Annotated in this window: 48 protein-coding genes and 1 pseudogene (1 of these 49 running past the window's edge); 21 read left to right on the forward strand and 28 right to left on the reverse strand. The window is 64.2% G+C overall.

The genetic code is table 11. The features are described 5' to 3' along the window. The 7 genes and pseudogenes from CO656_RS12450 to hslV all read right to left on the reverse strand — a co-directional run. Positions 1 to 279: pseudogene (locus tag CO656_RS12450) on the reverse strand (malate synthase G); the annotation flags it as partial. A gap of 222 nt (positions 280 to 501) precedes the next feature. Beyond that, positions 502 to 2,511, reverse strand: a complete 2,010-nt coding sequence (locus tag CO656_RS12455) for a hydantoinase/oxoprolinase family protein (protein WP_097525991.1) — start codon at positions 2,509 to 2,511, stop codon at positions 502 to 504. Between the two features lie 369 nt (positions 2,512 to 2,880). Next, positions 2,881 to 4,281: a cytochrome P450 gene (locus CO656_RS12460; RefSeq protein WP_097526206.1), complete on the reverse strand. Its 1,401-nt coding sequence runs from the start codon at positions 4,279 to 4,281 to the stop codon at positions 2,881 to 2,883. A gap of 103 nt (positions 4,282 to 4,384) precedes the next feature. Beyond that, positions 4,385 to 5,335 carry a DUF1402 family protein gene (locus CO656_RS12465; protein ID WP_097526207.1) on the reverse strand — a complete coding sequence of 317 codons (951 nt, stop codon included), beginning with the start codon at positions 5,333 to 5,335 and terminating at the stop codon, positions 4,385 to 4,387. 191 nt (positions 5,336 to 5,526) lie between these two features. After that, positions 5,527 to 6,831 carry an ATP-dependent protease ATPase subunit HslU gene (hslU, locus tag CO656_RS12470; protein ID WP_097525992.1) on the reverse strand — a complete coding sequence of 435 codons (1,305 nt, stop codon included), beginning with the start codon at positions 6,829 to 6,831 and terminating at the stop codon, positions 5,527 to 5,529. Next, positions 6,828 to 7,349, reverse strand: coding sequence for a GNAT family N-acetyltransferase (locus tag CO656_RS12475; protein ID WP_097525993.1), 522 nt, complete (start codon positions 7,347 to 7,349; stop codon positions 6,828 to 6,830). The genes hslU and CO656_RS12475 overlap by 4 nt, the downstream gene beginning before the upstream one ends. Then, positions 7,339 to 7,896 (reverse strand): ATP-dependent protease subunit HslV, encoded by a 558-nt coding sequence (gene hslV / locus CO656_RS12480; protein ID WP_050988249.1) that lies wholly within the window; start codon positions 7,894 to 7,896, stop codon positions 7,339 to 7,341. The genes CO656_RS12475 and hslV overlap by 11 nt, the downstream gene beginning before the upstream one ends. A gap of 283 nt (positions 7,897 to 8,179) precedes the next feature. On the opposite strand from hslV, the gene hisB reads away from it, so the two are divergent. The 7 genes from hisB to coaA are packed head-to-tail and all read left to right on the forward strand — an operon-like array spanning position 8,180 to position 12,815. Then, positions 8,180 to 8,788, forward strand: coding sequence for an imidazoleglycerol-phosphate dehydratase HisB (gene hisB / locus CO656_RS12485; protein ID WP_065998037.1), 609 nt, complete (start codon positions 8,180 to 8,182; stop codon positions 8,786 to 8,788). Positions 8,789 to 8,812: 24 nt separating this feature from the next. Continuing rightward, complete coding sequence (locus CO656_RS12490; protein ID WP_037418561.1) at positions 8,813 to 9,289, forward strand: DUF2628 domain-containing protein; 477 nt, start codon at positions 8,813 to 8,815, stop codon at positions 9,287 to 9,289. Next, positions 9,289 to 9,939 (forward strand): imidazole glycerol phosphate synthase subunit HisH, encoded by a 651-nt coding sequence (gene hisH / locus CO656_RS12495; protein WP_097525994.1) that lies wholly within the window; start codon positions 9,289 to 9,291, stop codon positions 9,937 to 9,939. Before CO656_RS12490 ends, hisH begins: the two co-directional genes overlap by 1 nt. A gap of 29 nt (positions 9,940 to 9,968) precedes the next feature. Beyond that, positions 9,969 to 10,706 (forward strand): 1-(5-phosphoribosyl)-5-[(5-phosphoribosylamino)methylideneamino]imidazole-4-carboxamide isomerase, encoded by a 738-nt coding sequence (hisA, locus tag CO656_RS12500; RefSeq protein WP_097525995.1) that lies wholly within the window; start codon positions 9,969 to 9,971, stop codon positions 10,704 to 10,706. Between the two features lie 4 nt (positions 10,707 to 10,710). Next, positions 10,711 to 11,487 carry an imidazole glycerol phosphate synthase subunit HisF gene (gene hisF / locus CO656_RS12505; RefSeq protein ID WP_037418553.1) on the forward strand — a complete coding sequence of 259 codons (777 nt, stop codon included), beginning with the start codon at positions 10,711 to 10,713 and terminating at the stop codon, positions 11,485 to 11,487. A 12-nt stretch (positions 11,488 to 11,499) separates the two neighbouring features. Then, positions 11,500 to 11,823: a phosphoribosyl-ATP diphosphatase gene (locus CO656_RS12510; protein ID WP_037418551.1), complete on the forward strand. Its 324-nt coding sequence runs from the start codon at positions 11,500 to 11,502 to the stop codon at positions 11,821 to 11,823. Beyond that, positions 11,820 to 12,815 (forward strand): type I pantothenate kinase, encoded by a 996-nt coding sequence (gene coaA, locus CO656_RS12515; RefSeq protein ID WP_037418549.1) that lies wholly within the window; start codon positions 11,820 to 11,822, stop codon positions 12,813 to 12,815. The genes CO656_RS12510 and coaA overlap by 4 nt, the downstream gene beginning before the upstream one ends. Positions 12,816 to 13,005: 190 nt before the next feature. Here coaA and CO656_RS12520 read toward each other — a convergent pair whose 3' ends face one another. The 3 genes from CO656_RS12520 to CO656_RS12530 form a co-directional block, all read right to left on the reverse strand. Then, entirely contained in the window at positions 13,006 to 13,617 is a 612-nt protein-coding gene (locus CO656_RS12520; RefSeq protein WP_097525996.1) for an alpha-ketoglutarate-dependent dioxygenase AlkB, read from the reverse strand. Between the two features lie 124 nt (positions 13,618 to 13,741). Then, positions 13,742 to 14,176 carry an alternative ribosome rescue aminoacyl-tRNA hydrolase ArfB gene (gene arfB / locus CO656_RS12525; protein ID WP_037418543.1) on the reverse strand — a complete coding sequence of 145 codons (435 nt, stop codon included), beginning with the start codon at positions 14,174 to 14,176 and terminating at the stop codon, positions 13,742 to 13,744. Between the two features lie 113 nt (positions 14,177 to 14,289). Then, positions 14,290 to 15,900 (reverse strand): phosphoenolpyruvate carboxykinase, encoded by a 1,611-nt coding sequence (locus tag CO656_RS12530; RefSeq protein ID WP_037418540.1) that lies wholly within the window; start codon positions 15,898 to 15,900, stop codon positions 14,290 to 14,292. 333 nt (positions 15,901 to 16,233) lie between these two features. On the opposite strand from CO656_RS12530, the gene chvI reads away from it, so the two are divergent. The 12 genes from chvI (at position 16,234) to trxA (ending at position 34,102) form a co-directional block, all read left to right on the forward strand. Continuing rightward, positions 16,234 to 16,959, forward strand: a complete 726-nt coding sequence (chvI, locus tag CO656_RS12535; protein WP_097525997.1) for a two-component system response regulator ChvI — start codon at positions 16,234 to 16,236, stop codon at positions 16,957 to 16,959. Positions 16,960 to 17,307: 348 nt separating this feature from the next. Then, the gene (locus CO656_RS12540; RefSeq protein ID WP_234819770.1) at positions 17,308 to 19,041 is read left to right on the forward strand and encodes a sensor histidine kinase; all 1,734 of its coding nucleotides are present in this window, start codon (positions 17,308 to 17,310) and stop codon (positions 19,039 to 19,041) included. Continuing rightward, the gene (locus tag CO656_RS12545; RefSeq protein ID WP_097525998.1) at positions 19,038 to 19,496 is read left to right on the forward strand and encodes a serine kinase; all 459 of its coding nucleotides are present in this window, start codon (positions 19,038 to 19,040) and stop codon (positions 19,494 to 19,496) included. The genes CO656_RS12540 and CO656_RS12545 overlap by 4 nt, the downstream gene beginning before the upstream one ends. 155 nt (positions 19,497 to 19,651) lie before the next feature. Further along, positions 19,652 to 20,053: a PTS sugar transporter subunit IIA gene (locus tag CO656_RS12550; protein WP_037418529.1), complete on the forward strand. Its 402-nt coding sequence runs from the start codon at positions 19,652 to 19,654 to the stop codon at positions 20,051 to 20,053. After that, positions 20,053 to 20,343 (forward strand): HPr family phosphocarrier protein, encoded by a 291-nt coding sequence (locus CO656_RS12555; protein ID WP_037418526.1) that lies wholly within the window; start codon positions 20,053 to 20,055, stop codon positions 20,341 to 20,343. Before CO656_RS12550 ends, CO656_RS12555 begins: the two co-directional genes overlap by 1 nt. 198 nt (positions 20,344 to 20,541) lie before the next feature. After that, complete coding sequence (gene ahcY / locus CO656_RS12560; protein ID WP_037418523.1) at positions 20,542 to 21,942, forward strand: adenosylhomocysteinase; 1,401 nt, start codon at positions 20,542 to 20,544, stop codon at positions 21,940 to 21,942. A gap of 293 nt (positions 21,943 to 22,235) precedes the next feature. Continuing rightward, on the forward strand, positions 22,236 to 24,713 hold the full coding sequence (locus CO656_RS12565; RefSeq protein WP_037418602.1) for a PAS domain-containing sensor histidine kinase: 2,478 nt from the start codon (positions 22,236 to 22,238) through the stop codon (positions 24,711 to 24,713). Then, on the forward strand, positions 24,714 to 26,225 hold the full coding sequence (tsaE, locus tag CO656_RS12570) for a tRNA (adenosine(37)-N6)-threonylcarbamoyltransferase complex ATPase subunit type 1 TsaE (RefSeq protein ID WP_097525999.1): 1,512 nt from the start codon (positions 24,714 to 24,716) through the stop codon (positions 26,223 to 26,225). It begins immediately after the preceding gene. A 9-nt stretch (positions 26,226 to 26,234) separates the two neighbouring features. Further along, positions 26,235 to 26,966, forward strand: coding sequence for a nucleotidyltransferase family protein (locus CO656_RS12575; RefSeq protein WP_037418517.1), 732 nt, complete (start codon positions 26,235 to 26,237; stop codon positions 26,964 to 26,966). A gap of 1 nt (position 26,967) precedes the next feature. Then, the gene (addB, locus tag CO656_RS12580) at positions 26,968 to 30,141 is read left to right on the forward strand and encodes a double-strand break repair protein AddB (RefSeq protein WP_097526000.1); all 3,174 of its coding nucleotides are present in this window, start codon (positions 26,968 to 26,970) and stop codon (positions 30,139 to 30,141) included. Next, the gene (addA, locus tag CO656_RS12585; protein ID WP_097526208.1) at positions 30,131 to 33,700 is read left to right on the forward strand and encodes a double-strand break repair helicase AddA; all 3,570 of its coding nucleotides are present in this window, start codon (positions 30,131 to 30,133) and stop codon (positions 33,698 to 33,700) included. Before addB ends, addA begins: the two co-directional genes overlap by 11 nt. Positions 33,701 to 33,781: 81 nt before the next feature. After that, complete coding sequence (gene trxA, locus CO656_RS12590; protein ID WP_018236119.1) at positions 33,782 to 34,102, forward strand: thioredoxin; 321 nt, start codon at positions 33,782 to 33,784, stop codon at positions 34,100 to 34,102. Between the two features lie 219 nt (positions 34,103 to 34,321). Here the strand turns inward: trxA and CO656_RS12595 are convergent, their stop codons facing one another. The 15 genes from CO656_RS12595 to CO656_RS12665 all read right to left on the reverse strand — a co-directional run bounded on the left by CO656_RS12595 (position 34,322) and on the right by CO656_RS12665 (position 51,146). Next, on the reverse strand, positions 34,322 to 35,665 hold the full coding sequence (locus CO656_RS12595; protein ID WP_097526001.1) for a folylpolyglutamate synthase/dihydrofolate synthase family protein: 1,344 nt from the start codon (positions 35,663 to 35,665) through the stop codon (positions 34,322 to 34,324). A gap of 136 nt (positions 35,666 to 35,801) precedes the next feature. Beyond that, entirely contained in the window at positions 35,802 to 36,716 is a 915-nt protein-coding gene (gene accD / locus CO656_RS12600) for an acetyl-CoA carboxylase, carboxyltransferase subunit beta (protein ID WP_037418511.1), read from the reverse strand. A gap of 52 nt (positions 36,717 to 36,768) precedes the next feature. Further along, the gene (gene trpA / locus CO656_RS12605; protein WP_097526002.1) at positions 36,769 to 37,608 is read right to left on the reverse strand and encodes a tryptophan synthase subunit alpha; all 840 of its coding nucleotides are present in this window, start codon (positions 37,606 to 37,608) and stop codon (positions 36,769 to 36,771) included. A 5-nt stretch (positions 37,609 to 37,613) separates the two neighbouring features. Then, the gene (gene trpB, locus CO656_RS12610) at positions 37,614 to 38,834 is read right to left on the reverse strand and encodes a tryptophan synthase subunit beta (protein WP_097526003.1); all 1,221 of its coding nucleotides are present in this window, start codon (positions 38,832 to 38,834) and stop codon (positions 37,614 to 37,616) included. Continuing rightward, entirely contained in the window at positions 38,831 to 39,505 is a 675-nt protein-coding gene (locus CO656_RS12615) for a phosphoribosylanthranilate isomerase (RefSeq protein ID WP_037418504.1), read from the reverse strand. The genes trpB and CO656_RS12615 overlap by 4 nt, the downstream gene beginning before the upstream one ends. A gap of 175 nt (positions 39,506 to 39,680) precedes the next feature. Beyond that, positions 39,681 to 40,436: a M48 family metallopeptidase gene (locus CO656_RS12620; RefSeq protein WP_097526004.1), complete on the reverse strand. Its 756-nt coding sequence runs from the start codon at positions 40,434 to 40,436 to the stop codon at positions 39,681 to 39,683. A gap of 186 nt (positions 40,437 to 40,622) precedes the next feature. Then, positions 40,623 to 41,042 carry a DUF2852 domain-containing protein gene (locus tag CO656_RS12625; RefSeq protein ID WP_037418497.1) on the reverse strand — a complete coding sequence of 140 codons (420 nt, stop codon included), beginning with the start codon at positions 41,040 to 41,042 and terminating at the stop codon, positions 40,623 to 40,625. 181 nt (positions 41,043 to 41,223) lie between these two features. Continuing rightward, entirely contained in the window at positions 41,224 to 42,498 is a 1,275-nt protein-coding gene (gene phaZ, locus CO656_RS12630) for a polyhydroxyalkanoate depolymerase (RefSeq protein ID WP_097526005.1), read from the reverse strand. Positions 42,499 to 42,724: 226 nt separating this feature from the next. Beyond that, positions 42,725 to 43,561 carry an amidohydrolase family protein gene (locus tag CO656_RS12635; protein WP_097526006.1) on the reverse strand — a complete coding sequence of 279 codons (837 nt, stop codon included), beginning with the start codon at positions 43,559 to 43,561 and terminating at the stop codon, positions 42,725 to 42,727. After that, positions 43,558 to 44,580 (reverse strand): zinc-binding alcohol dehydrogenase family protein, encoded by a 1,023-nt coding sequence (locus CO656_RS12640; RefSeq protein WP_037418490.1) that lies wholly within the window; start codon positions 44,578 to 44,580, stop codon positions 43,558 to 43,560. Before CO656_RS12640 ends, CO656_RS12635 begins: the two co-directional genes overlap by 4 nt. A gap of 43 nt (positions 44,581 to 44,623) precedes the next feature. Continuing rightward, entirely contained in the window at positions 44,624 to 45,601 is a 978-nt protein-coding gene (locus CO656_RS12645) for an ABC transporter permease (protein WP_097526007.1), read from the reverse strand. Between the two features lie 37 nt (positions 45,602 to 45,638). Next, positions 45,639 to 47,180 (reverse strand): sugar ABC transporter ATP-binding protein, encoded by a 1,542-nt coding sequence (locus CO656_RS12650; protein WP_037418486.1) that lies wholly within the window; start codon positions 47,178 to 47,180, stop codon positions 45,639 to 45,641. 70 nt (positions 47,181 to 47,250) lie between these two features. Beyond that, the gene (locus CO656_RS12655; protein WP_097526008.1) at positions 47,251 to 48,240 is read right to left on the reverse strand and encodes an ABC transporter substrate-binding protein; all 990 of its coding nucleotides are present in this window, start codon (positions 48,238 to 48,240) and stop codon (positions 47,251 to 47,253) included. A gap of 203 nt (positions 48,241 to 48,443) precedes the next feature. Then, complete coding sequence (locus CO656_RS12660; protein ID WP_097526009.1) at positions 48,444 to 49,463, reverse strand: aldo/keto reductase; 1,020 nt, start codon at positions 49,461 to 49,463, stop codon at positions 48,444 to 48,446. Positions 49,464 to 49,640: 177 nt separating this feature from the next. Beyond that, a complete protein-coding gene (locus tag CO656_RS12665) occupies positions 49,641 to 51,146 on the reverse strand; it encodes an altronate dehydratase family protein (protein WP_037418479.1) in 1,506 nt (501 codons plus the stop codon). 270 nt (positions 51,147 to 51,416) lie between these two features. Between CO656_RS12665 and CO656_RS12670 the strand changes: the two genes are divergently transcribed. Then, positions 51,417 to 52,295: a GntR family transcriptional regulator gene (locus CO656_RS12670; protein WP_097526010.1), complete on the forward strand. Its 879-nt coding sequence runs from the start codon at positions 51,417 to 51,419 to the stop codon at positions 52,293 to 52,295. Between the two features lies 1 nt (position 52,296). Here CO656_RS12670 and CO656_RS12675 read toward each other — a convergent pair whose 3' ends face one another. Together CO656_RS12675 and gabD are read right to left on the reverse strand one after the other, a co-directional pair. Next, positions 52,297 to 53,097 carry an HpcH/HpaI aldolase/citrate lyase family protein gene (locus CO656_RS12675; RefSeq protein WP_037418474.1) on the reverse strand — a complete coding sequence of 267 codons (801 nt, stop codon included), beginning with the start codon at positions 53,095 to 53,097 and terminating at the stop codon, positions 52,297 to 52,299. 99 nt (positions 53,098 to 53,196) lie between these two features. Further along, positions 53,197 to 54,651, reverse strand: coding sequence for an NADP-dependent succinate-semialdehyde dehydrogenase (gabD, locus tag CO656_RS12680; RefSeq protein ID WP_097526011.1), 1,455 nt, complete (start codon positions 54,649 to 54,651; stop codon positions 53,197 to 53,199). Between the two features lie 276 nt (positions 54,652 to 54,927). Between gabD and CO656_RS12685 the strand changes: the two genes are divergently transcribed. Further along, positions 54,928 to 55,524, forward strand: coding sequence for a nitroreductase family protein (locus CO656_RS12685; protein WP_097526012.1), 597 nt, complete (start codon positions 54,928 to 54,930; stop codon positions 55,522 to 55,524). A gap of 104 nt (positions 55,525 to 55,628) precedes the next feature. On the opposite strand, the gene gyrB is transcribed toward CO656_RS12685, so the two are convergent. Further along, a protein-coding gene (gyrB, locus tag CO656_RS12690) for a DNA topoisomerase (ATP-hydrolyzing) subunit B (RefSeq protein ID WP_097526013.1) crosses the window boundary here: on the reverse strand, positions 55,629 to 57,671 show its 3' portion. Its footprint extends 393 nt past the window's final position; only the last 2,043 of its 2,436 coding nucleotides appear in the window; its start codon lies off the right edge, out of view — the gene reads right to left on this strand; it ends in the stop codon at positions 55,629 to 55,631.

The following is a 57,671-nucleotide window of genomic DNA, read 5'->3' on the forward strand; positions in this document are numbered from 1 at the left end:
TCCCTCCGGCAGGAGATAGCCGATCTCTTTGAGGAAGTTCTGGTAGGCCTCCATATCGACCGGCGCGCCATGCTCGCGATACCAGGCATCGAGCTTCGCCTGGAGTTCGTCACGCCGCGCGAGAAGGGCGCGGTTCTTCGGCGCGAGATCATGCACGAGAGCCGACAGGGCGGCGAAGAAACGGTCAGGATCGACACCGGTCCCCGGCATCGCCTCATCGACCAGAAAGCGGTGGAGGCCCGCATCGATCTTCAGATCATGTTTCTCAATGCGGTCCATGCGGCAGCTCCTGAATCACTCTATGCCCGAGTTCAAATAGATAGGAGCGGGATGCATGCGGAAAAGCAAATTCAGCTTTTCCCATCCGCTCACGCGCGCGGACAGTCTCTCATCAATGGGCTCCCTGTCAATTCGGCAAGGATGCGAAGAATTATTTCCAAATCGGAAAAAATAGTTGAATTGAGGCGGGGGATGCGGGCGGAAAACCGCACACACTTTTCCTCATCCCGCTCTATGTGCGATGCGCGGCCTGCCGCTTGCCGAAGCGATGAAGCGCGCCTCGACCAGCTTGCGCCCGCCCTCTACCTCCGGTGCATCGATCTCTTCCCAACTCGTCGCGGCAGGTTCCTCCGCGCCGTTGGCGCGTGCCGTCTGCAGCGCCATCACCTCGGCGCGGCGGCGGGCGGCACCGAAGGCCGCCTCCTGGTCGAGGAAGCGCTCGCTCGCGCCGGCGCCGTTGACGATGAAGATACCCTCCTCGGGTGTCGTGACGAAGACGGTAACAGTGGCGCGCACCTGGCCGACGACGGCGCCGACGGCATTGGCGACATCCGCCTCCGCCGGGATTGCCGCTTCCGTCGCCAGCATCGCGGCGATCGCCGGATAATAGACCGGCGCCGAGGCTCCAAGGCCGACGAGCGGCCGGTCGAGGCCGAGCAAGAAGCGGACGATACCGGGCTTGCGCTTCAATGCCCGGTCGACGGCAAGCGAAGCGGCCGGATCGATGGCGCCGGCGCCGTCCTCATGCAGGCAGGCCTGGAGAATCACTTCCGAGGACTGCCGCGTCAGCCGGTCGACGATCATTTGCGCCAGTATCTCGGCGGAGCCGGCAATCGGCTGGCCCGAGCCGTCCTTGGTGCGGGCGGCGATCTTCAAGCCGAGCAGCGCGGCCTCGCTGTTCCACTGCGACTGGCGACCGAGCACGTGCATCGCGTCGGACGGCGTGAGCGCGCAGATATGCACCAGCCCGCGGGCGACAAGCCGGTCGAGCGTCGCCTTCTGCGGCGTGCTGAGGATCAATTCGGCAAGCGCCACCGGCACCGTGCCGATCCGGTCGTAGAGCGCCTGCTCCTGCGGCTGCAGGCCGCTTGCGAGATGGTCGGGCAGGCCGGTTCGGACCGCAAGGCGGCCGTCGTGGCGACCGGCATGAGTGGCACGCAAATGCTTGTCGAGCACGGAAATGACCGCATCGCCATGCAGCGCCGCCGCAAGGCTCAAGGGCAGGAAGCGGCGGGGCCCAAGATCGATCTTCGCCTTGAGGCCGCGATCGTTGATCTTCACCTCCGAATCGCCGCCGAGGCCGTAGGTGCGCATCGCGACCGCCTCGACCATGGTGCGGAAGCCGCCGACGACGGCGCCATCCGCATCGAGCCGCGGGCGGCCGGCATCGAGGACGGCGACATCCGTCGTCGTGCCGCCGATATCGGAGACGACGGCATTTTCCAGCCCCGTGAGATAACGTGCGCCGACCAGGCTGGCGGCCGGCCCGGAGAGGATCGTCTCGATCGGCCGCAGCCGCGCCTCGGCGGCCGAGATCAGCGCGCCGTCGCCGCGCACCACCATCATCGGCACGTCGATGCCGCGCGCCTTCAGGAAATCTTCGCAAGAGCCGACCAGGCGGTCGATCATCGAAACCAGCCGGGCATTGAGAAGCGTCGTCAGCGCCCGGCGCGGACCGCCGAGCTTGGAAGAGAGTTCATGGCTGCAGGTGACCGGCAGGTGCGAGACTTCGCGGATGCGCTCGCGCACGCGTTTCTCGTGGTCCGGGTTGCGCACGGCGAAATAACCGGCGATCGCGAAGGACGATACTTCCGTGGCAAGCCTTGGCAGCGCCTCGTCGAGCGTGCTCATGTCGAGCGGCGTCTCGCCGCCGTGGACGTTGTGGCCACCCGGAAGAAATATCACCGGATCCGAGCCCAGCGCCTCCTGCAGGCCGTCACGCTTCAGGTCCTCGGACCCGAAGCCGATCATCACCAGCCCGGCGCGGCCGCCCTGGCCCTCGACGAGAGCGTTGGTGGCGAGCGTCGTCGACAGCGAGACGAGGCTGATGACGGAGACCGGAACCTTGGCCTTCTCCAGGACGGCTTCCACCGCCCCGGAAATGCCTTCGGCAAGATCGTGCCGCGTCGTCAGGGCCTTGGCCTTGGCGACGACACCGGCCGCTTCGCTGAAAAGGACCGCGTCGGTATAGGTGCCGCCGGTGTCGATGCCGAGAAGAAGATGCGAGGTCAAGGTCTGCTCAGTCCGGTGTTGGAAATCGGGCGAGGCCCGGATGGGAAGGGATCGCTTGGTGATAGGGCATAATTCGGCGAAAGACCATCGTGTGGCGGCGACCTTTGCGCGTCGGATCAGTGCAGAATACAGTTAGCAGCGAAGGCGGGTGACGCTACCCCCCTCTGCCCTGCCGGGCATCTCCCCCAGAAGGAGGGAGATTAGCCAGATGCAAACGCGCTGCCCGACAGCGAGCTCGCGAGCGCCGAACTCGCTGAATTGGTCGCGCTCAGCAGGATTGGTGGCACGAGACATTGCCGCTTGCCGATCTAGTGGGGGAGATGCCCCGCAGGGCAGAGGGGGTGCGTCTCCCGGCATGACGCAGAGATTTTACCTCTCCCGCACCGATACCTTCATCGGAAGACCCCCTTTGGGCTGGGTCGTCAGCCTCTGCACCGGCCAGGGATGGGTCGACTCGGTCAGGTCGAAGCGGAAGCGGTGCATCAGGACCGCAAGGGCGATCACTGCCTCCTGCAAGGCGAAGGTCGCGCCGATGCAGATGCGCGGGCCGGCGCCGAAAGGGAGATACTGGAAGCGGTTGATCTTGTCGCGGTTTTCGGGGAGGAAACGCTCGGGCATGAAGGCGCGCGGCTTCTGCCAGTAGAGCACATGGCGATGCAGCGTCCACGGCATGATCAGCACCGATATGCCCTTGCGGATCGGCACGCGCTCGCCTTGCGGCGAGGTCCACTCGTCCGCCTCGATCGCGGCCCGGTTGATCGAGGGGGCCGGTGGATAGAGGCGCAGCGCCTCCTCGAAGGCGGCGAGCACATGCGGCATCCGTTCGAGCCATTCGACCGGCTCGGCGCCGGTCGCCAGCACCGCGTCGATCTCCCTTTCCATCGTCTCGCGATAGGCCGGCATATTGGCAATGCAATAGAGGCACCAGGCGAGCGCCCGGGCCGTCGTCTCGTGGCCGGCGCCGATGAAGGTCAGGATGTTGTCCTCGATCTCGGACGTCGAAAGCCCCTCGGGACCCTCGAGCTGCAGCAGCAGCGTCAGGAAATCGTTCGGAACCGCGCCGGGCTCCGCCGCCATCAGCCGCCGGCGCTCTGCCATCGTCGCGGCGACGACGCCGCGAAAGCGATCGAGCACTTTCCGGCCGCCAATCCGGGTGAGACGCGGCACCCATGGAGGTGCCACGAGAAGATCCATCGGATCGACACGGCCCATCCGCTGCAGCAGTTCCTCGACATTGGCGGCGAACCCCTCCTTCTCGACGGCGATCTCGCCGGAGAAGAGCGTCTCTGCGAGGATCTCGAAGGTGAGTTCCGTCATGTCGACGGCGACATTGGTGGCGAAGGACTCGGAAGCGGCGCGCTCGTAGCGCCCGACGAAATGCTCCGAGACACGCAGCATCTGGCCGGCAAAGCCCTTCGCATGGCGGGGCGTGAAGACCGGCGCCATCGCCTTGCGCGACCGTTTCCACACCTCGCCTTCCGCCGTCAGTAATCCATCGCGAAGGATGGGGCGGAGGATCAGCCGCCGGACATTCGACATTTCGTAGTTGGAAGCATTCTCGACGAGAATGTAGCGGATGAGACCCGGATCGTTGACGATCAATGTGCGCTGGTTGATGAACTTCGTTTCGATCCAGGGGAGCGCATAGGAGGGCTCGCCCCAGAGCTCGAGCGGGTTGCGCAGCACCGTGCGGATGATCTCCAGCCGCGAGGGAATGTGAGTGCGCGGGACGGGCGCGGGCGGCTCGAACGGCTCCGGTCGCGTGTCCATGATCATGCCTTTCCTGATGGCCTAACGTTTCAGGTTTTTACGGCGCAATCAAGAAGATGATTCACCTGAAGCAGGCGGGAATTGGCGGAATTTTCGCCCGCGATCAGAGCAGGGCCTCGAGCTCGGCGAGCTTGTCATTGACCAGCCAGCCATAATAGTTCTCTTCCGGCCAGTGAACCTCGCCGCCGGCATTCTTCGCCGCGAGCGCGGCGGCGCGCTCGTCCGGGCTGCCGACATTGTAGAGCGTCGCCGTCAGGCCGGGATTGTGGGAGATGTCCATGCCGGCGATCGATCGGTAAGCGTCGATGGAATGGCGGATCGAAGCGGCCATATAGGCGAGCGAGACGTCCGGATCCATGATCGCCTCATAGACGGCACCGGCATTGTTCTCATCGAGACGATCATAACGGGAGACGCGCGACACCATGTCGGTCAGCATCAGGGCCGTCAGCGGGTTGATCTGGCCGAGGCCGAAGGTCTGGCCGGCGAAAAAGGGCTGGAAGAAGACGGCGCTGAAGCGGTTGTTCGGGAAGGTCTGCCCGCCGACGGTGCGACCGCGGAACTCCTTCTCCCACACCCGCTCGCGGCAGCTCCATAGTGCATAGGAAGATTTCTCGCGGGCGCAGTCGGCGAACTGCGCACGCTTTACGAATTCATCGACGGATTCGCCGTCATAGCCGAAGTGGAAGCTGTTGCCGGCATAGGCGGCCGCCTTGACGTAATAGGCCTGCAGTCGGTCATAGGCATCGACATTGTAGGTGTGCTCGCCGACGATGGCGCCGATCATGTGGATCGGTGCGATGCCATAGGCGGCGGCGGTCGACTTGATCTTCGCCACGAGATTGCGGTCATTGGCGAGCAGTTCGCGTACCTTTTCGTACTTCGCGTCGAAGGAGGTCCGGCCTGCCTTGGTGCGGCGAAGCGAAGCGCCGGGAACCCGCGGCTGCTCTACATGCCGGTTGCCTTCCGGGACCATGCGGATTTCGGCCGCAGCCGGTTGCGCCGCGGAGAGGCAAAGCGTGGCGATAAGAAGCAGGCAGGCGGTCAGACGCACGATCAATTTTCCTGTGAAATTCGGGTCCCGATTCGTCCGGGCGCGGCCCACTAGGGCAGAATCATGTCGGAATCATGCCCCGTTTCGACCGATCACTGATCGCTCTAGATAAAATGAGGGCGCCTGTCGAGTGACAGGCGCCCCACAAGGCGGTGATCGGCACGATTTGGCGCGCGACTGCAGCGCCGGCGTCACAGAATGTAGCGTGACAGGTCCGTGTTGGCGGCCAGATCTCCAACATGCTTGCGGACATAGTCGGCATCGATCATCAGCGTGTCGCCGCCGCGATCGGGCGCGTTGAAGGAGATCTCGTCGAGGACGCGCTCCATCACCGTCTGCAGGCGCCGGGCGCCGATGTTCTCGACATTGGCGTTGAGCTGCACGGCGACCTCGGCGAGTGCGTCGATTGCATCCTCGGTGAAGTCGAGCGCCACGCCCTCGGTCTCCAGCAGCGCCTTGTATTGGCGGATGAGGCTCGCCTCGGTCTCCGTCAGAATGCGGCGGAAGTCCTCCTTGGTGAGCGCCCGCAGTTCGACCCGGATCGGCAGGCGGCCCTGCAGCTCGGGCAGCAGGTCCGACGGCTTCGACACGTGGAAGGCGCCGGAGGCGATGAAGAGGATGTGATCGGTCTTCACCGGCCCGTATTTCGTCGCGACCGTCGTACCCTCGACCAGCGGCAACAGGTCCCGCTGGACGCCCTCGCGCGAGACGCCGGCGCCCATGCCGCCGTCGCGGGCGGCGATCTTGTCGATCTCGTCAAGGAAGACAATGCCGTCGTTCTCCGCCGCCGCCATCGCCTCGCGCTGGATCTGCTCGTTGTCGAGCAGCTTGTCGGATTCGTCGTTGACGAGAAAGTCATAGGAATCCTTGACCGTCGTCTTGATTTTCTTCGTCCTGCCACCGAGCGCCTTGCCGAACATTTCGGAGAGGTTCAAGACGCCGATATTGGCGCCGGGCATGCCGGGGATCTCGAAGCCGCCCGGCGCGCCAGTTTCGGCCACGTCGAACTCGATCTCCTTGTCGTCGAGCTCGTTGGCCCTCAGCTTCTTGCGGAAGGAATCGCGGGTCGCCGGCGACGCCGTCGTGCCGACCAGCGCGTCGAGCACGCGCTCCTCGGCGTTCTGATGCGCCTTCGCCTTGACTTCGGTGCGCTTCTTCTCGCGCACCAGCGTGATGCCCACCTCGACGAGATCGCGGACGATCTGTTCCACGTCGCGCCCGACATAGCCGACCTCGGTAAACTTGGTGGCCTCCACCTTGACGAACGGCGCGCCGGCAAGCTTGGCGAGACGGCGGGAAATTTCCGTCTTGCCGACGCCGGTCGGGCCGATCATCAGGATGTTCTTCGGCATGACCTCGTCGCGCAGCTCGTCGCTGAGCTGCTGGCGGCGCCAGCGGTTGCGCAAGGCAATGGCGACGGCGCGCTTCGCGTCCTTCTGGCCGATGATGTAGCGGTCGAGCTCGGAAACGATCTCTCTCGGGGAAAAATTGGTCATGAAGTCCTCTCAAACTCGGTCCGCGTCAGTTCCATCAGCAGGGTGCGACCGGACTCGTCTATCCATTCGGCGAAGGGCACGAAACCGGCCTTCGCATAGGCTCTGACCGCTCGGCGGTTGCCGGCATCCGGATCGATGACGATGCGGGCGGCGCCCTTTTCGAACAGTTTTCCGGCAAAGGCCTTAAGCGCGAGGGCCGCGACGCCCTTGCCGGTCATTTCAGGGGGGCCGATGAAGATATCGACACCGGGCGTGTCGGACGACAGGTCCCTCGCCCAAGGTTCCTCGTCATATTGCGAGGGGGTCCAGGACTGAATGTAACCGGCCGGTTCGCCGCTCAGGCGGAAGATGAAGCCGTCGACCTCTCCGGTGGCGCAACCCTCGCGGATCAGTCCCAGTTCCACGTCCGGGTCGCCCCACCATTGTCGGACATGCGGCTCCGAAAGCCAGGCAAGGAGCATCGGCAGGTGGCGCTCGGCCACCGGCTCGAAGCTGACCTCTGCCCCGTCAGTCGGCATCCAGCGTCTCCATGACCACATTGTGGTTGGTATAGACGCAGATGTCTCCGGCGATCTGCAGGGCACGCCGGGCGATCTCCTCGGCCGACTTGTCGCTGTCCATCAGGGCGCGCGCCGCCGCGTAGGCGAAGTTTCCGCCGGAACCGATGGCGATCGTTCCGTGCTCGGGCTCGAGCACGTCGCCATTGCCGGTGATCGCCAGCGTCACCGACTTGTCGGCGACCAGCATCATCGCCTCGAGATTGCGCAGATATTTGTTGGTCCGCCAGTCCTTGGCGAGTTCGACGGCGGCCCGCATCAGCTGGTCGGGATACTGTTCGAGCTTCGCCTCGAGACGCTCCAGAAGCGTAAACGCGTCCGCCGTCGCGCCGGCAAAACCGGCGATCACGTCGCCCTTGGAGAGGCGCCGGACCTTGCGCGCATTGCCCTTCATGACTGTCTGGCCGAGGCTCACCTGACCGTCGCCCGCCATCACCACCTTGCCGTCCTTGCGCACCGTGATGATGGTGGTGGCATGCATCGTTCCGTAGGGATTGTGTTCGCTCATCAAATACCTGTCGGCCCCGGAGGCGAGGCGTTGCGGCTCAAGAAGAACCTGGTTGCTTGAGGCCTATGTAAGTCGGCTCTGCGCGATTGCAAATGGGCAGGAGAAATCACCGACAGCGGCCCCTTTCCATCCGGATCGCGCCCGCCGGCTGACGCCGATCGAATCTCCGTCGCAGTTCTGGATATTTCGCGCCCCGCCTGATATGGAGCGGCTCGGGAACGGACCGGTCGGCGGAAGGCTCTGCCGCCCGCTCCGATCTATCGAGTGCAGACAGGAGAGCCTGATGGCAGACGTGACGCTGAGCCGCACCGGCCAGGTTTCGCGAAAGACGAATGAAACGGCCGTGTCCGTCTCCGTCAATATCGACGGCACGGGCGTGTCGAAGATTGCGACCGGCGTCGGCTTCTTCGATCACATGCTCGACCAGCTCGCGCGCCATTCGCTGATCGACATGGAGATCAAGACGGAGGGCGACCTCCATGTCGACGATCACCATACCGTCGAGGATACCGGCATCGCCATCGGCCAGGCGATCGCCAAGGCGCTCGGCGATCGCCGCGGCATCACCCGCTATGCCTCGCTCGATCTCGCCATGGATGAGACGATGACGCGCGCCGCCGTCGATGTCTCCGGCCGGCCGTTTCTCGTCTGGAACGTGACCTTCACCTCGCCGAAGATCGGCACCTTCGACACCGAGCTGGTGCGCGAATTCTTCCAGGCGCTCGCCCAGCACGCCGGCATCACGCTTCATGTGCAGAACATCTACGGCGCCAACAACCATCATATCGCCGAGACCTGCTTCAAATCCGTCGCCCGCGTGCTGCGCACGGCAACCGAAATCGACCCGCGCCAGGCTGGACGCGTTCCCTCGACGAAGGGCACGCTCGCCTGAGCCGGCTAAGACTGGCTGAAGACCATGGCCTCCTACCTGATCATGACCCCGCCCGGTGCCGCGGCCGACGACGAGAGGGCGCGGTTCATCGCCGACGGCTTTTCCTGGGCGGCGTTTTTCTTCCCGGCCCTCTGGCTGATCGCCAAGCGGGCCTGGCTCCTCGGAATCTCCGTTGCCGTTCTGCAAATTGTGTTCATCCTTCTGTCTGAGGTCCCCGGATGCTTCACCGCCGCGCTGATCATGCAGCTCGCGCTCAGCCTCCTGGTATCGCTGGAGGGGCCGCTTTTTGTCGCCCGAAAACTCGCGGCGGAAGATTGGACGCTTCGTTCGATCGTTCCGGCCCGCAACATCGAGACCGCCGAGGAGATCTACTTCTCGAACGCGACGGCGACGACGCACCACCAAAGCGCAACTCCGTTGCAGTCGAACGACTGGTCGAGCTCCGGACGGCCGGAAAGTGCCGCCGGACTGGGCTTCTTTGAATCCTATGGAGAGCGCTGATGCGGGTCGCCATCATTGACTACGGCTCGGGCAACCTGCGCTCGGCCACCAAAGCCTTCGAGCGGGCGGCGCGCGAAGCCGGCATCGACGCCGACATCGACCTGACCGACAGGCCGGAACGGGTGGCCTCGGCCGATCGGATCGTGCTGCCGGGCGTCGGCGCCTATGCCGATTGCCGCCGTGGCCTCGACGCCGTCGAGGGGATGGAAGAGGCGCTCAAGCAAGCGGTCGAAGCGGCCGGACGGCCCTTCCTCGGCATCTGCGTCGGCATGCAGCTCATGTCTTCGCGCGGCCTCGAAAAGACGATCACTGAAGGGTTCGGCTGGATTCCCGGCGATGTCGTGGAGATGACGCCCGCGGACGCGTCGCTGAAGATCCCGCAAATCGGCTGGAACACGCTGAGACTCCATCGGCCGCACGCGCTCTTCGAGGGCATTCCGACCGGGGAGACCGGGCTGCACGCCTATTTCGTGCATTCCTATCACCTCGCTGCGGAAAACCCCGAGCACATCATCGCCGAGACGGAGTATGGCGGGCCGGTGACGGCCTTCGTCGCAAGCGGCAACCGGGCCGGTGCGCAGTTCCACCCGGAAAAGAGCCAGACCCTCGGCCTCGCCCTCATCTCGAATTTCCTGCGTTGGAAGCCCTGAGGCTCCCGCCACCTGATCGGACGAACCAAATGATTCTCTTCCCCGCGATCGACCTCAAGGACGGCCAATGCGTGCGCCTGAAGCTCGGCGACATGGATCAGGCAACCGTCTACAATCCTGATCCCGCCGCCCAGGCCCGCGCCTTCGAGGAACAGGGCTTCGAATGGCTGCATGTCGTCGACCTGAACGGCGCCTTTGCCGGCGAGACGGTGAACGGGGCAGCGGTCGACGCCATCCTCAAGGCGACCAAGAACCCGGTGCAGCTCGGCGGCGGAATCCGCACCCTCGATCATATCGAGAACTGGCTTTCGCGCGGGTTGAAGCGCGTCATTCTCGGCACTGTCGCGGTGCGCGATCCGGCGCTGGTGATCGAGGCCTGCCGCAAGTTCCCCGGCCGGGTGGCGGTCGGTATCGACGCCAAGGGCGGCAAGGTGGCGGTCGAAGGCTGGGCGGAGGCCTCCGAACTCGGCGTGATCGAGCTTGCGAAGAAGTTCGAAGGCGCCGGCGTTTCGACGATCATCTATACCGACATCGACCGCGACGGCATCCTGACCGGCATCAACTGGGATTCGACCCTGGAACTCGCCAACGCAGTTTCCATTCCGGTCATCGCCTCCGGCGGCCTCGCCTCGATGGACGACATCCGCCGGTTGACGCAGCCAGATGCCGCAAAGCTCGAAGGAGCGATCTCCGGCCGGGCGCTCTATGACGGGCGGATCGATCCGAAGGAAGCGCTAGACTTGATCCGCGCCGCGCGAAAGGGATGAGACCATGACCCTCAAAGCCCGCGTAATCCCATGCCTCGACGTCAAGGACGGCCGCGTCGTCAAGGGCGTCAATTTCGTCGACCTCATCGATGCCGGCGATCCGGTGGAAGCGGCAAAGGCCTATGACGCCGCCGGCGCCGACGAGCTCTGCTTCCTCGACATCACCGCCTCTTCCGACAATCGCGAGACGATCTTCGACGTCGTCGCCCGCACCGCCGAGCAATGCTTCATGCCGCTGACCGTCGGCGGCGGCGTGCGCCAGGTGGCGGATATCCGCAAGCTGCTGCTTGCCGGCGCCGACAAGGTGTCGATCAACACGGCGGCCGTGAAGAACCCGGATTTCGTCGCCGAGGCCGCCGACAAGTTCGGCAACCAGTGCATCGTCGTCGCCATCGACGCGAAGAAGGTCTCGGCTGCGGGCGAAATGGACCGCTGGGAGATCTTTACCCATGGCGGGCGGCAGCCGACCGGCATCGACGCGATAGAGTTCGCTCGGAAGGTCGTCGACCTCGGTGCCGGCGAAATCCTGCTGACCTCCATGGATCGCGACGGCACCAAGAGCGGCTACGACATCGCGCTGACGCGCGCCATCGCCGATGCGGTGCGGGCACCGGTCATCGCGTCCGGCGGCGTCGGAACGCTCGACCACATGGTCGACGGCATTCGCGACGGCCATGCGACGGCGGTGCTTGCCGCCTCCATCTTCCACTTCGGCACCTACAGCATCGGCGAGGCGAAGCGCTACATGGCCGAGCGCGGCATCGCCATGCGACTCGATTGAAGGAATTTCGTGATGAGCGAATTCACCCTTTCAGACCTCGAAAAGATCGTCGCATCGCGCGCCAAGGCGGCGCCGGAGGAGTCCTGGACGGCCAAGCTGGTGGCGGCCGGGCGGCCGAAGGCGGCGAAGAAACTCGGCGAAGAGGCGGTCGAGGCGGTGATCGCGGCGGTCACCGGCGACCGCAAGAATCTGATCGATGAGAGCGCCGATCTCCTCTATCATCTTATGGTCGTATTGAATATCGCCTCCGTCCCGTTGCAGGATGTGATGAGCGAACTGGCCAGGCGGACGAGCCAGTCCGGCCTGCAGGAGAAGGCAAACCGGCAGAATCCATGAGCATCGCCGCGAAAGACTTTGAATCGGCCGACATCCCCGGCAATCTCACGGGGGGTGAATTTTCCCCCTACCACGTCTTCTCCGCCGAGGAATGGTCGCGCTTTCGCGCCGATACGCCGCTGACGCTGACGGCCGAGGAGGTCAAGCGGCTGCGCTCGCTCAACGACCCGGTCGACCTCGGCGAGGTGCGTCGAATCTATCTGTCGCTGTCGCGGCTGCTCTCCGCCCATGTGGAAGCGTCGCAGATCCTCTTCCAGCAGCGCAAGCGGTTCCTCAGCATGTCGGACGAGACGAAGACCCCTTTCGTCATCGGCATTGCCGGCTCCGTCGCCGTCGGCAAGTCGACAACCGCCCGTATCCTCGCCGAACTCCTAGCGCGCTGGCCCTCGAGCCCGAAGGTCGATCTGATCACCACCGACGGCTTCCTCTATCCGAACGCGATCCTGCAGCGGGAAAACATGATGGATCGCAAGGGCTTCCCGGAGAGCTACGACATCGGCGCGCTGCTGCGCTTTCTCTCGGCGATCAAGGCCGGCCGGCCGAACGTCAAGGCGCCGACCTATTCGCACCTGACCTATGACGTCATTCCCGACCAATTCCAGGTCATCGACCGGCCTGACATCCTGATCTTCGAGGGGATCAACGTGCTGCAGTCACGCGACCTGCCGGCCGACGGCAAGATCGTCCCGATGGTTTCGGACTTCTTCGATTTTTCGATCTATATCGACGCCGAGGAAAGCCTGATCCACAACTGGTATGTGAGCCGCTTCATGCGGCTGCGCGAAACGGCCTTCCAGAATCCGCAATCCTTCTTCCATCGCTATTCAACGATCAGCGAGGACGCGGCGCGGGCGATCGCCGAGGGCCTCTGGCACAATATCAACCTGAAGAACCTGCATCAGAACATCCAGCCGACCAGGCCGCGTGCCGACCTGATCCTGCAGAAAGGCCCCAATCACCTGACGCAGACGGTGGCGCTGAGGAAGCTCTAAACCGTCACGACAGGTCGAAATAAGCTCCCCTCCCCTCCCCAACCCCTCCCCACAAGGGGGACGGGCTTTGCGCCCGCTGCCCCCGACCGCCATTTTCCCGGGGCTCGACCCCGCCGCAATGTTGCAGGGCGCGGCAGGTTAAGCCCTCCCCCTTGTGGGGAGGGGTTGGGGAGGGGTCTTGTCAAGAGCTCTATGGATTGACCCGCCGCAGCGTCAGATTGAGGCGGCCGCCGTTCTTCAATAGCGTCGAGGTGTTCGGATAGATGCGGTCGACGCCGTGAAAGGCCAGCCGTCCCTCGCCGCCGAGGACGACGATGTCGCCGCTTTCGAGCTTGAACGAGCTGGTCTGGCCGCCGCGCGTCCGGCCGCCGACGCGGAAAAGACAGCTATCGCCGAGCGAAATCGAGACGACGGCCGTTTCCAGGTCGCGCTCGTCCCGGTCCTGATGCAAACCCATCCGGGCCTCGGCGGAATAGAAGTTGACGAGACATGCCTCGGGCTGTTTGTCGCTCGCCGAAACCGCCCGCCAGATGTGGATCAGGGCATCGGGAATCGGCGGCCAGCGCTCGCCGGTGACCGGATGATGCGGCTGATAACGGTAGCCGCCGTCGCGATCGGTGACCCAGCCTAGCGAGCCGCAATTGGTCATCCGCACCGACATAGGCTTACCGGTTTTCGGCATTTCCGGAATATAGAGCGGCGCCGCGGCGACGACGTCGCGGATGGCCTCCACAAGCTCCTCCTGGCGCGACCGGTCGAGATAGCCGGGAATATGCCTGACGCCTTTCGGCAGCACCTGCATTGCGATACCCCTGTCGGTCAATATCGTGGCTCGTTCGCCCGCGGAGGGCCACGCGAAGCGCTCGATAGGATGTAGCGCCCGCTGTTCCTGAGGACTACCCGAAAGCTGCGATGTCTGGGCGGCCTCAATCGCCGGCCGGGCGGCCGCGCAGCTTCTTGATCTCGCCGCGGCCGGATTTCTCCTTTAGCCGCCGCTCGATCGAACCGCGCGTGGGCTTGGTCTTCTTGCGCGGCGGGGGCGGCGGTTCGGCGGCCTTCAGGATCAATTCCTTCAGGCGGTCGCGGGCGTCCTCGCGGTTGCGCTCCTGGCTGCGAAAGCGGCTGGCCTCGATCATCAGCACGCCGTCCTTCGAAACCCGGCGGCCGGCAAGCTTCAGGGCATTGGCCTTGACGCGATCGGACATCGATGGCGAGGCCTGGATGTCGAAGAAGAGCTGGACGGCGGTCGACACCTTGTTGACGTTCTGGCCGCCGGGGCCGCCGGCCAGCACGAATTGCTCCGTCAGCTCCCAGCCGGCAATAACGATGTTTTCGCTGATGTAAAGCGGTTCGCTGGCCATGTCTGCTCCTTACCGGTCTATCGCACAGAGTCGTGCGTTTGAGAACGGCTCGGAGACAAAACGTGAAACCCGGCCACAAGGACCGGGTTTCACGTGAATCATGGCCAAGAGTCTTATTCAGCGGCGAGCCTGGTGCCGGGAGCCGCATCGCGCACGCTGCCGTCGACATGGCTCTCGAACTTGGCGAAGTTGGCGATGAACATGTCGACCAGCCGGCGGGCCTGGGCATCATAGGCCGAACCGTCAGCCCAGGTGGAACGCGGGTCGAGAATGCGGTCGTCGACACCAGGCACCGCGACCGGCACCGCGAAGCCGAAATTCGCGTCCGTGCGGAAGGAGGCGCTGTTCAGCGACCCGTCGAGCGCGGCCGAAAGAAGGGCGCGCGTCACCTTGATCGGCATGCGGCTGCCTGTGCCATAGGCGCCGCCAGTCCAGCCGGTGTTGACGAGCCAGCAGGTGACGCCGTTCCTGGCGATCAGGTCTTTGAGCAGGTTGCCGTATTCGGACGGATGGCGCGGCATGAAGGGAGCGCCGAAGCAGGTCGAGAAGGTCGCCTCCGGTTCGGTCACGCCCTTTTCCGTGCCGGCCACCTTGGCGGTGTAGCCGGACAGGAAGTGGTACATGGCCTGTTCCGGCGTCAGCTTGGCGATCGGCGGCAGGACGCCGAAGGCATCCGCCGTCAGCATGATGATCGTGCGCGGCTGCGGCGCCGTGCCGGTCTCGCTGGCATTCGGAATGAAGTCGAGCGGATAGGCGATGCGGGTGTTTTCCGTCAACGAGCCATTGTCGAAGTCGGGTGCGCGCCGCTCGTCGAGAACGACGTTTTCCATCACCGTGCCGAAGCGCCGCGTCGTCGCGAAAATCTCCGGCTCGGCCGCTTCCGACAGGCGGATCGCCTTGGCGTAGCAACCGCCCTCGAAATTGAAGACGCCCGTTTCGCCCCAGCCATGCTCGTCATCGCCGATCAGCGTGCGGTTCGGATCGGCCGAAAGCGTCGTCTTGCCGGTGCCGGAGAGGCCGAAGAAGATCGCCGTGTCGCCGGCCGGGCCGACATTCGCCGAGCAGTGCATCGGCATGACGTCCTTCTTCGGCAGCAGATAGTTGAGCACGGTGAAGACCGATTTCTTCATCTCGCCGGCATAGGACGTGCCGCCGATCAGCACGAGGCCCTTGGTCAGGTCGCAGGCAATGATCGTCTCGCTGCGGCAGCCATGGCGCGCCGGATCGGCCTTGAAGCTCGGCAGATCGATGATCGTCAGCTTCGGCAGGAACGTCGCCAGCGCCTGGCGCGGCGGACGGATCAAGAGATTGCGGATGAACAACGAATGCCAGGCATATTCGGTGACGACACGCGTCGGCAGAGCATTCTCTGCATCGGCACCGCCGACGAGGTCTTGCACATAGAGCGACATGCCCTTGGCATGCGCCAGCATGTCCTGGCGCAGAAGCTCGAATTTCTCCGGCGAGATGGCGCTGTTGTTGTCCCACCAGATCTGATCGGTTGTCGCCGCATCGCGCACGACATACTTGTCCTTGGGCGAGCGGCCGGTGTGCTGACCGGTGCGGGCGCAGAGCGCCCCATGGGACGTCAATTGCGCCTCGCTGCGGCGAAGGGCTTCCTCATAAAGCTCCGCTGCCTCGAAGTTGTAGCGAACGACCGAGAGGTCGGAAAAACCGATCGTTTCCAATCCGTTCGAGGGGTTGCGGGTGCCGAGTTGCTCCATGGTCAAGCTTCCTTCGTCTCTGGCCAATGGCGTTGAATTTCCTTGGAACATACCGGCTCGGTTTGCTCAAGACAAGATAGCTAAGCCTAAAAGAATAATGATATCAGTATATTAATCGATTTAAAGAATATTATGCGTTTTTTAATCGGTTGAACCGCGACTTGCTGATGTCAATTCGAGACGTTCCCCGAAGGCCGTGCCGGTCCGCGCTTTTTGCGCTTCGCCACAATTTGTTCCACCTTTATACTCAAGTAACGCAGCCGTGACTCGCGCGGCCGCCGCTTCGAAGAGCGGATGCCGGCGCCGGACCCATAAAGACGGAGTTGAAACACGATGCAGACCATCGCGCTTGTCGATGACGACCGCAACATCCTGACATCGGTATCCATCGCGCTGGAAGCCGAGGGCTACAAGGTCGAAACCTATACCGATGGCGCTTCCGCGCTCGAGGGCCTTTTGGCGCGCCCGCCGCATCTGGCGATCTTCGATATCAAGATGCCGCGCATGGACGGCATGGAACTCCTGCGGCGGCTCCGGCAGAAGTCCGACCTGCCGGTGATCTTCCTAACGTCGAAGGACGAGGAGATCGACGAGCTCTTCGGCTTGAAGATGGGCGCCGACGATTTCATCACGAAACCCTTCTCGCAGCGGCTGCTGGTCGAGCGCGTCAAGGCGATCCTGCGCCGCGCACCGGCCCGCGACGCTGCAGCAGCCGGGGCCGTTGGCCTCGCCAAGACCGCCGATGCGCCGTCGCGCTCGCTGGAGCGCGGGCAGCTTGTGATGGACCAGGAGCGGCACACCTGCACCTGGAAGAGCGAACCTGTCACGCTCACCGTCACCGAATTTCTCATCCTGCATTCGCTGGCGCAGCGCCCCGGCGTGGTGAAGAGCCGCGACGCGCTGATGGATGCCGCCTATGACGAGCAGGTCTATGTGGACGACCGGACGATCGACAGCCACATCAAGCGGCTTCGCAAGAAGTTCAAGATGGTCGACGGCGACTTCGATATGATCGAGACGCTCTACGGCGTCGGCTATCGCTTCCGAGAGACCGTCTGAGGGCGGGGCTTGCCTTCGCGTCGAATGTGGATCATTGAGAACCGGCGCGGCGGCCGAACGCGGTCCTGGATCGCGCCAAGCCGCCTCGAGCGGTTCTGAATCGCAAGTTGCGACCATTTCCGCCAGGGCCGTCGGCTTTGCCGCCAGATGTTTGACCTCAAGCCGTAACTTCGGCGCTCCGATCGCGGCAACGGCGGGCGGACGGCCGGGGATGCGGTGAGGGGCGGCAGGTCGGCCCTGGCCGGCCCCGCAAAACGAAACGGACGGCGAAATTCGTCGCGGGAGCAAGAAGACTTGGTAGAAGTCTTGCAGGGCGAGATCGAAGATTCGGACGGGCGGTCGTCGGCGCTGCGCGGGAAGCGTCGATGGGCGCATCCGTTCACGCTGATCCGGCGGCTGTTCGGCAATGCGGTCTTCTCCAGCCTGACGCGGCGCATCGTCTTCTTCAACCTCGTCGCACTCGTCGTCCTGGTCGGCGGCATCATGTATCTGAACCAGTTCCGCGAGGGCTTGATCGACGCCCGCGTCGAAAGCCTGCTGACCCAGGGCGAAATCATCGCCGGCGCCATCTCCGCCTCGGCCTCGGTCGACACGAACTCGATCACCATCGATCCGCAGAAACTGCTCGAACTGCAGGCCGGCGAGAGCATCACCCCGCTGCCGAGCGACGAGGATCTGGAATTCCCGATCATCCAGGAGCGGGTCGCGCCGGTTCTCAGGCGCTTGATCTCGCCGACGCGGACGCGCGCCCGCCTGTTCGATGCCGACGCCGATCTTCTGCTCGATTCGCGCCACCTCTATAGCGGCGGCCAGGTGCTCCGTTTCGACCTGCCGCCGGTCGATCCTGAGACGTCGAGCTTTTCGGAGAAGTTCAGCACCTGGTTCAACCGCCTGCTGCAGCCGGGCGACCTGCCGCTCTACAGGGAGCCGCCCGGCGGCAACGGCTCCATCTATCCGGAGGTGATGAACGCGCTGACCGGCGTACGTGGCGCCGTCGTGCGCGTTACCGAAAAGGGCGAGCTGATCGTGTCCGTGGCAGTACCGGTGCAGCGCTTCCGCGCGGTGCTCGGCGTGCTGCTGCTCTCCACCCAGGCGGGCGACATCGACAAGATCGTCCATGCGGAACGCCTGGCGATCATCCGCGTCTTCGGCGTCGCAGCGCTCGTCAACGTCATTCTGTCGCTGCTCCTGTCGTCGACCATCGCCAATCCCTTGCGCAGACTGTCGGCCGCGGCCATACGCGTGCGTCGCGGCGGCGCCAAGGAGCGCGAGGAAATCCCGGACTTCTCCTCCCGTCAGGACGAGATCGGCAATCTCTCGGTGGCGCTGCGGGAAATGACGACGGCACTCTACGATCGTATCGCGGCGATCGAGAACTTCGCGGCCGATGTCAGCCACGAGCTCAAGAATCCGCTCACCTCGCTCCGGAGCGCCGTCGAGACCCTGCCACTGGCGCGCAACGAGGACTCGAAAAAGCGGCTGCTCGATATCATCCAGCACGACGTCCGGCGCCTCGACCGGCTGATCAGCGACATTTCCGACGCTTCGCGGCTCGATGCCGAACTGGCGCGCAGCGACGCGAAGAAGATCGACCTGGAAACGCTGCTGGGCGACCTGGTCGACATTTCCCGGCAGATCCGCGGCAAGAAGAAGCCCGTGCTCTTCGACCTGGTCGTCGACCGCAAGGACAATCCGAAGGCAAATTTCATCGTCAGCGGCTATGAGCTGCGCATTGGACAGATCATCACCAATCTCATCGAGAACGCCCGCTCCTTCGTGCCGGAGCCGAACGGCCGGATCGTCTTGCGGCTCACCCGTTCGCGATCGCGCTGCCTCGTCTATGTCGAGGACAACGGCCCCGGCATCCAGGCGGAAGACATCGATCGGATTTTCGAGCGCTTCTATACCGACCGGCCGGAGGGTGAGGATTTCGGCCAGAATTCCGGCCTTGGCCTGTCCATTTCGCGCCAGATCGCCGAGGCGCATGGCGGCACACTCAAGGCGGAAAACATCGTCGACAGAAGTGGAGCGGTAACCGGCGCCCGCTTCATCCTTTCCCTTCCCGCCGAGCCGCACGCGTGAACGGCCCGGCCTGCAACATTCACGGCACCGCGATCGTGCTCGGCACGACCGGCTTTCTCATCACCGGCCCTTCCGGATCAGGAAAGTCCGCCCTGGCGCTCGCCTGCATCTCCGAGGTCAGGCGCCGCGGCCGCTTCGCGGCCCTCGTCGCCGACGACAGGGTGGACCTGACGCTCGCAAACGGGCGGATCGTGGCGCGCTGCCCGCCAGCGATCCGCGGCCTGATCGAGGTCCGCGGCAGCGGCATAGCGGAGGTCGAAACCCTCTCCGCCTGCGTGCTCGACTGGGCGATCCTGCCGGTGCGCGCGCCTTTCGATCCGCGCCTGCCGCCCGAACAGGAGGAACTGCAGCTGGAGATTGGAAGGAACCTGCCGATGCTGCGCGCTCCGATTGAAGCCCTGCTCTCGCCGATGGATACCCTTGCGGCGCTCTTGCCTGAAAAATTAGTCCTTTAGCCTTATCGGGAGGCAGGGCGACTGCTTTTTCGGCATTTTTGGCTTGCACTTCGGCTTTTCCTTGCCAAGATGGCCGCCCCAACAGGTGGACGAAATTGCTGCATTGCGATATCTGACCATCGACGAGTTGCACTGCAGTTGGAGCAAAGATACCCATGATCGGACTTGTGCTTGTCACTCATGGCAAGCTGGCGGATGAGTTTCGGCTTGCTTTGGAGCATGTCGTCGGTCCGCAAAGAGCTATCGAGACGGTGTGCATCGGCCCCGAGGACGACATGGACCAGCGGCGTCAGGATATCCTCGACGCCGTCGAAAGTGCCGACGAAGGCAACGGCGTCATCATCCTGACCGACATGTTCGGCGGCACGCCCTCCAATCTCGCCATTTCCGTGATGCGCAGCGGCATCGTCGAAGTGATCGCCGGCGTCAACCTGCCGATGCTGATCAAGCTCGCGGGCGTCCGCGGCGAAAGCGACATGGACAAGGCCCTCGTCGAGGCGTCCGAGGCGGGCCGCAAATACATCAACGTCGCCAGCCGGGTCCTGAGCGGAAAATAATGGACCACCTCTCCGAAACGGCGCTGACGCGCGAACTGCTGATCGTCAACAAGCGCGGCCTGCATGCACGGGCCTCGGCGAAATTCGTGCAGACGGTCGAGGCTTACGACGCCGAGATCACGGTCTCGAAGGACGGCATGACCGTCGGCGGAACTTCGATCATGGGGCTGATGATGCTGGCCGCCAGCACCGGATGCACGGTCTTCGTCACCGCAAGCGGCAACCAAGCCGAGGAGGCGCTCAACGCCCTCGACGCGCTGGTGCGCGACAAGTTCGGCGAGGAAATGTGAGCCGCTGCCGCGGCGCGGACACGCACCTACCCGATTATATAAAGATATAAAGACCTCTTTATATGGCGGTTGCCCTATCCGGCGATTCCTGATAGACCGGGCGCACTCTCCCGATGCATTGCGTGCAAGGGAGGCATCGTCTGCCGCCGGACTCCGTGGGGACCGACGCGGCCCAAGAGATCCAGCCTGGAGAACTCCATGACCGCCACTCAGGACTATATTGTCGCCGACATCGGGCTTGCCGGCTTCGGCCGCAAGGAAATTGACATCGCCGAAACGGAAATGCCGGGCCTGATGGCCTGCCGCGAGGAGTTCGGCGCATCGAAGCCGCTGAAGGGCGCGCGCATCACCGGCTCGCTGCACATGACAATCCAGACGGCCGTGCTGATCGAGACACTGGTTGCGCTTGGCGCGGAAGTCCGCTGGGCCTCCTGCAACATCTTCTCGACGCAGGACCACGCGGCAGCGGCGATCGCCGCAAGCGGCGTTCCGGTCTTTGCCGTCAAGGGCGAGACACTCGAGGAATATTGGGCCTATACGGACAAGATCTTCCAGTGGGCCGATGGCGGCTTCTCCAACATGATCCTCGACGATGGCGGCGACGCCACCATGTACATCCTGCTCGGCGCCCGTGCCGAAGCCGGCGAGAACGTGCTTTCGAACCCCGGTTCGGAAGAGGAGGAAATCCTTTTCGCCCAGATCAAGAAGCGGCTTGCCGGCTCGCCGGGCTGGTTCACCAAGCAACGCGACGCCATCAAGGGCGTGACGGAAGAGACGACCACCGGTGTCAACCGCCTCTACCAGCTCCAGGCCAAGGGCCTGCTGCCCTTCCCGGCGATCAACGTCAACGACAGCGTCACCAAGTCGAAGTTCGACAACAAATACGGCTGCAAGGAATCGCTCGTCGACGGCATCCGCCGCGGCACCGACGTGATGATGGCCGGCAAGGTCGCCGTGGTGTGCGGCTATGGCGACGTCGGCAAGGGCTCGGCCGCCTCGCTGCAGGGCGCCGGCGCCCGCGTCAAGGTCACCGAAATCGACCCGATCTGCGCATTGCAGGCCGCCATGGACGGCTATGAAGTGGTGCAGCTCGAGGACGTCGTCTCGACCGCCGACATCTTCATCACCACCACCGGAAACAAGGACGTCATCCGCATCGAGCATATGCGCGAGATGAAGGACATGGCGATCGTCGGCAATATCGGCCACTTCGACAACGAGATCCAGGTTTCCGCCCTCAGGAACCTCAAGTGGACGAACGTCAAGCCGCAGGTCGACCTGATCGAGTTCCCGAAGGGCAACCGGCTGATCCTGCTTTCGGAAGGCCGCCTCCTGAACCTCGGCAATGCCACCGGCCATCCGTCCTTCGTGATGTCGGCCTCCTTCTCCAACCAGGTGCTGGCGCAGATCGAGCTCTTCACCAAGGGCGGCAACTACAAGAACGAGGTCTATATCCTGCCGAAGCAGCTCGACGAGAAGGTCGCGCGCCTGCATCTCGCCAAGCTCGGCGCAAGGCTGACGGAGCTCTCGGAAGAGCAGGCCGACTATATCGGCGTGAAGCCGCAGGGCCCGTTCAAGGCCGAACACTACCGGTACTAATCCTTACCCGGGCAATCCACAACATCTTGTGGCCGCGATCTTGACAAGAGATCGCGGCCGCTTTTTTGGGCGCTGCACTTTCCGGCGAATCTTCAAAGAAGTATTGTTTAACTCATTGATTCGTGACGCTGGAGGGGCTGACGGCGTTGCGGGCGGGGATGTCTTGTCGGACAGCGGCAAACAGACGGAGACAGACCGGGGATGCAATCGGAACGGACGCAAACCCTCTTCGAGGGTTTCGGGCATGGCGACGCAAGGTCGGCGGCACCTTGCGGATCAACGGGGTCGGCGCCATGAAGACGGAACAATCCAGATTTTTCGGCGGCAGGGCTTCCGCACTGGTTCGGCGGCTGCTCGCCGGCACGACGCTTCTCGCGGCGACCGATGCGGCCGCCCAGGCTTCCGCTCCGGTTGCCAGATCGATTTTCGGCACCTCCGAAGTGGTGACCTTCTCCGTCCTGATCGGCGTGATCTCCGCCGCGATGCTCTCTGCGATCTGGCTCATCCGCCAGCGCGGCAATATCGAAGCGGAGAACCGTGCCCTGCGCGCCGATCTTTCGGACGCTAACCAGCGGATTTCACGCTTCCAGGCGCTCATTGCCGACAAGAACCGGCGAATCGTCGTCTGGGACGGGCTGGCGGAGCGGCCGGAATTCCTCGGACAGCTTCCGCTCGAGACCGGCGCGCCGCAGGACGACCGCGATTTTCTCGCCTTCGGGCGCTGGATCAAGCCGCAGTCGGCAGGCCAGCTGGAAAAGGCGATCGAAGCCTTGCGTGCCCAGGCGCAAAGCTTCGACCTGGTGCTGGAGACGCAGCGCAACGAGGTGCTGGAGGCACAGGGCCGCGTTTCCGGCGGACGGGCCTTCGTGCGCTTCGTCGCGCTCAACAATCTGAGGGCCGAGCTCGCCGAACTGAAGCTCGAGCGCGACCAGCTGCATGCCTCGCTCTCGACATTCCGCACGCTTCTCGATGCGATCGACCTGCCGGTCTGGCAGCGCGGCGCCGACGGCAAGCTCGAATGGGTCAACGAGGCCTATGCCGAGGCGGTCGACGCGCGCAGCCCGGCGGCGGCGACGGCCGAGGCGCGTGAATTGCTCGCAACGGCGGCGCGCGAAAAGATCCGCGCCGTCTCGACCTTCGAAACCCCGTATCGCGACAAGGTCTCGACCGTCGTCAAGGGCAACCGGACCTTCTTCGATGTGGTCGACGCCCGCACCCCGGCCGGGTCGGCGGGCATCGCCGTCGACGTTTCCGGCATCGAGGCGGTGCGCGAGGAACTGGCGCGGACGCTCAAGAGCCACGCCGAAACGCTCGACCATCTGGCGACGCCGGTGGCGATCTTCGACGGCAATCAGCGCCTGCAATTCTACAACCAGGCCTTCCAGCGTCTCTGGGAGCTGGACATGGGCTTCCTGGAACGAAAGCCTGACAATGGCGAAGTGCTCGACCGGCTGAGGGCCGGCGGCAAGCTGCCGGAGCCGCTGAACTGGAAACAGTGGAAGGCGAACGCACTTTCGGTCTATCAGGCGCTCGACACGCAGTCCGACCTCTGGCACCTGCCGAACGGGCAGACGCTCCGCGTCTTCGCGACTGCGCGGCCGCAGGGCGGCGCCACCTGGGTCTTCGAGAACCTGACGGAAAAGGTCGATCTCGAAACCCGCTACAACACGCTGGTCCAGGTCCAGGGCGAAACGATCGATCATCTTGCTGAAGGCGTCGCCGTGTTCGGGCCCGACGGGCGCATCCGGCTATCGAACCCGGCCTTCCGAGCGATCTGGGGCATCAGCGAGGCGGAGGCCAAGCCCGGGACCCACATCCGTGCCGTCGAGCAGGCATGCCTTCCCTCCTACGAGCAGCCGGACGGCTGGAAGCGCTTCGCCCATATCATCACCAGCTTCGACGACGAGCGGCCGTCGAGTCGCGGCGTCCTCGAGCTGCGCACCGGGCTGATCCTCGACTATGCCGTCATTCCGCTGCCCAATGCCCAGACGATGCTGACCTTCGTCAACATTACCGACAGCGTCAGGGTCGAGCGGGCGCTGACGGAAAAGAACGAGGCGCTGCGCAAGGCCGATGCGCTGAAGAACGATTTCGTCCACCACGTCTCCTACGAGCTGCGCTCGCCGCTGACCAACATCATCGGCTTTGCCGATCTGTTGAAGACGCCGGCGTTCGGCGAGCTCAACGAGCGCCAAGCGGAATATGTCGACCATATCGCCACCTCCTCCTCGCTGTTGCTGACGATCGTCAACGACATCCTCGACCTCGCGACGGTGGATGCCGGCATCGTCGAGCTCGACATGTCCGAGGTGAACCTTATCGACCTGCTCGACGATGTTGCACAGCAGATGGCCGAACGGCTCGTCGAGAGCGGCGCGTCGCTGAGGATCGACGCCCCCGACAATCTCGGCCGCATCACGGCCGACCAGCAACGCCTGAAGCAGGTCTTCATCAAGCTCCTGACCAACGCCGCCAATTTCGCGCCCGAAGGCAGCACCATCGACCTCCAATGCCGGCGCGAAGGTAACGACTTCGTCTTTTCCGTCACCGATACCGGACCGGGCATTCCGCAGGACGTGCTCAACACCGTGTTCAACCGCTTCGAGAGCTACGGCCAGCGCGGCGGCGCCGGACTGGGCCTGTCCATCGTCGAAAGCTTCGTCAGCCTGCATCACGGCACCGTTTCGATCCGCAGCAAGGAACGCGAGGGGACGGAAGTCACCTGCCGCATTCCTTCCGCCGACATGCCGAAGATCATCGCGGCGGAATAGATGAAGTCACTCGAACGCCTGCTGCAGGACGAGGCCACGACGATCGAGCTCGGCGAGGACCTCGCACTTGCCTTGAAGGCCGGCGACTGCGTCGGGCTTTCGGGCGATCTCGGCGCGGGGAAGTCGACCTTCGCACGCGCCTTCCTCCGGGCAATGGCCGACGACGCTTCGCTCGAGGTGCCGAGCCCGACCTTCACGCTCGTTCAGAGCTATGAGCTGCGTATTCCCGTCGCCCATTTCGATCTCTATCGCCTCGCCGACGCTTCCGAGCTCGACGAGCTCGGCTTCGACGAGGCGCTCTCAGAGGGCATCTGCCTGGTCGAATGGCCGGAGAAGGCCGAGGAGGCGCTGCCGGCGAACCGGATCACGCTCGCCTTGACGCATGAAGGTGATGGGCGTCGCGTCCGCATCACCGGGCCGGAGGCGGCCGTCGAGCGGATTGCCCGCTCCCTCGCGATCCGGGCTTTTCTCAAAGAGGTCGGCCATCCCGGCGCGAGGCGCCGGCACCTGAGCGGCGACGCCTCGGTGCGGGCCTATGAGCGGATCCATACGGCCGATGGTGAGCCGGCGAAAATCCTGATGGACGCGGCGAAGCACAAGCCCGGCCCGATCCTCCAGGATGGCAAATACTATCAGCAGCTCGCTCATATCGCCGAGGACGTCGTTCCCTTCGTCGCCATATCGACGCTGTTGCGCAAGCGTGGCTTTGCGGCACCGGCAATCTACGCGCGCGATCTCGACCAGGGCTTGCTGCTTATAGAGGATCTGGGCTCGGAGGGGATTCTCGACGCCGAAGGCCGGCCCGTTGCAGAGCGGTACATGGAGGGCGCGCGGCTGCTTGCCCGCCTTCATGTCGCCCCGACCGAGCGCGACATCGCGGTCGCCAACGGCATCGTCCACCACGTTCCGGACTTCGATCGCACGGCGATGAAGATCGAAACGAGCCTCCTGATCGACTGGTACCTGCCGTGGAAACGCGGACTACCTGCCTCCGAGGCCGAGCGGAACGACTACTTCGCCATCTGGGACCGGCTGATCGACAGTCTCGGCTCGGCCGAAAAAAACCTGCTGCTGCGCGATTTCCATTCGCCCAACATCCTGTGGCGGCCGGAACGCGAAGGTCTCGATCGCATCGGCATTATCGATTTCCAGGATGCGATGATCGGGCCGACGTCCTACGACGTCGCTTCGCTGGTGCAGGACGCGCGCGTCACGATCGGTCCCGAACTCGCCGACCGGCTGCTTAGCGCCTACAGGGCCGAACGCAAGCTGCACGGCGCCTTCGACGAGGATTCCTTCCTGCGCGACTGGCACATCATGGCGGCGCAACGCAATTGCAAGCTCGCCGGCATCTGGGTGCGGCTGAAAGAGCGCGACGGCAAGCCCGGCTATCTGAAGCACATGCCGCGCACCTTGACCTATCTGCAGCATGCACTGACACATGAAGTGCTGACACCCTTGCGCGATTGGTGCATTAAGGCTGGAATCCTGCCTAGCGAATCAGCCAACTGACAGGAAATCATGCCCATCACCAATGCCATGGTGCTTGCGGCCGGACTGGGCACCCGCCTGCGGCCAATCACCGACACACTGCCAAAGCCGCTCGTCCGGATCGCCGGCAAGCCGATGATCGACTATGTTCTGGACCTGCTCGCGGTCGCCGGCGTGACCAGGGCGGCGGTGAACGTCCACCACTTCGCCGACAAGATGGAAGACCATCTCAGCCGGCGCGAGACACCGCGCATCCTGATTTCCGACGAGCGCGATGCGCTGATGAATTCCGGCGGCGGCCTTGCCAAGGGTCTGAAGCTGCTCGACGACGGGCCCGTACTGGTAATGAATGCCGATCTCTTCTGGGTCGGCGAGAAGGCCGGGCAACCCTGCAACCTGCAGCGGCTCGCCACGTTCTTCGACGCCGGGCGCATGGACATGGCGCTGCTCTGCGTGCGGCTCGAGGACACGACCGGGCACAACGGCAAGAAGGATTTTTCGCTCTCGAAGGATGGGCGGCTGCAGCGCTACGAAGAAGGCATGGAAAATCCGGTCGTATATGCCGGCGCGATCGCCATGGACTCGCGGCTTTTCGCCGATGCGCCCAGCGACGCATTCAATCTCAACATCTATTTCGACCGAGCGATCGCCAGGGAACGGCTGTTCGGCCTGATGCTCGATGGCCAGTGGCTGACCGTCGGCACGCCTGAGGCGATCGGCGAGGCGGAGGCGTTGGTCCGGCGCTTCGAACCGGGAGGATAAGGTGCCCGGCGCCACCACGAACGTCTTCACGATTCCTGCCGGCCTGCCTTTCCTGAAGACGCTGGCGGAAAAACTCCTGGACGGGGTGCTGACGCCGGACTTCCGATACGAACCGGCCGATCCGCTGGCGCTCGCCGGCGTGACGATCTTCGTGCCGACGCGGCGTGCGGCCCGTGTCCTGCGCTCGGAATTCGTCGATCTGCTCGGCGGCCGCTCGGCGATCCTGCCGGTGATCCGGCCCCTCGGCGAGACGGACGACGACAGCGGCTTCTTCGACGCCGAGATGCCGGCGATCCTCGATCTTGCGCCGCCGCTTTCCGGCACGGCGCGGCTGATCGAGCTCGGCCGCCTCATTCTCGCCTGGCGCAACCGCCTACCGCAGGTGGTCCTCGACATACATGCCGAAAGTCCGCTGATCGCACCGGCAAGCCCGGCCGACGCCATCTGGCTGGCGCGCAATCTCGCCGAACTCATCGATGCGATCGAGACGGAGGAGCTCGACTGGGAGGCGCTCGACGGGCTCGATGCTGGCGAACATGCGCTCTGGTGGCAATTGACGCTTGCCTTCCTGAAGATCGCCCGGACCTATTGGCCGGAACGGCTCAACGAGCTCAAGCACTCTTCGCCGGCGCGCCATCGCAACGCTATGCTCAGGGCCGAAACGCAGCGGATCGCCGCCGGCAAGGCAAGCGGACCGATCATCATCGCCGGCTCGACGGGCTCGATTCCGGCGACGGCAGCGCTGATCGCCGCAGTGAAGGCGCTGCCGAACGGCACGATCGTGCTCCCCGGCCTGGACCTCATGATGAGCGACACGGAATGGGAGTTGATTGGCAAGGAAGCCGAACGTGGCCCAAGGGGTCCGGCAAGCCGCACGCATCCGCAATACGGGTTGCACCGCCTGTTGAAACGCGTGCGTATCGATCGTCGCGACGTGCCGGTGCTGGGATCGCTCGACGACGATCTCGGCGATCGCGCCCTGGTCGTGTCGCGGGCGCTGCTGCCGGCCGAGGCCACCGACGGCTGGACTGAGGCCCGCGAGACCTTCGAGCCGGAGACGCTCTCCGCGGCCTTCGCGGACGTGGCGCTGATCGAAGCGGCGAACGAGCGCGAGGAGGCGACCGCGATTGCCATTGCGCTGAGGCTGGCACTCGAAGGCGACGAGGAGAGCCAGGCAGCGCTGATCACGCCCGATCGCGGCCTTGCGCGGCGGGTGGGCGCCGAGCTCGCCCGCTTCGGCATCGAAGCCGATGATTCCGCCGGCGTTCCGCTCTCGGCAACGGCGGCGGGTGGGCTTACCCGGCTGCTGCTGGAGGCGACCCTCAGGCCCGACGATCCGGTGGCTTTGGTCGCGCTGCTCAAGCATCCGCTCGCCCGGCTCGGCCAGACGGCGGAAGTCGCACGCCGTGCCGCCGACGTGCTGGAGCTCGTGGCGCTTCGCGGCGGCACCGACATATCCGACATTTCCGCTCTCGAACTCGGGATCGATAGGGCGCTCGCCCGGCAGCGCACCGAGCGGCACCCGAGGCCGTGGCGCGGCGGCATCGACCCGAAGGATGTCGATCTCGCGCGGGCACTCGCCCGACGACTTTCCGCGGCCGTCGGGCCGTTGACGAGTACCATTTCCGGCGGCCCGGAAAGCGGTCGCCAGCACACGACAGCCCTGACGCTCGCCGATTGGGCGGAGCGCACGGGCCGCGCGCTGGAAGCCGTCGCCATCGACGAACGCGGCAGCCTCGGCGGGCTCTGGGGTTCGGAAGCCGGCGAAGCATTGGCGACGCTTCTGCGCGGCATCATCGAGACCGACGGGCAGATGGAGGCCGACGGGCGGCAATGGTGCGACATCGTCGAGGCGCTTGCCGCCAGCGAAGCGGTGAAACCTCGATCCATGCGGCACCCGCGCGTCTTCATCTTCGGCGCTCTTGAATCGCGTCTGCAGAGCGTCGATCTCGTGGTGCTCGGCGGGATGAACGAAGGCACCTGGCCGGCGCAGACCTCGAACGACCCTTTCCTGTCTCGGACAATGAAATCGGGTATCGGCCTCGAACCGCCAGAGCGGCGCATCGGCCAGCTCGCCCATGACTTCCAGATGGCCTGCGGAACGCGCCGCCTCATCCTTTCCCGCTCCATGCGCCAGGGCTCGGCGCCGACGGTCGCCTCGCGCTGGCTGCAGCGGCTGCAGGCGCTCGGCGGCAAAACGTTCACCGAGCAGCTCAAGGCGAATGGCGCGAGCTATCTTCACTGGATGCGCATCCTCGACGACGGCGAGCGCCAACCACTCAGCGAGCGGCCGCAGCCGAAGCCGCCGGCCGACATGCAGCCGCGCAAATATTCCTTCAGCGAAGTGACCAAGCTGCGCCGCGACCCCTATTCCATCTATGCGCGCCGCATCTTGCGGCTGGAGCCGATCGACCCCTTCAATCGCGATCCGAGTGCTGTCGAACGCGGCCTGCTTTACCACCGCATCGTCGACCGCTTCGTCAAAGGTGGCTTCGATCCCGCCTCCAGCGAGGGGCAGGCGGCGATGGCGCGGCTGATCCGCGAGGCCTTCGACGAGGAGAACCTGCCGACGCACATCGACACGATCTGGCGACCGCGCTTCGAAGCGGTCGCAAGGGCGTTTCTTTCCTGGGAGCGGGAGCGCCGGACCGGCATCGTCAGGTCTTTCACGGAAGTCCCCGCAGCCATGGAGATCGGCATCTCGGATATCAGGCTGACCGGCATAGCCGACCGCCTCGACCGGCTGGCCAACGGCACCGTCGACATCATCGACTACAAGACCGGCTCCAGCCCTTCAGCGAAGGAGGCACGGGCCCTGCTCGACCCGCAGCTCTCCCTCGAAGCGGCCGCCCTCAAGGCGGGTGCTTTTGCGACCATCGGACCGGCGCGGCCGGATTCGCTGCGCTATGTCCGCCTGAAGCCTGGCAGCCGCTTTGCCGTCGATACGGTCAACAACGAGAACAGCAAGTCGAGGGAGACCAAGACCGCCGAACAGCTGGCGGAAGAATCGCTTTCCGAACTCAGGAAGCTGCTCGCGGCGCTGACCAGCGGCCGCTACGGTTTCGCCTCCCGCCTGATCGTCCAGAAGGAACGGGACTATGGCGGCGAATACGATCACCTGGCGCGCGTCGCCGAATGGGCGACCGCTGACGGCGAGGACGACGATGAGGAATGAGGCTTTCGGCCCGGAGGAGAGGACGCCCAAGGCGTGGCTCGACTGGACCACCGAGCGGCAATCGCTTGCCTCGGATCCGGCGCGCTCGGCCTGGGTTTCGGCCAATGCCGGCTCGGGCAAGACGCATGTGCTGACGCAGCGCGTCATTCGGCTGCTGCTTTCCGGCTGCCGCCCTTCCGCCATTCTCTGCCTGACCTATACGAAGGCAGCCGCCTCGGAGATGTCGAACCGCATCTTCGAGCGCCTCGCCGAATGGGCGACGCTCGATGATGCCGCTCTGGAAAAGCGCATAGAGACGATCGAGGGCACGCGACCCTCCCTCGCCAAGATTGAGGAGGCGCGGCGGCTCTTTGCCAAGGCGCTCGAAACGCCGGGCGGGTTGAAGATCCAGACGATTCACGCCTTCTCGGAAGCGCTGCTCCATCAGTTTCCACTCGAGGCGAACGTGGCGGGACACTTTTCCGTCCTCGACGATCGGGCCGCGGCGGTGCTGCTTTCCGATGCGCGCCGCGCCCTGCTGACGGCCACCGCCGCCGAGGACGAGGGCGAGCTTGCGGATGCCTTCGCCACCGTCCTCGACCTCGCCGACGATACCGGCCTTGAAAAGCTGCTGGAGGCGATCGTGGCGAACCGCGCGGCGATCCAGGCCTTTCTCGATAGCGCCGCCGTAAAAGGCGGGCGGGAGAAGCACCTGCGAGCCGCGCTCGGTCTTGCGTCGGGGGAGACGGCCGCGAGCGTGATGGCCGGAGCCTGGCCGCTTGCCGGCCTCAACGGCGCGGCGCTTCAGCGCTATATCGAGCTCGCGCTGAGCCTTGGCGGAGTGAAACCCGGGGAGATCGCAGAGGGCTTGAAGGCGGCCCGCGAGGCCGCCGATGCGGAGGAGCGCTTTGCCGGGCTTCTCGGCGTGTTTTTCAACGGCGGCGGCAAGCCGAAGGCGGATTCGGCCTTCTTCAACAAGGCAATGCTGGCGCAGGCGCCTGAACTGGCGCCGCTCATCGAAGAGGCGCGCAAGCACATCACAACCTGCGCCGACCGGCTCAGCATCGTCCGGATGTACGAGGCGACGCGCGCGGCGCTGATCCTCGCCGAACGGCTCAACAGGGACTACGAAGACCTCAAGAAGCGGCGCAGCCAACTCGATTTCGAGGACCTGATCAACCGCACGGCTGCGCTGCTTTCTCGCAGCGATGTCGGCGCCTGGGTCCATTACAAGCTCGACCAGGGCATCGACCACATTCTCATCGACGAGGCCCAGGACACGAGCCCCGCCCAATGGACAATCATCCAGGCGCTCGCCGCCGATTTCTTCGCCGGCGAAACAGCGCGCGCCAACGAGCGGACGATCTTTGCGGTCGGGGACGAAAAGCAGTCGATCTACTCCTTCCAGGGCGCGCGTCCCGAGCGATTCTCGCGCGAAAGCATCCAGACCGAACGGCGGGTGCGCGCCGGAAGCAAGTATTTCAGCCCCATCCGGCTGCAGCTCTCCTTCCGTTCGACGGTTGACGTGCTTTCCGCCGTCGACACGGTCTTTGCCAATCCGGGCAATGCGAAGGGCTTGAGCGCCCGCAGCGAGGCGATCGTGCACGCTTCGAACCGGATCGGACACCCCGGCGCCGTCGACATCTGGGACATCATCGCGCCCGAGCCGGTGAGCTCCGAAGAGGATTGGACGGCGCCCTTCGATGCGACGCCGGAGCGGGCTCCGGTGAACATTCTTGCCCGGCGCATCGCGGCCGTGCTCGAGGACTGGATCGGCAAGGAGACGGTGATCGAAAAGGGCGCCCGACGCCCGATGCGACCCGGCGACGTCATCGTGCTGGTGCGCAAGCGCGACGCCTTCGTCAATGCCCTGACGCGTGCACTCAAGCGCCGCGGCAATATTCCGGTCGCAGGCGCCGACCGGCTCGTGCTCACCAACCATATCGCCATCCAGGATCTCCTGGCGCTCGGCCGTTTCGTGCTGCTGCCCGAGGACGATTTGTCGCTCGCGGCGCTGCTGAAGAGCCCGCTCGTCGATCTCGGCGAGGACGATGTCTTCGAACTCGCGGCACGCCGGGCCGAGGGCGAAAGTCTCTGGCGACGGCTGCAACAGCTCGGCGCCGAGGAATCAAGCCGATATCGTCGGGTCGTGCGGATGCTCGCCGGCTATGGCGAGCTTGCCCGCAACCTGCTGCCGCACGACTTCTATGCCCGCGTGCTCGGCGCCAATGGCGGCCGGCGCGCCTTCCTGGCGCGGCTTGGCAGCGAGGTAAGCGATATCCTCGACGAATTCCTGACCTTTGCGCTCGACCACGAGCGGAGCGGGCTGCCCGGCCTGCAGGCCTTCGTCTCGACGCTCGAGATCGAGGCGCCGACGGTCAAGCGCGAGCAGGACAAGGAACGCGACGAGGTTCGCGTCATGACCGTGCACGCCGCCAAGGGCCTCGAGGCACCGGTCGTCTTTCTGGTCGACGGCGGCGGCGAAGCATTCGTCCGCCAGCAGGTCTCGGACCTCCGCTTCCTGGAGAAGTCCCAGGCGGACGGCTCGATGCTCGGGGTGCCCGTCTGGCGCGCTCCCGGCTCGGCGTCGAATTCGCTGATCGCCGCCGACAACGAGCGGCTGAAGCGCCTGGCCGAGGAAGAATATCGCCGACTCCTCTATGTCGGCATGACGCGCGCGGCGGACCGGCTGATCGTCTGCGGCTATCGCGGCCAGCGGCAGAACCTCGATACCTGGCATGCGATGGTTCAAGGCACATTAGCGCATGATCCGAAGGGCCGGGCGACGCCGATGGTCTTTTCAGCCGGAGGCGAGGAATGGACGGGCCATGCCTGGCGCGAAGCGCGTGTGCCGGTCGCCGTCCCGGTACGCGAGGACTCGGAGAGCAAGCCTCCGGCGACGGCATCCAGCCTGCCGCGGGCACTCTTCACCCCCTTGCCGCCGCAGCGCCGGCTGCCGCGACCGCTCGCCCCTTCGGGAACGAGCGTGGCGATCGACGATCCGGAGCAAGAGACGATCGTCGGCTCGGCTCTCTTTGCGGCACAGACAGCGCCGAAGTTCTCGATGCTGCGCGGTGCGATCCTGCATCGGCTGCTGCAGGTGCTGCCGACGATCGACGGCGCCGAGCGCCGGGACGCGGCGGAGCGTTACCTCAGCCGGGCCGTGCCACGCTGGCCGGAGACGGAGCGGCAGGCACTTAGCCGTGCCGTGATGGAGGTGCTCGAGCATCCGGATTTGCAGCCGCTCTTCGGCGAACAGAGCCGTGCAGAAGTCTCCGTCATGGGAACGCTCAAGCTCGGCAGTCAGGAATTCGCCGTATCCGGCCGGCTCGACCGCCTGGCGGTTGCCGGCGACACCGTGACGATCGCCGATTACAAGACCAATCGCCAAGTGCCGGCCTCGGTCGCCGAAATTCCGACCGTCTACCGGCGGCAGCTCGCAATCTACCGCGAAATCTTGAGGCCGCTCTATCCCGGCAAGCAATTCCGTTGCGTGCTGATCTTCACCGAAGGCCCGGCCGTGTGGGTGCTTCCCGACCCAATGCTGGACGGGAGCCTTGAAGAGCTCGCGACAAAGTGAGATACACGATATTGAAAATCCAGCGGCGAGGCCTCACATGAGGCACAATATCTGGACAATGCCATTCCGAAGGAGCAGCCGATGGCAACTGTGAAAGTCGATGCGTCCAATTTTCAAAAAGAAGTGCTGAATTCCGCCGAGCCGGTCGTCGTCGACTTCTGGGCCGAATGGTGCGGTCCGTGCAAAATGATTGCCCCCAGCCTCGAAGAGATCGCCACCGAGCTCGCCGGCAAGGTCAAGGTCGCCAAGCTCAATATCGATGAAAACCCGGAACTCGCCGCTCAATACGGGGTCCGCTCGATCCCGACGCTCGCCATGTTCAAGGCTGGCGAAGTCGCCGACATCAAGGTCGGCGCCGCGCCGAAGACCGCGCTCAGCTCGTGGATTTCCAACGCGGTCTAAGCCGCGAATTGATTGACGATTGATAATGAAAAGCCCGGCTATGTCCGGGCTTTCTACTTGCCTTCTGACGACACGCACCGCCTTCAATCGCCCCTCACCCAAACCCTCTCCCCGCAGGCGGGGCGAGGGGACGGAGAGCGCGCGGCAAAAACCCTTCTCCCCGTCAAAAACGGGGAGAAGGTCGCGGCAGCGGGATGAGGGGCGAATGCAGTCTGACGATTACCGCGGCGGCGTGCCATTCTCCGAAAGCACGTCGCCGACGAGGTAGAGCGAACCGCCGATCAGGATGCGCGGGGGCACGGGGTCCTCTTCGGTGAGCTCGGCGATGAGCCCGAGTGCTTCGGCGACCGATGATGCGGCGTTTACCTCGAGACCGGCTGAGGCCGCATCGGCGGCCAGCGCCACCGGGTCAAGCCCCGCATCCGAGCCGTGGATCGGAACGGTGAAGACCTGTTCGGCGAGATCGAGGAAGGCCTTGAAGTAGCCGACGGGATCCTTGGTGTTGATCATGCCGATGATCAGGAACAGCGGCCGCGGATCTCGCTCCTCGAAGGTCGCCATGGCTTCGGCGATCACCTGGCCGGCGCCGGGATTGTGGCCGCCGTCGACCCAGATTTCGGCGGCCGGCGGCCCGTAGTGCGAGAGCTTGCCGCCGGCAAGACGCTGCAGCCGGCCCGGCCATTCGACCCCGGCCAGGCCCTTCTCGATCGCCGCCTCCGGCACGTCGAAACCGGCCGCCCGGACGGCGCGGATCGCCGCCGCCGCATTGGCATATTGATGCCGGCCCGGCAGGCGGGGCAGCGGCAGGTCGGCAAGGCCGTTCTCGTCCTGAAAGATCAGCCTGCCGAATTCCTCATGCGCCATGAAATCCTGGCCGTAGACGGACATCGGGCAGCCGAGCCGCTCGGCCGTTTCGACCAGCACCTCGCGCACGCCGTCTTCTTCCTGATGGCCGATCACCACCGGGCAGCCGCGCTTCATGATTCCGGCCTTCTCGGCGGCGATCAGTTCCACCCGGTCGCCGAGATAGGCCTGGTGATCGAGCGAGATCGGCATGATGACAGAGACCGCCGGCCGGGCAATGACATTCGTCGCGTCGAAGCGGCCGCCGAGGCCGACCTCGATGACCGCGACATCGGCCGGATGCTCCGCGAAAAGCAAGAAGGTGACGGCCGTCAGGATCTCGAAGACGGTGATCTTCTGGCCGGCATTGGCTTCCGCCACGCGCCGGACAGCATCGGCCAGCACCGGGTCGCTGACGAGCGCACCCTTGCCGCCCTTGACGCCGAGCCGATATCTCTCGTGCCAGTTCACCAGATGCGGCGACGTGTGCACATGGACGCTGAGGCCTGCAGCCTCGAGGATCGCCCGCGAAAACGCGGTGACGGAGCCTTTGCCGTTGGTGCCGGCGACGTGGATGATCGGCGGCAGGCGGTCCTGCGGGTTGCCAAGCGCGGCCAGCAGCCGCGTGATTCTGTCGAGCGACAGGTCGAATCCCTTGGGATGCAGAGCCAGAAGTTTTTCAATCTCCTGCGCCGCCTCGCTGACCTGTGCCGCCGCCATGTTCTTGCCTCAAAAAATTGACGCTGCCAGATGATTCCTAAACGGAATTGCAGCGAATCAAAACATTTACAGCAACGTTTGCGCGCCCCGGAAAGGCGCACAAGTCTAGAGAATCAAACAGAGCTGGTGCGGCGGCCTAGGCCCGGGCTGCGAGCGGCAAGGGCGAAACCTGGGAGCCGCTCTCGCGCCTTGCGGCCTCCGCCGGCTTCTTCATCAGGATCTTCAGCAGGCGCGAAAGCGTCGCCGGCAGGTCGTGGCGCTTGACGACCATATCGACCATGCCGTGCTCCAGGAGGTACTCCGAGGTCTGGAAGCCATCCGGGAGCTTTTCGCGGAGCGTCTGCTCGATCACCCGCTTGCCGGCAAAGCCGATCTCCGCACCCGGTTCGGCCAAGTGGATGTCGCCCAGCATCGCATAGGATGCCGTGACACCGCCGGTGGTGGGGTTGGTCAGCACGACGATATAGGGTAGGCCCGCTTCCTTCAGCAGATTGACCGCAACCGTGGTGCGCGGAAGCTGCATCAGCGACAGGATGCCTTCCTGCATGCGGGCGCCGCCGGAAGCCGGGAACATCACCAGCGGGCACTTCTCGGCAATCGCCTTCTCGAAGGCCCTGATGATCGCCTCGCCGGCCGCCATGCCGAGCGAACCGCCGATGAAGTTGAACTCATGGACGACGGCGACCAGCTTGACGCCCTGGACGAGGCCGAGGCCGGCGACGATCGTGTCCTCGAGCTCGGTCTTGGCCCGGCTGTCGCGCAGGCGGTCGAGATATTTCTTCGAATCGCGGAACTTCAGCGGATCCTGCGCCACCTTCGGCTGCGGCAGGGTTTCGTAGATTCCGCCATCGAAGAGATCCTTCAGCCGGGCCTTTGCCGGCATCTTCATGTGATGGCCAGACTGCGGGATGACCCACTTGTTCTCTTCGAGATCGCGATGGAACACCATCTCGCCGGTTTCAGGGCACTTGATCCAGAGGTTCTCCGGAACTTCCCTGCGGCCGAGCATCGAATTGATCTTCGGCCGAACGTAGTTTGTGATCCAGTTCACTTAAGTAGACTCCTGAAGATGTCCTTCGGCTTCTGCGCGCCAATATGGGCGATTATTCGGCTGCCGCAAGGCGCGCCGCCCGCACCCCGGCCGAAAGCCCTCGAACCAAAGCTTCCACACCCGGCACCGTCGCGTCGGTAGCCTGACCGCTTTCCGTCAGGCTCGAGGCGATCTGGTTGACGATCGCCGTCCCCACCACGACACCATCGGCGGAAGCGCCGATCACCCGCGCATGCTCGGCGGTCTTGACGCCGAAGCCGACGCAGACGGGCAGCTTCGTATGCGACTTGATCCGCGCCACCGCGCCGGCAATCAGCGACGGATCCGGCAGAGAGGAACCGGTGATGCCGGTCATCGAGACGTAATAGACAAAACCGGAGGTGTTTTCGAGAACCTTGGGCAGACGGCGGTCGTCGGTCGTTGGCGTCGCCAGACGGATGAAGCTGATGCCCTTCTTCAGCGCCGGGATGCAGAGCTCGTCGTCCATTTCCGGCGGCAGATCGACGACGATCAGCCCGTCGACACCCGCCTCGACGGCGTCATCCAGGAAGCGCTCGACGCCGTAGATGTAGATCGGATTGTAATAGCCCATCAGCACGATCGGGGTGCGCTGATCCTCAGTCCGGAAGCGGCGGGCGAGGTCGAGCGTCTTGGCAAGCGTCTGCCCGGCTTTAAGCGCGCGCTGGCCAGCAAGCTGGATCGCCGGGCCGTCGGCCATCGGATCGGAAAAGGGCACGCCGAGTTCGATCACGTCGGCGCCCGCCTTCGGCAGCGCCTGCATGATCGCCAGCGACGTTTCGAAATCGGGATCGCCGCCCATGAAATAGGTGACAAGGACCGGGCGACCTTCCGCCGCGACGTCGGCGAACCTCTGCTCCATGCGTGCGGTCATACTCGTTACTGCCCCATTCCCAGAATTTTGCCGACGGTGAAAATGTCCTTGTCGCCGCGACCGGAGAGATTCATCAGGATGATCTCGTCCTTGCCCATTGTCGGCGCCCGCTTGATGACCTCGGCCAGCGCATGCGATGGCTCGAGCGCCGGAATGATGCCTTCGAGCCGCGTCAGCGTCTGGAAGGCTTCGAGCGCTTCATGATCCATGATCGGCACATATTCGACCCGGCCGATATCGTTGAGCCAGGCATGCTCCGGACCGATGCCGGGATAATCGAGGCCCGCCGAGATGGAGTGGCCTTCCTTGATCTGGCCGTCGCCGTCCTGCAGCAGATAGGTGCGGTTGCCGTGCAGCACGCCCGGCGAGCCGGCGGTGATCGAGGCGCAGTGCTCGTCGCCATCAAGTCCCTTGCCGCCCGCTTCGACGCCGACGATCCGAACATCCTCGTCATCGAGGAAGGGATGGAAGATGCCGATCGCGTTCGAGCCGCCGCCAACCGCCGCAATGACGAGGTCCGGCAAGCGGCCTTCGGCGGCAAGAATCTGCTCTTTCGCCTCCTGGCCGATGACCGCCTGGAAGTCGCGGACCATCTCCGGATAGGGATGCGGGCCGGCGGCCGTGCCGATCAGGTAATAGGTGCTGTCGACATTCGTCACCCAGTCGCGCAGCGCCTCGTTCATGGCGTCCTTCAGCGTGCCGTTGCCGGCGGTCACGGGCTTCACCTCGGCGCCGAGAAGCTTCATGCGAAAGACGTTCGGCGCCTGGCGCTCGACGTCGGTGGCGCCCATGTAGACGACGCAGGGAAGACCGAAGCGGGCGGCGACGGTCGCCGAAGCGACGCCGTGCTGGCCGGCACCGGTCTCGGCGATGATGCGGGTCTTGCCCATTCGCTTGGCGAGCAGGATCTGGCCTATGCAATTGTTGATCTTGTGCGAGCCGGTGTGGTTCAGCTCCTCGCGCTTGAAATAGATCTTGGCGCCGCCGAGCTCAGCCGTTAGGCGCTCGGCGAAATAGAGCGGGCTCGGCCGGCCGATATAGTGAGCACCGAGCCTATCGAGCTCGGCCTTGAAGGCCGCGTCGCTCTTGGCCTTGTTCCACTCGTCCTGGAGGTCGAGGATCAGCGGCATCAGAGTCTCGGCGACGAAACGGCCGCCGAAAATACCGAACCGGCCGTCCTCGTCCGGTCCAGCCCTGAAGGAGTTCGGTTTTAGCGGCTGATTCACGTCCTGCTCCCTGATCGTGGCACTACGGCTTCGGCGCGTCGGACACCGCCGAAAAATGCATCCATGAGCTTCAAATCCTTGACACCCGGGGCGCTCTCCACCCCGGAGGATATATCGACGGCGCTGGCGCCGGTCAGCGCAAGAGCCTCGCCGATATTTTCCGCATTCAGTCCACCGGAAAGCATGTAATCGACGCTCCCGTCAAGCGCGTCGAGCAGCCTCCAGTCGAAAGAGACACCATTGCCTCCGGGTAGTTCGGACCCGGCCGGCGGCTTAGCATCGAGAAGGAAGCGATCGACGATGCCGACATAGGCATCGATCCTTTCGAGATCCGAGGCATCGCGGATCGACAGCGCCTTCATGATCGGCAGGCCGTAGATCGCCTTGATCGTCAGAACCCTGTCCGGATCTTCGGAGCCGTGAAGCTGCAGGATGTCGGGCTTCAGCGCGGACACGATCTCGTCGAGATCGTCATTGTCGGCATTCACGGTGACGGCGACGATCTTCGCGCGGCCGCGAACACGTTCGGCCACCCGGCCGGCGTCGTCAGGCTCGATGTTGCGCGGACTCTTGGGAAAGAAGATGAAGCCGATATGCGTGGCCCCGAGCGCCACGGCATGCTCCGCCGCCTCCGCGGTCTTCAGTCCACATATTTTCACTTCCGTTTTCATGGCAAGCGACCTTGCACGAAATACCGTCCGAGTCGAGCAAAACCGTTGCTCTGCAGCGCGTCATCCTAAGAGACTTTGGCCGGGCGTTTTCAGTCGGGCTTACTTCAGTTTCGGCGGTTGTCCGCACCGTCCAGTCCCCGTCTCTCGTCACCATCGGCCAAACTCAACCGTGAACTTAGCCGAAATCGATGGAGTGCAGCATGGTGCCGTTGCGCTTCAGCCAGCGCCTGGCCTCGTTGGTATCCGCGCAGAGCCTTTCGCACAGCGCCCAGAAATCGGGGCCGTGGTTCATCTCCTCAAGATGGGCGACCTCGTGGGCGGCGAGATAGGCGATCACCTTCGGCGGCGCCATGGCAATGCGCCAGGAAAAGCTCAAGTCACCTTCGGCGGAGCAGGAGCCCCAGCGGCTGCGGGTGTCCTTGAGGCTCAACGAGCGGACGCGGCGGCCGATTCGGCCGGCATAAACGGCGACGAGGCGCTCCAATTCGAGGCGCGCCTCCTTCTTCAGGTAGTCGGCAATCCGCCGGCGCAGGTGCTCCTCCGCGCCGCCGACCCGCAACACCGCCTCATCGTCGACGATGACGGGCTCTGTAAGGCCGCGAATCCGGCCGGTCCTCTCGATGCGATGGGCGACGCCGCGGATGAAGATGGTTCCGCCGTCTTCGAGCTCGCTTTCGCCGGAGAAGCGCGCGAGTTTGGTCATCAGCCAGCCCTGATGGCGGCTGAGAAATGCGCTGACCTCGCGCTCCGGCAGACCTTCGGGAACGGTGAGTTTCAGGGCGCGCCCGCCGGGCTCGATGCGCAAGGTCATCCGTGTCGCGCGTGCGTTCTGGCGGATGGTCAAGGGAAGACGCTTGCCGGCCACCTCGATGTCACGCGTGATATCGGGGCGCGTTTCACTGCCGCGGCGGCGCTTGAAGGAGGGAAACATGAGGCCTTTCTAGCCGATTCGCCGTCCGCTGGCAGCTGCCTACTGCATGTGTCCTTAGATCGACCTCGATTTATGGATACATGCAGCAATTCAAAGTGCTACAGCGACCTTTGCGGCGTCTGATAGGACGCGCGGCGCTGTAGTCCCGGCGTTTCATGTGAAACGCCGGGATGCCATTCCTGTCAATCAGGCGGTCTCTGGTGCCGGGCCGGGGCGGCCGTTCTTGCGCTCGCGCATGAAGCGGTCGAATTCCTCCTGGTCCTTGGCGCGCCGGAGCTCGCGGACATAGGCGTCGAATTCCTCGCGCATCTCGTCCAGCTTGCGGCGTTCCTCGTCGAGACGCGCAAGTTCCGCCTCGCGCCAGTCGTCGAAGGCGACATTGCCGGTCCGATGGTGGGCCCAATGGCCACGATTGCTCCGGCGGAAGCCGGCGCACATGCGGTCCACGCTGTCGTTGGCGTCCTTCTTGAAGGTCTTCAGCTTGTCGCCGAAGAGGATGTAAGCGAGCATCGCCAGGCCGAGCGGCCAGAACACCACGAAACCGAGCACCATCAATGCAATGGTCGCAGGCGTCCAGTCCGGACGGATCAATGCAGATTGGTTCATCGTCAGTATTCCTCGCAGTCAGCGGACCGCCCGTTGCGGCCCGATGAAAACGATGTGGGAAAGGCAGGAGATGACTGCAAGATGCGCCGGATGGGAATCGGACAAACCCTTGATCCTGCGGCAGCAAATCGCCGCCTCAGGATGCTTTAGGCCGCGGTCGAAAAGCCCGCGTCAGGTGGAGCTAGGCCGATTTGCCTCCCTTGATGATCTGCTTCACTGGCCTCGAGTGGCGCGAATGCTCGCGCTGGAAGGCGACGATGCGCGGTGCGATCTCGCCGCGGAAGCGAGAGCCGTTGAAGACGCCGTAGTGCCCGACGTCCGGCTGCATGTAGTGCTGACGCATGTGCTCCGGAATGTTGGTGCAGATCGTCTGCGCCGCCTGGGTCTGGCCGACGCCGGAAATGTCGTCGTTCTCGCCCTCGACCGTCAGCAGCGCCACCTTGCGGATCGCCGTCGGATCGACGCGCTTGCCGCGATGCATCATTTCTCCCTTCGGCAAGGCATGCTGCATGAACACCACCTGCACTGTCTGCAGGTAGAATTCCGCGGTGAGATCCATGACCGCGAGATATTCGTCGTAGAAGTCGCGGTGCTTGTCGGCGGCATCGCCATCGTTCTTGACGAGATGGGCGAAGAACTCCTTGTGGGCGACCAGATGGCGGTCGAGATTCATCGACATGAAGCCCGAAAGCTGAAGGAAGCCCGGATAGACCATGCGCATGAAGCCCGGTTGCGGCCATGGCACCGGCATGATGACATTGTCGCGGAACCAGTCGACCGGCCGCTGCTCGGCCAGCTGATTGACGGCGGTCGGGTTGATGCGGGTATCGATCGGTCCACCCATCAGCGTCATCGACGCGGGCGAGAGCGGGTCGTTCTCCGCCTCCATCAAAGCGACCGCGGCGAGAACCGGCACGGCTGGCTGGCAGACGCCGATCACATGGGTATCGGGTCCGAGGTGATGCAGGATCTGGATGACGTAGTCGATGTAATCGTCGAGATCGAAAGTGCCTTCGCTGAGCGGCACCATGCGGGCATCCAGCCAGTCCGTGATGTAGATGTCCGAATGCGGCAGAAGCGCTTCGACCGTGCCGCGCAGCAAGGTCGAGTAGTGGCCGGACATGGGTGCGACGAGCAGCACCTTCGGGTCCGGCGTCCTTCCCTTCGGCAGCGACCGTTCGAAATGGATGAGGTTGCAGAAGGGCGCCCGCCAGACGATCTTCTCGCGGACCGGCACAGGCTGGCCGTCGACGACCGTCTCGGGCAGGCCGAATTCCGGCTTACCATAGCGCCGCGTGGCGCGTTCGAAGACTTCCAGCCCTGCCGCCGCGGCGCGGCCGAAATAGGTGTGCGAGACCGGGTTCATCGGATTCTTGAAGGCCAGCCGCATGGCGTCCGCCGCCGTGCGCCATGGGGCCATCATGGCATGGTTCATTTCGTAGAGCTGGTAGAACATGGGACGCGTACCCCTTGTTTCAATCGATCCGGCGCCGCTCCCAGGTCCGACGCAAGCCTTGCGAGTGTTTGTCTTGGTGGTCCGCAATCGCTTTCAGACTACCACTTTTCTTGTGCAGTGCAACAAACAGTACCCCCTCGTTTTTAGGGCAAGTTCCGAGGGAATTCATATTACTAATTTATTGAGATAACATTGCGCGGGCCTGTCGCGCTATGACGTTCGTACCTCAGGCCGCGGAAATTCCGTAAAAACGGGCTGCCGTCCCCAGGAAAATCGCCTGTCGCTCCGCTTCCGTGCAGCTTGCGGTCAACGCTTGAGCAGCGGCAAACCACTCGGCGTAGTCGGCATCGAGCAATACAACCGGCCAATCGCTGCCGAACATCACCCGGTCGGCACCAAACATGTCGAGAAGATGGACGGCATAGGGCCGCAAGCGCTCGACCGACCAGCGTCCGCCGGCTTCCGTCACAAGTCCAGAGAGCTTGACGTACACATTCGGGCGGCGGGCGAGCGCCGCCATGTCGCTTCGCCAGGGTTCGAGCCGGCCTTCGGCAATGAACGGCTTGGCGCCGTGATCGACGACGATGGCGAGATCCGGCAGGCGGTCGGCGAGGGCGGCGACGACCGGCAGATGGCGCGGCTGGATGAGCGCGTCGAAACGGAGGTCCAGCTGCGGCAGCATTTCGAGTATGGCGATCGCCTCCGGCCGCAGGATCCAGGCAGTTTCATCGATGCTCTGCAGCATCGGCCGGATGCCCTTGAACTTCGGATGTGTTTTCAGTCGCCGAAGCTCGGAGCGGGCGTCGGCCGCTAGAATATCGACCCAGCCGACCACCGCCGCGACCGTCTCCTCGCGCGCGGCGATTTCGAGCAGGAACCCGGTCTCGGCGACATTCGGCGCCGCCTGGACGAGAACCGTCCGGTTGATGCCTGCGGCGCTGAGATGAGGCCTCAGATCGTCAGGTCCGAAGTCGCGGAAGATCGGTTCGAGATCTGGGCCAGGCCAGTCATTGTGGCCGAGACCGAGCGTCCAGTAGTGCTGGTGGGCGTCGATGAAGCTCATGCGGCAGCGACCGTGACGATTGCCTTCACAAGGCCGGCCTTGTCATGCGCCCAACGCGGCAGGTCGTCGACGCATCGGTCGAGGGTCGTCCTGTGGGTGATGAGCTTGTCCACCGCCACCAGGCCCGTGCCGATCGAGGCGATGACGTGGTCGAAATCTTCCCGCGTCGCATTGCGGCTCGCCACCAGCGTCATCTCGCGCTTGTGGAATTCCGGATCGGAGAAGCGGATGTCGTTCTTCACCACGCTGACGAAGACGAGCGTCCCGCCATGGGCGACATGGGCAAAGGACCGTTCCATCGACGCGGCATTGCCGGTGGCGTCGAAGACGACGTCGAAACCGTCACCATCCGTGGCTTCGGCAATTGCCCTTTCCAGTCCCTCACCGGCGAGGAGGCCGCCCGAAAAGCCGAGCTCGTCCACGGCGAAAGCCAGCCGCTCGGCGCTGGTATCGAGAAGCGCCACCTCGTGCCCGGTGATCCGCGAAAAGATCGCCGTTCCGAGGCCGATCGGGCCGGCGCCGATCACCAGGGAGCGGGCACCGGGCGCCACGCCGGATCGTCTCACCGCATGGGCGCCGATCGCCAGGAATTCCACCGTCGCGGCGGCTTCGGGAGAAAGACCGGTCGCCGGATAGAGGTTCTTCTCCGGCATGAGGATTTCTTCGCAGAAGGCGCCGTCGGTGTGGACGCCGAGAACCCGGATCGCCGTGCAGCAATTGGGCTTCCCCCTCCGGCAGGCAATGCAGGTCCCGCAGGAGATATAGGGATTGACGACCACCAGCGTTCCGGGGGCGAGTCGGGAAGCCGTGTCGGCCTCAAGGACGGTCGCGGAAATCTCGTGGCCCATGACGCGCGGATATTCGAGGAAGGGGTGCTTGCCTTCGAAGATATGATAGTCGGTGCCGCAAATGCCGACGCTGTTGACCGCGAGGCGGGCCCAACCCTCAGGCGGCGGCGCCGGCCGGGGCCGATCGGCGACTTCCAAACGACCGGGCTCCGCACAAACGACAGCCTTCATGACGCTTCCCCCATGTCGATTGCCAATGACCGCTTCGCGCCGTTCAACGCGAGCCCCGGCGCCGGAGCTGGTCGAAATAGACGATCACGATAATCAGCACGCCGGTGATGATGCGTTGCCAGAAGGAGTTGACGTTCAACAGATTGGCGCCGTTGTTGATCGTCGCCAGGATGAAGGCGCCGAGCAGCGGCCCGTGCACCGAGCCGACGGCGCCGAAAAGGCTGGTGCCGCCGATGACCGACGAGGCGATCGCCTGCAATTCCCAGCCTTCGGCCTGCGTGGCGTTGCCGATGCCGATGCGCGAGGCGAGCAGCAGGCCGACAAAGGCGGCGCAAGTCGAAGAGAGAATATAGGCGAGATAGATCGTCCGGTTGACATTGACGCCGGAAAGACGCGCCGCTTCGCTGTTCGAGCCGACGGCGAAAAGATAGCGGCCGAAGCGGCTCAGATGCAGGAAGACATAGGCGGGGACGGCGACAACGATGACCATCCAGAACAGGCTCGGAACGCCGAGGAAATCGGCACGCGAGAAATTGGTGAAGGCCTCGTTGGTGATCGAGATTGTCGAACCGTTGGTGATCAGGAGGCCGATGCCGCGCAGCGACGTCAGCGTCGCAAGCGTGATGATGAAGGGCGGCAGGCCCATGCGGACGATGCCGAAGGCGTGAAAGGCGCCGATCAGCACGCCGATCAAGAGCGTCGCGACAAGCGCCAGCCAGAGCGGTACGCCGGCGGCCAGCAGCCAGGCGACGATGACGCTGGTGAAGCCAACGACCGCGCCGACCGACAGATCGATGCCGGCGGTGATGATCACGAAGGTCTGGCCGACAGCCAGGATCGCCGTCATCGCCCCCTGGCGCAGGAGGTTGCTGATATTGTTGGGGGTCCAGAAGGCGCTCGTCGCCAGGCCAAGGAGCAGCCAGAGGACGACCAGCAGTCCGAGGAGCGTCAGTCCGAACAGGATGCTGACCCCTCGCTTCGGCGTCGGTCCTGTGCTGCTTTCTACCGTTTCCACACTCATTCTGCCCTCCCTGCAGTCCTTCCAATTCTCGGATCGATCACGCGTTAATCGCCTGCGCCAAGACATCCTCGTGGCTGGCGGCGCGGTAATCATGGCTCGCCACCAGCCGCCCTTGACGGAACACGTGCAGGCGGTCGGCAAGCTCGTAGACTTCCGGCAGGTAGGAGGAGATCAGGATGATCCCCGCCCCCTTTTCCAGCAGCCGTGCAAACAGCCTGTAGATTTCCGCCTTGGTGCCGACGTCGACGCCGACGGTCGGCTCGTCGAAGATGAAGAGTTTCGCGCCGTGGCTCAGCCATTTGCCGATGACGATCTTCTGCTGGTTGCCGCCGGACATGGCGGAGGCCAGCACCCGCCGCGACGGCGTCTTGATCTGCAGATCGCGGATCTGGCGATCGGCATTGGCGGCCTCCTCGGCCCGGTTAATCGTCAGCCCGCGCGTCAAACGGCGAAAGACCGGCAGGTTGATGTTGAGGCCGATCGGCAGGTTGAGGCAAAGGCCCTGGTCGCGGCGGCTTTCCGGCGCGAGCGCGATGCCGAGCTCCATCGCCCTGCGCTCGTTGTCGATTTCGACCTTGCGGCCCTGCCAGTACACCTCTCCGGCGGTGAGGGGATGGCGGCCATAGAGGCCGAGCGCGAATTCGCTGCGCCCGGCGCCGATCAGACCGTAGAGCCCGACGATCTCGCCGGCGCGGACCGAAAGCGATATGTCGCTGAAGCCCGGTCCGGAGAGGCCGCGCGCTTCGACGATCGTCTCCCCGAAGGCGAATTGTTCCTTGTGATAGATCTGCTCGATGGTGCGGTTGATCATCAGCGCGATCAGTTCCGCCTCGTTCGTCTCCGAGATGTCGCGGGTGCCGACATGGGTGCCGTCGCGCAACACCGAAACGCGGTCGGCAAGCTCGAAGACTTCTTCCAGCCGGTGGCTGATATAGACGATGGTGACGCCTTCGCCCTGCAGCCGGCGAATGAGACGGAAAAGCTGAGCGGATTCCTGCCGGGTCAGATAGGCGGTCGGTTCGTCGAAGATCAGGAAGCGGGTGCCGCGCATGGCGGCGCGGGCGGTCGCGACCAACTGCTGCTGGCCGATCGTCAGGCTGCCGAGCGTCGCATTGGCCGGCAAGTTGAAGCCGAGATCGTTGAGGACGCCCTGGGCGGCATCGGTCATGGCGCGCTTGCGCATCAGGCCGTTGCTGTTCATCTCGTCGCCGAGGAACATATTGGCCGCCACGCTCAAATGCGGGCAGAGCACCACCTCCTGGTGGACGGCGTTGATGCCGCGGCTGATCGCCTCCGTGGGTGTCGAAAGCTGCACCGGCTCGCCTTGCCAGAACACATCGCCGGCAGTTCGCGGGATGACGCCGGTCAGGAGCTTGATCAGTGTCGACTTGCCGGCGCCGTTTTCGCCGACGATCGCGTGGATCTCGCCGGAGAGGAAAGTAATCGTGGCGGGCTTCAGCGCCTGGACGGCGCCGTAGTTCTTCTGCAGGCCGCGCAGTTCCAGGATCGGCTTGCCCTTCGCAACGGCCGCCTCGAGCTCGCCCTCGTGGCGCTGGCTGACCTCTTGAAGCCCTGTCATGGTACCCTCCTCACTTGCCGGTCAGCGACGGCCGGCTCCTCCGGCCGGCCGTCGCTGCGATCTCAACGGGTCAGTTGACCTTCGGGTTCAGGAGCGCATCGATCTTCGGCTCGGCCATGTTGGCCTTGGTGACAAGGTTCGCGCCGGTATCGACATTGGCCTCGACCTTTTCGCCCTTAGAGACTGCAAGCGCCGTCTTCACGCCATCATACCCCATGCGATAGGGGTCCTGCACGACGAGGCCGGCGAGCACGCCTTCCTTGAGGAAACCGACGGTCTTTTCATCGCTGTCGAAGCCGATGACCTTGATCTTGTCGCCGAGCTTGTTTTCGGCAATCGCCTGGCCGGCTCCCTGCGCCATGATCAGGTTGGAGGCGAAGACGCCGACGAGGTTGGGATTGGCGGTTATCAGGTCCGTCATGATGTTCAGGCCGGTCGTCGCCTGGCCATCGGCGTATTTATCCGCGACAACCTTCAGGCCCGGATACTTGGTCTTGATCTGGTCGAGGAAGCCTTCGCGGCGCTGGTCGAGCGAACCGACGCCCGGCAGGCTGGTGATGATGGCGACCTCGCCCTCTTCCTTGCCGGTCGCTTCCTTGATCGCCGCGGCGAGCCCATCGGCGGCGATGCGGCCGCCCTGGACGTTGTCGGTCGTCAGGAACGACGAGAACGCCTTCGAATCCGCTCCGGAGTCGATACCGATGACCGGTACCGCCTTGGCGGCCTCGTCGATCGGCTTGCCAAGCGCCTTGAACTCGGTCGGGGCGATGACGACGGCGGCCGGCGCGCCGGCGACGGCATTCTCAAGGATGCTGATCTGGCCGTTGATGTCGGATTCGGATTGCGCCCCGAGTTCCGGAACGTTCACGCCGAGGTCCTTGCCGGCGGCACGTGCGCCCGCGAGCACGATCTGCCAGTAGAAGGAGGTCGTGTCCTTGACGATGATCGGAATGGTGACGTCCTGCGCGAAGGACGGGATCGGCGCCATGGCGGCGAAGAAGGCTGCGCCGGCAAGCGCGCTGAAGGCGCGGCGGGACAGAATGCGTCTGGAAATGCTCATTAGGTTTCTCCTCTCAATTCACACCTTGTTCCGTTATCGAGATCGATCCGCCAGGTGTTTGCGTATCGTCTTTTATCAATAAAAAACATTCTGGGACGCTAGTCCAGGCACGGCGAATTGGCAAGCCCATTTGATCGATTCTCTTCACTCGCGTTCCTCCAACACGCAAGAAGCATCACCCGCCGCTTCCGGCGGCGGGCAAATCACACCCTCACGGCCTCCGTTCCGAGCGCGGGCGCTACGAGGGTGAATGGGTCGAAGGCGGCAAAATCCGCCGCCACTATCGTTCTTCGGGCCAACTCGATGTTGCGCTCGAGGCTCGAAGGCTTGGCGGTGCCGAGCAGAACCGAGGCGACCTGGGGATTGGCAAGCGGGAACTGTAGCGCCGGTGCTGCAAGCGGCAGACCACGCTCACCGGCGATCCGTTCCATCGCCGCGACCCTCTCTCTGACCTCCTCCGTGGCCGGCATATAATCGAAATGCGCGCCCGCCACCGGACCGGTGGCGAGGATGCCGGAATTGAAGACGCCGCCAACGACGAGCGAGGTCCCTTTCTTCTCGCAGAGCGGAATGAGTTCGGCGACCGCCGATCGGTCGAGAAGCGTGTAGCGGCCGGCAAGCAGGATGCAGTCGATATCCGCATGGCGCATCACGTCGAGGCAGACGGGCACCTCGTTGACGCCCAGTCCATAGGCTGAAATGGCGCCGCTCGATTTGAGCGCCTCCAGCGCCTTAAGGCCGGAATCGAGCAATTGCCGGAGATAGACGGCATTCCTCGCTGCCCCATGGGTATAGCCACCGATATCGTGAACGTAGAGAATGTCGATGCGGTTTAGGCCGAGGCGGGCATAGCTCATCTCCACCGAGCGCATGATCGCGTCATAGCCATAGTCGTAGGTGACGTCGAAATTCAGCGCCTTGACGTAGGAATAATCCGGGACCTTATCTTCTGGCACCGGATGCAGCAGGCGGCCGACCTTGGTGGAGAGCACGTAGCTCTCGCGCGGCTTGTCGCGCAGGAAATCGCCGGTCCGCCGCTCGGCAAGTCCGAGCCCATAATACGGCGCCGTGTCGAAATAGCGGATCCCTGCGTCCCAAGCGGCATCGAGCGTCGCCATCGCCGCCTCGCGCGTGCATTCGCGATAGAGGCCGCCGAGCCCGGCGGTGCCGAAACTGTATTCGGTGACCGCCAGATCGGTTCGACCGATAATTCTCGTCTGCATTCCTTGTCTCCTCCCTCCAAAGGATGCGCTCTTCTCACAGACGGCGCATTTGCCCCCTCACCCAATCCTCTCCCGCAGGCGGGGAGAGGGAGTCCGAGCGGCCGCCGCGAGTCCCTTCGCCCCGCCTGCGGGGAGAAGGTGGCCGGCAGGCCGGATGAGGGGCCCTTCCAAATCCGCCTAAAGCGTCGCCCCCAGATGCCAGGGGACGAACTCATTGTCGCCGTAGCCGAAAAGTTCGCTCTTGGTCTTACGCCCCGACGCCGTATCGATGATCAAATCGAAAATCTGGCGGCCGAGACCGGCTATCGTCGCCTCGCCGGAGGCGATCACGCCGCAATCGATATCCATGTCCTCTTCCATCGCCCGGTAGAGCGCCGTGTTGCTGGTCAGCTTAATCGACGGCGCCGGCCGACAGCCGAAGCAGCTGCCGCGGCCGGTGGTAAAGGCGATGACGTTGGCGCCGCCTGCAACCTGGCCCGTCGCCGACACCGGGTCGTAGCCGGGCGTATCCATGAAGACGAGGCCATGCTCGGTCACCCGCTCCGCGTAATTGTAGACAGCCGTCAACGGCGAACGGCCTCCTTTGGCCACGGCGCCGAGCGACTTTTCCAAGATGGTGGTCAGGCCGCCGCGCTTGTTACCCGGCGAAGGATTGTTGTCGAGCGAGGCGCCGTGCATCTCGACATAATTTTCCCACCAGGAGATCAGCCCGTCGAGCTTCACCGCCACCGCCTCGTTGACGGCCCGGCTGCGCAAGAGATGCTCGGCCCCATAGATCTCCGAGGTCTCCGACAGGATCGCCGTGCCGCCGGCACCGGCGAGAATATCGACGGCGGCGCCGAGCGCCGGGTTCGCCGTCACCCCTGACAGACCGTCAGAGCCGCCGCATTGCAGCCCGACGATGATCTCACTCACCGGGATCGGCACCCGCCTTGCGGTTGCCACTTCCTTGGCGATTTCCTCGAGAACGCCGAGCGCGCGCTCGACCGAGCGGCGCGAGCCGCCGGCCTCCTGAATGTTGAAATGCCGCTTTTCCGCGCCCGAACCGCTCTGGCCGTAGAGCGTCAGCTGGTTGACCTCGCAGCCGAGCCCGACCATCAGCGCGCCGCCGAAATTGGCGTGGCGAGCATAGCCGGCGAGCGTCCGGTGCAGGTTCTTCATGCCGTCGCCGGAAGACGACATGCCGCAGCCTTGGTCGTGCACGATCGGCACGAAGCCGTCGATGGCCTCGTAGCGCGGCAGGATGCGCCGGTTGGCCTCCTCGGCGATGGCGCGACAGACAGTGGTGGAACAGTTCACGCTGGCGATGATGCCGATATAGTTTCGGGTTGCCGCGCGCCCGTCAGCCCGGCGATAGCCGAGGAAGGTGCGCGCCTTGTCGGCCGCACTTGCGGCTTCCGGCGGCACCGGCGCGCCGATCGACAGCCGATCCTGGTCGAAGGCGAGATTGTGCGAATGCACATGCTCGCCGGCGGCGATGTCGCGCGTGGCGCGGCCGATCGCCTGGGCATATTTGACGACCGGCTCGCCGGCCGGGATCGGCCGGATCGCCGCCTTGTGGCCGGCCTCGATGCGCGCCGCGGACTTTTGCCCTCCGGGTAAAGTCTCGCCGGGCTCGATCGCCACCGTGGCAACGGCGACATTATCCTCCGGCGAAAGAAGGATCGAAGACGGTGCGGACAATCTCAGGCTCTCCCGGAACGGTTTTCACGGGATGGCTCCCGTGTCCTCTTGTTTGTCTTTTATCTACAATAGACAGATTTTCGTCAATGGGTATTATGACTCTCGTAGAAAACGAGGATGCCGATGCTCTCATGCGATGGGGGCATGGAAAAGGCAGGAATAAGCAGGTCTCGGCTAATTCTTGATTGACCCCGAGACAAACCGGCGCTGCCGGGCTAGATGGGCGCATGACCGCTGCGTTGAAACAATTCTAATCGACCGGATCATTCCATGGCAAAGCAGAACACCGTCTTCAAGGATGCCTTCAACCGCTGCCTCACGCTGCTTTCGGAAACATCAGCGCTGCCTTCCGAACCGGAGCTCGGCCAGGCGCTCGGGGTGAGCCGCACGACGGTCCGGGCCATCCTGTCGCGTTGCGAAGAGGTCAAGCTCATCAGCTGGGACAAGCGCCAGAAGATCGTGCTGAGGCGCCCGGAAACTTCCGATTATTTCCCGACCGAGGAAACCGATTCGCTTGCCGAGCGCATCGAGCGCAGCTTCATGCGCCGGATTCTGGCGGGCGGTGCGGAGCCCGGCATGCAGATCAACGAGCTTGAGCTGGCGCGGGAGATCGGCACAGGCACGACGAGCGTGCGCGAATTCCTGATCCGCTTCAGCCGCTTCGGCCTGATCGAGAAGCGGCCGAACAGCCATTGGGTGCTCAAAGGCTTTACCCGCGAATTCGCGCTTGAGCTAACGGAAGTGCGCGAGATGTTCGAGCTCCGCTCGGCCGCTCGCTTCGTTTCCCTGCCGGAGAACGACTCGGCCTGGACCGAGCTGAAGCAGATCGAGGCACTGCATCGCGATATTCTCGCCGATATCGACGACCGCTACAGGGAATTCTCCGAGCTCGACGAGCGCTTCCACCTCCTGGTGCACAAATCGTCGAGCAACCGCTTCATCGTCGATTTCTACGACATCATCGCGATCGTCTTCCACTACCATTATCAATGGAACAAATCGAATGCGCGCGAGCGCAATGCACGGGCGCTGGAGGAGCATCTCGCCTATATCGCCGCCCTTCAGTCGCGGGACCCGAAGCAGGCGGAACAGGCATGCCGCCGGCATCTGAAATCGGCGCGCGAGACCCTGCTTCAGTCGATACCATAGATCAGTAGCCGGATTCGGTCCGCGCAGGCTCGACCTCTCCGAGGTATTCCCGGCGCAACTGCTCAGTGGCACTGACGAGCAGGGTCACGTCGGTGCCGATCGCCATGAAGTCGGCGCCGAGAGCGCGATAGTCGCGCGCCTGCACCGGATCGAGCGTCAGGATACCGCGCGCCTTGCCGGCTTTATGGATCCGCGCGAAGCCATCGACGATCGCGTCCCGGACATCCGGGTGGGCGGGATTGCCGAGATGGCCCATGTCGGCGGCAAGGTCAGACGGACCGATGAACAGGCCATCGACGCCGTCGAGCGCGGCGATCTCGTCAATCGCGGCCAAGCCTGCCCGGCTCTCGATCTGCAGGATGAGGCAGATCTCGTCATTGGCGTTCTGCAGGTAATCCGTGATGCGCCCGAAATTCGTGGCCCGCCCAAGGGCGGCGCCAACGCCGCGGATGCCGTGCGGCGGATAGCGGACGGCGCGGACGAGCTGCCGCGCCTGCGCTACGGTGTCGACCATCGGGATGAGCAACGTCTGCACCCCGGTGTCGAGAACCTGCTTGATCAAGGCCGTATCGCCGACGGGCAGCCGCACGATCGGATGACTGCCGCGCCCGGCAATCGCGCGATACTGCGCGGCAAGCAGCGGCAGGTCGTTGGGCGCATGTTCGCCGTCGATCAGCAGCCAGTCATAGCCGCTGCCGGCCACGACTTCGGCAGCATAGGGGCTGGCAAGCGCCACCCACAGGCCGAGCTGGAAACGGCTTGCACGGATCGCGGCTTTGAAGGGGTTCTTGGGGGCCGGCATGAACGCTCTCCTCTGACGAAGACCAACGTCTTATCCACAAATGAAAAAACCGGCCAGAATTTTCCGGCCGGTTCGCTTCGATAGAGTTGCTGCCTCGCCTCAGGCGATGCCGCCCAGGCAGACATATTTGATTTCCATGAATTCCTCGATGCCGTATTTCGAGCCCTCGCGGCCGAGGCCGGAGAGTTTGACGCCGCCGAAGGGGGCTTCCGCCGTCGAGATCAGCCCCGTGTTGACGCCGACCATGCCGTATTCGAGGGCTTCGGCGACGCGGAAGACGCGGGCCAGGTCCTTGGCATAGAAATAGGAGGCAAGGCCGAATTCGGTGTCGTTGGCCTGATGGATGACGTCCGCCTCGTCCTTGAAGCGGAAGAGCGGTGCGACCGGACCGAAGGTCTCCTCGCGCGCCACGGCCATTGCCTGGGTGACGTCCGCCAGCACCGTCGCCTCATAGAAGCTGCCGCCGAGCGCATGGCGCCTGCCGCCCTGGATGACGCGGGCACCCTTGCCGACGGCGTCGGCCACGTGCTCCTCGACCTTGGCGAGCGCCGGCAGGTCGATCAGCGGACCGAGGATGACGCCCTCTTCCATGCCGTTGCCGGTCTTCAGCTTGGCGACCGCGGCAGCGAGCTTTTCCGAGAAGATTTCGTAGACGCCGTCCTGGACATAGAGGCGGTTAGCGCAGACGCAGGTCTGGCCGTTGTTGCGGAACTTGGCGATCAGCGCGCCTTCGACCGCGGCGTCGAGATCGGCATCATCAAAGACGATGAAGGGCGCGTTGCCGCCGAGCTCGAGTCCGAGCTTCTTGATCGTTGCGGCGCTCTGGCGATAGAGCTCGGCGCCGACTTCGGTGGAGCCGGTAAAGGTCAGCTTGCGCACCGTCGGGTTCGAGGTCATCTCGGCGCCGATCTCGCGGGCCGAACCGGTGATCACGGAGAACAGCCCCTTCGGCATGCCGGCGCGCTCGGCAAGCACGGCGATGGCGCTCGCCGAAAACGGCGTCTGGGCGGCCGGCTTCAACACCATGGCACAGCCGGCGGCAAAGGCGGGGCCGGCCTTGCGGGTGATCATCGCATTCGGGAAGTTCCACGGGGTGATCGCCGCGACGACGCCGATCGGCTGCTTCATCACGAGGATGCGCTTGTCCTTCTGGTGGCCGGGCACGAGGTCGCCATAGACGCGGCGCCCTTCCTCGGCAAACCACTCGATGAAGCTTGCGCCATAGACGATCTCGCCGGTCGCCTCGGCGAGCGGCTTGCCCTGTTCGATCGTCAGAATCCGGCCGAGATCGTCCTTGTTCTCGATCATCAGCTCGTACCAGCGGCGCAAAATTCCCGCGCGCTCCTTGGCGGTCTTCGCCGCCCATTCCTTCTGGACCCGAGCGGCGGTTTCGATCGCAGCCTTGGTTTCGGCGGCGCCGAGCTTCGGGACGCGTCCAATGATCTCGCCCGTCGCCGGATTGTTGACCTCGATGGCGTTCTGCGGGTCGGCTTCGATCCAGTTCTCGCCGACGAGCGCGGCTTGGCGAAACAGCGACGGGTCCTTCAAGTTCATGGCTGGTCCTTCCCTCAGAAAAAAGTTACAGAACTTATACAACTTTTTTCCGTTTCGACAATCGTCTTTTGCTTTTCCCGGAAAACGCCTCCCTCGTCGCTTCGTTCCGCTTCCCGAAGGTCCCGCGCGCCAGCGTTCCCGCTTCGATGATTTTTTGTGATGCACGTTCCAAAGCGCCGTCAGGTTCTATAGCGTCGCGGCGAATCCGGCTCTTCGCGAACGCAACACCTTACAGCGGAAGGGCCTCCCAACGGATTCACAGAGAAGGATCCTTCCGTGACGGAAATCAACCACAGAACAGCCGACCATCCGATTCACTCCATCTTCCTCGAGCGCTGGTCGCCGCGAGCCTTCACCGGGGAGGAGATCGGCGAAAAGGAGCTGCTGGCGCTCTTCGAAGCGGCGCGCTGGGCGCCCTCCGCCAGCAATATCCAGCCGTGGCGCTTCGTCTATGCCCGCCGCGGCGCCGCGTATTTCGCCTCCCTGCTGGAAACGCTGGACGAGGGAAATCAGCGCTGGGCCAAGAACGCCTCGGCCCTCGTGATCATTCTTTCGAAGACCCACAGGCAGACCTCGAGCGGCGAGATCAGGCCCGCTTATACGCATGCCTTCGACACCGGCGCCGCCTGGTTCGCTTTCGCGCTCCAGACCCAGCTTGCCGGGTGGCATGCCCATGCCATGGCCGGGATCGACCGCGACAAGGCGATGCGCGTCGCCGGCGTGCCGGAGCACTATCGGGTGGAAGCGGCCGTCGCAATCGGCAGGCTCGCCGATCCGGCCACGCTACCCGACGATCTCCGGGAGCGCGAAAAGCCGAGCCAGCGCAAACCAATCAACGAATTCGTTTTCGAAGGTCAGTTCAGGGGCGATTGAGGCGCAAAGCCTTCCGCCCGCAGCTCAAATGAAAAAAGCGCGGAACCGAGACAGCCCCACGCTTTCATATACAGCACCGCCGAGTGTCTCTGCTGATCGGCTTCTCAGATGTCGAGGTTGGCGACGCTCAGCGCGTTTTCCTGGATGAAGTCGCGGCGCGGCTCCACCTCGTCGCCCATCAGGCGCGAGAACAGCCCGTCCGCGTCGGTCGCGTCGGAAACCTTGACCTGCAGCAAAGAGCGCACATTCGGGTCGAGCGTCGTTTCCCACAATTGCTCGGCGTTCATTTCGCCGAGGCCCTTGTAGCGCTGCATCGTCACCCCCTTGCGGCCGGCAGCGAAGATCGCGTCCAGGAGAGCCCGCGGCCCGCTGATCTCCTGCGTGCCGTCGCGGCGGCGCAGGACCGGCGGTTCGGCGTAGACTTCCTTGAGCTTCGCCGTCAGCTGGTCGATGTGGCGGGCATCGGAGGAACCGATCAGCGCCATGTCGAGCACCGCCACTTCCTTGACGCCGCGCACCATGCGCTCGAGCTTCAGGCCGCCTTCGGCCGTCACCGACCCGGTCCAGCCGCGTTCGGTCTCCTCGGCAATGACGTCGAGACGGCGCGCCACTTCGGCGGCGACCTTCTGGTAGTCGTCGTGATGGCTGTTGAGCTCGGTATTCAGCGCGCCGGCAATCGCCGCCTGCTCGACGATCGCCCGGTTGTAGCGCGAATGCAGTCCGTCCATCAGCGAGCGCAGGCGCAAGGCGTCGTTGATCACCTCGCGGAGATCCTGACCGGCCCTGACCTCACCCGAGCCGAGCGTCAGCGACGCCTCATCGAGGCCGGTCGTGATCAGATACTCCTCGAATGCCTTTTCGTCCTTCAGGTACTGGGCGGACTTGCCGCGCGTCACTTTGTAGAGCGGCGGCTGGGCGATATAGAGGTGGCCGCGCTCGATCAGCTCCGGCATCTGCCGGAAGAAGAAGGTCAGCAGCAGCGTGCGGATATGGGCGCCGTCGACGTCGGCATCCGTCATGATGATGATCTTGTGATAGCGCAGCTTGTCGGCATTGAACTCGTCCTTGCCGATCGAGGTGCCGAGTGCGGTGATCAGGGTGCCGATTTCCTGGCTCGACAGCATCTTGTCGAAGCGCGCCCGCTCGACATTCAGGATCTTGCCGCGCAGCGGCAGGATCGCCTGGTTCTCGCGCGAGCGGCCCTGCTTGGCCGAACCGCCTGCCGAATCGCCCTCCACCAGGAACACTTCCGACTTGGCCGGATCTCGCTCGGAGCAGTCGGCGAGCTTGCCCGGCAGCGACGAGATGTCGAGGGCCCCCTTGCGGCGCGTCAGTTCACGCGCCTTGCGCGCCGCTTCGCGGGCGGCGGCCGCCTCGACGACCTTGCCGACGAGGATCTTCGCATCGGAGGGATTTTCCTCGAGCCAGACGCTGAGCGCCTCATTGACGAGGCTCTCGACCACCGGCCGGACTTCGGACGACACCAGCTTGTCCTTGGTCTGCGAGGAAAACTTCGGATCCGGCACCTTGACCGACAGGACCGCCGTCAAGCCTTCGCGGCAATCGTCGCCGGTCAGCGACACCTTTTCCTTCTTGGTAATGCCGGACGTATCGGCATAGGAGGTGATCTGCCGGGTCAGAGCACCGCGGAAGCCGGCCATGTGGGTGCCGCCGTCGCGCTGCGGAATGTTGTTGGTGAAGCAGAGCACGTTCTCGTGGTAGCTGTCGTTCCACCACATGGCCACCTCGACGGTGATGCCGTCCTTCTCGCCGCGGATCGAGACCGGCTTGTGCACGAGCGGCTTCTTCGCCCGGTCGAGATAGGCGACGAAGGCCTCGAGGCCGCCGTCATACATCATCTCGTCGCGGCGGATGTCCGAGTGGCGCTTGTCGGTCAGGACGATCCGGACGCCGGAATTCAGGAAGGCGAGCTCCCGCAGGCGATGTTCGAGCGTTGCGAAGTCGAATTCGGTCTTAGAGAAGGTCTGCTCGCTCGGCAGGAAGGTGACTTCGGTGCCGGTTTCGCTGCCGGCGTCGCCGGTAATCGTCAGCGGCCCATCGGCGACGCCGTGGGTAAAGCTCATCTCGTGGATCTTGCCGGCGCGACGGATCTTGAGCTTGAGCGACACGGAAAGGGCGTTGACGAC

The sequence above is a fragment of the Sinorhizobium sp. FG01 genome (assembly GCF_002531875.1).
Lineage (GTDB): Bacteria > Pseudomonadota > Alphaproteobacteria > Rhizobiales > Rhizobiaceae > Sinorhizobium > Sinorhizobium fredii_C.

What these genes read in the sequence shown, in the direction of transcription:
- CO656_RS12460 (WP_097526206.1), bottom strand. Translation starts at nt 4,281, where the DNA reads ATGGACACGCGACCGGAGCCGTTCGAGCCGCCCGCGCCCGTCCCGCGC.
- hisF (WP_037418553.1), top strand. Translation starts at nt 10,711, where the DNA reads ATGACCCTCAAAGCCCGCGTAATCCCATGCCTCGACGTCAAGGACGGC.
- trxA (WP_018236119.1), top strand. Translation starts at nt 33,782, where the DNA reads ATGGCAACTGTGAAAGTCGATGCGTCCAATTTTCAAAAAGAAGTGCTG.
- trpA (WP_097526002.1), bottom strand. Translation starts at nt 37,608, where the DNA reads ATGACCGCACGCATGGAGCAGAGGTTCGCCGACGTCGCGGCGGAAGGT.
- addA (WP_097526208.1), top strand. Translation starts at nt 30,131, where the DNA reads ATGAGGAATGAGGCTTTCGGCCCGGAGGAGAGGACGCCCAAGGCGTGG.
- hisA (WP_097525995.1), top strand. Translation starts at nt 9,969, where the DNA reads ATGATTCTCTTCCCCGCGATCGACCTCAAGGACGGCCAATGCGTGCGC.
- hslV (WP_050988249.1), bottom strand. Translation starts at nt 7,896, where the DNA reads ATGAGCGAACACAATCCCTACGGAACGATGCATGCCACCACCATCATC.
- ahcY (WP_037418523.1), top strand. Translation starts at nt 20,542, where the DNA reads ATGACCGCCACTCAGGACTATATTGTCGCCGACATCGGGCTTGCCGGC.
- hisH (WP_097525994.1), top strand. Translation starts at nt 9,289, where the DNA reads ATGCGGGTCGCCATCATTGACTACGGCTCGGGCAACCTGCGCTCGGCC.
- CO656_RS12575 (WP_037418517.1), top strand. Translation starts at nt 26,235, where the DNA reads ATGCCCATCACCAATGCCATGGTGCTTGCGGCCGGACTGGGCACCCGC.
- CO656_RS12615 (WP_037418504.1), bottom strand. Translation starts at nt 39,505, where the DNA reads ATGAAAACGGAAGTGAAAATATGTGGACTGAAGACCGCGGAGGCGGCG.
- CO656_RS12490 (WP_037418561.1), top strand. Translation starts at nt 8,813, where the DNA reads ATGGCCTCCTACCTGATCATGACCCCGCCCGGTGCCGCGGCCGACGAC.
- CO656_RS12520 (WP_097525996.1), bottom strand. Translation starts at nt 13,617, where the DNA reads ATGCAGGTGCTGCCGAAAGGCGTCAGGCATATTCCCGGCTATCTCGAC.
- CO656_RS12655 (WP_097526008.1), bottom strand. Translation starts at nt 48,240, where the DNA reads ATGAGCATTTCCAGACGCATTCTGTCCCGCCGCGCCTTCAGCGCGCTT.
- CO656_RS12645 (WP_097526007.1), bottom strand. Translation starts at nt 45,601, where the DNA reads ATGAGTGTGGAAACGGTAGAAAGCAGCACAGGACCGACGCCGAAGCGA.
- CO656_RS12595 (WP_097526001.1), bottom strand. Translation starts at nt 35,665, where the DNA reads ATGGCGGCGGCACAGGTCAGCGAGGCGGCGCAGGAGATTGAAAAACTT.
- CO656_RS12510 (WP_037418551.1), top strand. Translation starts at nt 11,500, where the DNA reads ATGAGCGAATTCACCCTTTCAGACCTCGAAAAGATCGTCGCATCGCGC.
- CO656_RS12635 (WP_097526006.1), bottom strand. Translation starts at nt 43,561, where the DNA reads ATGAGCTTCATCGACGCCCACCAGCACTACTGGACGCTCGGTCTCGGC.
- CO656_RS12640 (WP_037418490.1), bottom strand. Translation starts at nt 44,580, where the DNA reads ATGAAGGCTGTCGTTTGTGCGGAGCCCGGTCGTTTGGAAGTCGCCGAT.
- hslU (WP_097525992.1), bottom strand. Translation starts at nt 6,831, where the DNA reads ATGACCAATTTTTCCCCGAGAGAGATCGTTTCCGAGCTCGACCGCTAC.
- phaZ (WP_097526005.1), bottom strand. Translation starts at nt 42,498, where the DNA reads ATGTTCTACCAGCTCTACGAAATGAACCATGCCATGATGGCCCCATGG.
- CO656_RS12565 (WP_037418602.1), top strand. Translation starts at nt 22,236, where the DNA reads ATGAAGACGGAACAATCCAGATTTTTCGGCGGCAGGGCTTCCGCACTG.
- gabD (WP_097526011.1), bottom strand. Translation starts at nt 54,651, where the DNA reads ATGAACTTGAAGGACCCGTCGCTGTTTCGCCAAGCCGCGCTCGTCGGC.
- CO656_RS12620 (WP_097526004.1), bottom strand. Translation starts at nt 40,436, where the DNA reads ATGTTTCCCTCCTTCAAGCGCCGCCGCGGCAGTGAAACGCGCCCCGAT.
- CO656_RS12530 (WP_037418540.1), bottom strand. Translation starts at nt 15,900, where the DNA reads ATGGAGCAACTCGGCACCCGCAACCCCTCGAACGGATTGGAAACGATC.
- CO656_RS12475 (WP_097525993.1), bottom strand. Translation starts at nt 7,349, where the DNA reads ATGCCGACTGACGGGGCAGAGGTCAGCTTCGAGCCGGTGGCCGAGCGC.
- CO656_RS12660 (WP_097526009.1), bottom strand. Translation starts at nt 49,463, where the DNA reads ATGCAGACGAGAATTATCGGTCGAACCGATCTGGCGGTCACCGAATAC.
- hisB (WP_065998037.1), top strand. Translation starts at nt 8,180, where the DNA reads ATGGCAGACGTGACGCTGAGCCGCACCGGCCAGGTTTCGCGAAAGACG.
- CO656_RS12555 (WP_037418526.1), top strand. Translation starts at nt 20,053, where the DNA reads ATGGACCACCTCTCCGAAACGGCGCTGACGCGCGAACTGCTGATCGTC.
- coaA (WP_037418549.1), top strand. Translation starts at nt 11,820, where the DNA reads ATGAGCATCGCCGCGAAAGACTTTGAATCGGCCGACATCCCCGGCAAT.
- CO656_RS12675 (WP_037418474.1), bottom strand. Translation starts at nt 53,097, where the DNA reads ATGCCGGCCCCCAAGAACCCCTTCAAAGCCGCGATCCGTGCAAGCCGT.
- tsaE (WP_097525999.1), top strand. Translation starts at nt 24,714, where the DNA reads ATGAAGTCACTCGAACGCCTGCTGCAGGACGAGGCCACGACGATCGAG.
- arfB (WP_037418543.1), bottom strand. Translation starts at nt 14,176, where the DNA reads ATGGCCAGCGAACCGCTTTACATCAGCGAAAACATCGTTATTGCCGGC.
- CO656_RS12670 (WP_097526010.1), top strand. Translation starts at nt 51,417, where the DNA reads ATGGCAAAGCAGAACACCGTCTTCAAGGATGCCTTCAACCGCTGCCTC.
- CO656_RS12650 (WP_037418486.1), bottom strand. Translation starts at nt 47,180, where the DNA reads ATGACAGGGCTTCAAGAGGTCAGCCAGCGCCACGAGGGCGAGCTCGAG.
- CO656_RS12625 (WP_037418497.1), bottom strand. Translation starts at nt 41,042, where the DNA reads ATGAACCAATCTGCATTGATCCGTCCGGACTGGACGCCTGCGACCATT.
- chvI (WP_097525997.1), top strand. Translation starts at nt 16,234, where the DNA reads ATGCAGACCATCGCGCTTGTCGATGACGACCGCAACATCCTGACATCG.
- CO656_RS12550 (WP_037418529.1), top strand. Translation starts at nt 19,652, where the DNA reads ATGATCGGACTTGTGCTTGTCACTCATGGCAAGCTGGCGGATGAGTTT.